This is a genomic window from Pantoea sp. SYBGC1, assembly GCF_057197005.1.
Genome location: NZ_JBXUNM010000015.1, coordinates 1 through 40,881 on the forward strand (window position 1 = coordinate 1; position 40,881 = coordinate 40,881).

The 40,881-nt window shown below is 56.5% G+C and carries 35 protein-coding genes, 2 tRNA genes and 1 rRNA gene; 18 read left to right on the top strand and 20 right to left on the bottom strand.

The features are described from left to right. The first annotated feature begins 1 nt into the window (after position 1). Positions 2-77 (top strand) — tRNA-Thr (locus AC2CF9_RS17365). Positions 78-114: 37 nt separating this feature from the next. Beyond that, positions 115-230, top strand: a 5S ribosomal RNA gene (rrf, locus tag AC2CF9_RS17370). Positions 231-352: 122 nt separating this feature from the next. Here the strand turns inward: rrf and AC2CF9_RS17375 are convergent. The 14 genes from AC2CF9_RS17375 to msrP form a co-directional block, all read right to left on the bottom strand. Further along, complete coding sequence (locus AC2CF9_RS17375; protein ID WP_484557555.1) at positions 353-1,114, bottom strand: amino acid ABC transporter ATP-binding protein; 762 nt, start codon at positions 1,112-1,114, stop codon at positions 353-355. Positions 1,115-1,122: 8 nt separating this feature from the next. Further along, positions 1,123-2,223, bottom strand: coding sequence for an amino acid ABC transporter permease (locus tag AC2CF9_RS17380; RefSeq protein WP_150018719.1), 1,101 nt, complete (start codon positions 2,221-2,223; stop codon positions 1,123-1,125). Between the two features lie 14 nt (positions 2,224-2,237). Beyond that, positions 2,238-3,416, bottom strand: coding sequence for an amino acid ABC transporter permease (locus AC2CF9_RS17385; protein ID WP_484557556.1), 1,179 nt, complete (start codon positions 3,414-3,416; stop codon positions 2,238-2,240). Between the two features lie 68 nt (positions 3,417-3,484). After that, complete coding sequence (locus AC2CF9_RS17390; RefSeq protein WP_039380737.1) at positions 3,485-4,510, bottom strand: amino acid ABC transporter substrate-binding protein; 1,026 nt, start codon at positions 4,508-4,510, stop codon at positions 3,485-3,487. 505 nt (positions 4,511-5,015) lie between these two features. Then, positions 5,016-5,312, bottom strand: a complete 297-nt coding sequence (gene fis, locus AC2CF9_RS17395; protein ID WP_003855228.1) for a DNA-binding transcriptional regulator Fis — start codon at positions 5,310-5,312, stop codon at positions 5,016-5,018. A gap of 24 nt (positions 5,313-5,336) precedes the next feature. Next, complete coding sequence (gene dusB / locus AC2CF9_RS17400; protein ID WP_484557557.1) at positions 5,337-6,302, bottom strand: tRNA dihydrouridine synthase DusB; 966 nt, start codon at positions 6,300-6,302, stop codon at positions 5,337-5,339. 370 nt (positions 6,303-6,672) lie between these two features. Then, positions 6,673-7,554, bottom strand: coding sequence for a 50S ribosomal protein L11 methyltransferase (gene prmA, locus AC2CF9_RS17405; RefSeq protein ID WP_484557558.1), 882 nt, complete (start codon positions 7,552-7,554; stop codon positions 6,673-6,675). A gap of 11 nt (positions 7,555-7,565) precedes the next feature. Continuing rightward, a complete protein-coding gene (panF, locus tag AC2CF9_RS17410; RefSeq protein WP_484557559.1) occupies positions 7,566-9,011 on the bottom strand; it encodes a sodium/pantothenate symporter in 1,446 nt (481 codons plus the stop codon). Beyond that, a complete protein-coding gene (locus AC2CF9_RS17415; RefSeq protein ID WP_484557560.1) occupies positions 9,001-9,243 on the bottom strand; it encodes a YhdT family protein in 243 nt (80 codons plus the stop codon). The genes panF and AC2CF9_RS17415 overlap by 11 nt, the downstream gene beginning before the upstream one ends. Before the next feature lie 71 nt (positions 9,244-9,314). Next, complete coding sequence (gene accC / locus AC2CF9_RS17420; RefSeq protein WP_150018715.1) at positions 9,315-10,664, bottom strand: acetyl-CoA carboxylase biotin carboxylase subunit; 1,350 nt, start codon at positions 10,662-10,664, stop codon at positions 9,315-9,317. An 11-nt stretch (positions 10,665-10,675) separates the two neighbouring features. Continuing rightward, positions 10,676-11,140 (bottom strand): acetyl-CoA carboxylase biotin carboxyl carrier protein, encoded by a 465-nt coding sequence (gene accB / locus AC2CF9_RS17425; RefSeq protein ID WP_039380716.1) that lies wholly within the window; start codon positions 11,138-11,140, stop codon positions 10,676-10,678. 21 nt (positions 11,141-11,161) lie between these two features. Next, positions 11,162-11,614 carry a type II 3-dehydroquinate dehydratase gene (gene aroQ / locus AC2CF9_RS17430; protein WP_071669162.1) on the bottom strand — a complete coding sequence of 151 codons (453 nt, stop codon included), beginning with the start codon at positions 11,612-11,614 and terminating at the stop codon, positions 11,162-11,164. 232 nt (positions 11,615-11,846) lie between these two features. Further along, positions 11,847-12,449 (bottom strand): protein-methionine-sulfoxide reductase heme-binding subunit MsrQ, encoded by a 603-nt coding sequence (gene msrQ, locus AC2CF9_RS17435; RefSeq protein WP_150018714.1) that lies wholly within the window; start codon positions 12,447-12,449, stop codon positions 11,847-11,849. Next, positions 12,450-13,454, bottom strand: coding sequence for a protein-methionine-sulfoxide reductase catalytic subunit MsrP (msrP, locus tag AC2CF9_RS17440; protein WP_484557561.1), 1,005 nt, complete (start codon positions 13,452-13,454; stop codon positions 12,450-12,452). It lies immediately after the preceding gene. A gap of 297 nt (positions 13,455-13,751) precedes the next feature. Here msrP and csrD point away from each other — a divergent pair, with 297 nt between their 5' ends. The 13 genes from csrD (at position 13,752) to AC2CF9_RS17505 (ending at position 31,524) form a co-directional block, all read left to right on the top strand. Further along, a complete protein-coding gene (gene csrD, locus AC2CF9_RS17445; RefSeq protein WP_484557562.1) occupies positions 13,752-15,698 on the top strand; it encodes an RNase E specificity factor CsrD in 1,947 nt (648 codons plus the stop codon). Between the two features lie 309 nt (positions 15,699-16,007). Beyond that, entirely contained in the window at positions 16,008-17,051 is a 1,044-nt protein-coding gene (mreB, locus tag AC2CF9_RS17450; RefSeq protein WP_003855260.1) for a rod shape-determining protein MreB, read from the top strand. Positions 17,052-17,263: 212 nt separating this feature from the next. Further along, the gene (mreC, locus tag AC2CF9_RS17455) at positions 17,264-18,298 is read left to right on the top strand and encodes a rod shape-determining protein MreC (protein ID WP_145340016.1); all 1,035 of its coding nucleotides are present in this window, start codon (positions 17,264-17,266) and stop codon (positions 18,296-18,298) included. Further along, on the top strand, positions 18,295-18,783 hold the full coding sequence (gene mreD, locus AC2CF9_RS17460) for a rod shape-determining protein MreD (protein ID WP_039380697.1): 489 nt from the start codon (positions 18,295-18,297) through the stop codon (positions 18,781-18,783). Before mreC ends, mreD begins: the two co-directional genes overlap by 4 nt. Before the next feature lie 8 nt (positions 18,784-18,791). After that, entirely contained in the window at positions 18,792-19,385 is a 594-nt protein-coding gene (locus AC2CF9_RS17465; protein ID WP_150018710.1) for a Maf family protein, read from the top strand. Further along, positions 19,375-20,844 carry a ribonuclease G gene (gene rng, locus AC2CF9_RS17470; protein ID WP_039380693.1) on the top strand — a complete coding sequence of 490 codons (1,470 nt, stop codon included), beginning with the start codon at positions 19,375-19,377 and terminating at the stop codon, positions 20,842-20,844. Before AC2CF9_RS17465 ends, rng begins: the two co-directional genes overlap by 11 nt. Positions 20,845-20,891: 47 nt before the next feature. Further along, positions 20,892-24,686 (top strand): AsmA2 domain-containing protein YhdP, encoded by a 3,795-nt coding sequence (gene yhdP, locus AC2CF9_RS17475; RefSeq protein ID WP_484557563.1) that lies wholly within the window; start codon positions 20,892-20,894, stop codon positions 24,684-24,686. Between the two features lie 64 nt (positions 24,687-24,750). After that, positions 24,751-26,196 carry a metalloprotease TldD gene (tldD, locus tag AC2CF9_RS17480; protein WP_039380688.1) on the top strand — a complete coding sequence of 482 codons (1,446 nt, stop codon included), beginning with the start codon at positions 24,751-24,753 and terminating at the stop codon, positions 26,194-26,196. 378 nt (positions 26,197-26,574) lie between these two features. Beyond that, the gene (aaeX, locus tag AC2CF9_RS17485) at positions 26,575-26,778 is read left to right on the top strand and encodes a p-hydroxybenzoic acid efflux pump operon protein AaeX (RefSeq protein ID WP_065648072.1); all 204 of its coding nucleotides are present in this window, start codon (positions 26,575-26,577) and stop codon (positions 26,776-26,778) included. 8 nt (positions 26,779-26,786) lie between these two features. After that, complete coding sequence (gene aaeA / locus AC2CF9_RS17490; protein ID WP_094111846.1) at positions 26,787-27,716, top strand: p-hydroxybenzoic acid efflux pump subunit AaeA; 930 nt, start codon at positions 26,787-26,789, stop codon at positions 27,714-27,716. Between the two features lie 11 nt (positions 27,717-27,727). Beyond that, positions 27,728-29,680 (top strand): p-hydroxybenzoic acid efflux pump subunit AaeB, encoded by a 1,953-nt coding sequence (gene aaeB, locus AC2CF9_RS17495; RefSeq protein WP_484557564.1) that lies wholly within the window; start codon positions 27,728-27,730, stop codon positions 29,678-29,680. A gap of 105 nt (positions 29,681-29,785) precedes the next feature. Continuing rightward, complete coding sequence (locus AC2CF9_RS17500) at positions 29,786-31,240, top strand: NAD-dependent succinate-semialdehyde dehydrogenase (protein WP_484557565.1); 1,455 nt, start codon at positions 29,786-29,788, stop codon at positions 31,238-31,240. A 14-nt stretch (positions 31,241-31,254) separates the two neighbouring features. After that, positions 31,255-31,524, top strand: a complete 270-nt coding sequence (locus AC2CF9_RS17505) for a barstar family protein (protein ID WP_150018706.1) — start codon at positions 31,255-31,257, stop codon at positions 31,522-31,524. A 60-nt stretch (positions 31,525-31,584) separates the two neighbouring features. Here AC2CF9_RS17505 and yhcN (AC2CF9_RS17510) read toward each other — a convergent pair whose 3' ends face one another. The 3 genes from yhcN (AC2CF9_RS17510) to argR all read right to left on the bottom strand — a co-directional run bounded on the left by yhcN (AC2CF9_RS17510) (position 31,585) and on the right by argR (position 33,144). Continuing rightward, the gene (gene yhcN, locus AC2CF9_RS17510) at positions 31,585-31,851 is read right to left on the bottom strand and encodes a peroxide/acid stress response protein YhcN (RefSeq protein WP_039380672.1); all 267 of its coding nucleotides are present in this window, start codon (positions 31,849-31,851) and stop codon (positions 31,585-31,587) included. Positions 31,852-31,944: 93 nt separating this feature from the next. Continuing rightward, a complete protein-coding gene (gene yhcN / locus AC2CF9_RS17515) occupies positions 31,945-32,208 on the bottom strand; it encodes a peroxide/acid stress response protein YhcN (protein WP_039380669.1) in 264 nt (87 codons plus the stop codon). A 465-nt stretch (positions 32,209-32,673) separates the two neighbouring features. After that, complete coding sequence (argR, locus tag AC2CF9_RS17520) at positions 32,674-33,144, bottom strand: transcriptional regulator ArgR (RefSeq protein WP_039380667.1); 471 nt, start codon at positions 33,142-33,144, stop codon at positions 32,674-32,676. 419 nt (positions 33,145-33,563) lie between these two features. Between argR and mdh the strand changes: the two genes are divergently transcribed. Then, a complete protein-coding gene (gene mdh / locus AC2CF9_RS17525) occupies positions 33,564-34,502 on the top strand; it encodes a malate dehydrogenase (protein ID WP_094111851.1) in 939 nt (312 codons plus the stop codon). Positions 34,503-34,549: 47 nt separating this feature from the next. Here the strand turns inward: mdh and mscM are convergent, their stop codons facing one another. The 3 genes from mscM to rsgA all read right to left on the bottom strand — a co-directional run bounded on the left by mscM (position 34,550) and on the right by rsgA (position 39,942). Continuing rightward, a complete protein-coding gene (gene mscM / locus AC2CF9_RS17530; protein WP_484557566.1) occupies positions 34,550-37,885 on the bottom strand; it encodes a miniconductance mechanosensitive channel MscM in 3,336 nt (1,111 codons plus the stop codon). A gap of 16 nt (positions 37,886-37,901) precedes the next feature. Then, positions 37,902-38,798: an archaetidylserine decarboxylase gene (asd, locus tag AC2CF9_RS17535; protein ID WP_065648082.1), complete on the bottom strand. Its 897-nt coding sequence runs from the start codon at positions 38,796-38,798 to the stop codon at positions 37,902-37,904. Between the two features lie 94 nt (positions 38,799-38,892). Beyond that, a complete protein-coding gene (rsgA, locus tag AC2CF9_RS17540; RefSeq protein ID WP_150018703.1) occupies positions 38,893-39,942 on the bottom strand; it encodes a small ribosomal subunit biogenesis GTPase RsgA in 1,050 nt (349 codons plus the stop codon). 102 nt (positions 39,943-40,044) lie between these two features. Here rsgA and orn point away from each other — a divergent pair, with 102 nt between their 5' ends. Then, entirely contained in the window at positions 40,045-40,593 is a 549-nt protein-coding gene (gene orn / locus AC2CF9_RS17545) for an oligoribonuclease (RefSeq protein ID WP_484557567.1), read from the top strand. A 213-nt stretch (positions 40,594-40,806) separates the two neighbouring features. Next, positions 40,807-40,879, top strand: a tRNA-Gly gene (locus tag AC2CF9_RS17550). Positions 40,880-40,881 lie beyond the last annotated feature (2 nt).

Here is a 40,881-nt window from a genome sequence, read left to right on the forward strand (position 1 = left end):
TGCTGATATGGCTCAGTTGGTAGAGCGCACCCTTGGTAAGGGTGAGGTCCCCAGTTCGACTCTGGGTATCAGCACCAGTTTTAAAAAAAGCATGAGTTCGGGTAAAAGAATTTGCCTGGCGGCACTAGCGCGGTGGTCCCACCTGACCCCATGCCGAACTCAGAAGTGAAACACCGTAGCGCCGATGGTAGTGTGGGGCCTCCCCATGCGAGAGTAGGGAACTGCCAGGCACCAAACACAGAAGCCCTGAACGAAAGTTCAGGGCTTTTTTGTTTTTGCCTGACAGGATAAAAACGCGCAGCCATAAAAAAGCCCCTGCTGGATGGCAGGGGCAGAGCTAAGGGCGCTGAGGTCAGTGAATAACCTGCGACAGAAACGTGCGGGTACGCTCTGAGCGTGGGTTAGCGAAGAACTCCTCTGGCGGCGCCATCTCTACGATCTCTCCCCGATCCATAAAGATCACCCGGTCAGCCACCGTACGTGCAAATCCCATTTCATGCGTCACACACAGCATGGTCATGCCATCTTCTGCCAGGCCAATCATGGTATCCAGCACCTCTTTTACCATCTCAGGATCAAGGGCCGAAGTTGGCTCGTCAAACAGCATAATTTTGGGTTTCATACAGAGCGAACGGGCTATCGCCACACGTTGCTGCTGACCACCAGAGAGCTGTCCCGGAAACTTATGGGCATGTTCAGCGATGCGCACCCGCTCAAGGTAGTGCATCGCCAGCGCTTCCGCCTCCTTCTTCGGCATCTTTCTCACCCAGATGGGGGCCAGCGTGCAGTTCTGCAGCACGGTAAGATGCGGGAACAGATTAAAGTGCTGAAACACCATGCCGACTTCGGTGCGTACCCGTTCGATGTTACGCACGTCATCGTTAAGATGAATGCCGTCCACGACGATACGTCCCTGCTGATGCTCTTCCAGATGATTGATACAGCGAATAGTGGTCGATTTTCCTGAGCCTGACGGGCCGCAGAGTACAATGCGCTCACGCGGTTTAACCTGCAGATTAATATCCTTAAGCACGTGAAACTGTCCATACCATTTGTTCACGTTTTCGAGCGTAATCATCATAGCGTTAGCCGCCGTCGTTATTGTGGATGTCATAGTAAACCTCAGTGCGCTTTACGCCCGGTGTGAAAACGCTTCTCCAGATACTGGCTATAGCGCGACATGCTAAAACAGAAAATCCAGTAAACCAGTGCAGCGAAGACATAGCCTTCTGTGGACATGCCCAGCCATGCAGGATCGACCGTGGCCTGCTGCACGCTGCTGAACAGATCAAACAGGCCGATAATGATCACCAGACTGGTATCTTTGAAGAGTGCGATAATGGTATTCACCAGCCCGGGGATCGTGAGCTTAAGCGCCTGCGGCAGGATCACCAGCGCCTGCGTCCGCCAGTATCCCAGCGCCAGCGACTCAGCCGCTTCATACTGGCCTTTTGGCAGCGCCTGCAGACCGCCGCGCACCACTTCCGCCACATAGGCGGACTGAAACAGAATCACGCCAACCAGCGCCCGAACCAGTTTATCGATAGTCGTGCCTTCCGCCATAAACAGCGGCAGCATGACAGAGGACATAAACAGCACGGTGATCAGCGGTACGCCCCGCCAGAACTCAATAAAAATAACGGATAGCGTACGCACTACCGGCAGGTTTGAGCGCCGGCCCAGTGCCAGCAGAATACCCAGCGGTAATGCGCCGGCGATACCGACGGAAGCGATAATCAGCGTCAGCGTCAGGCCGCCCCATTGACGGGTTTCCACCCGCTCCAGACCAAAATAGCCACCATAAAGCAGCAGCCACACCGTAACCGGATAGAGCACCGCCCAGCAGGCCAGATAGCGACCACGGCGCGGCATGGCGCGGATAAAGAGCGGAATGAGCGACAGTAAACCGATAACCAGAGCCAGGTTGATTCGCCAGCGCAGTTCGTGCGGATAGAGTCCATACATAAACTGACCAAAGCGTGCATGGATAAACACCCAGCAGGCCCCCGCTTTAGTGCAGTCGGCACGGGTTTCGCCCAGCCAGTTTGCCTGAAATATCAGCCAGTTCAGCGCCGGTGGGATGACACTCCAGATGAGCCACAGACTGACCAGGGTCAGCAGGGTATTCAGCCAGCCGGAGAAGAGATTTTTGCGCGCCCAGCTCCAGCTCTTCTGCAGCAGATTACTGCTTACCGGCGGCGTTTCATGTGTTGTCACAGACATAGTGTTTCGTTCTCTTAACGCTCAACCAGCGCAATTTTGCGGTTATAGAGGTTCATCAGCAGGGAAATGGTCAGGCTGATGATGAGATAAACCGCCATGGTAATCGCAATGGTTTCTATTGCCTGACCGGTCTGATTAAGCACCGTACCGGCAAACAGCGACACCATATCGGGGTAGCCGATAGCAGCGGCCAGCGACGAGTTTTTGACGACGTTTAAATACTGACTGGTCAGCGGAGGAATAATGACGCGCATCGCCTGGGGAATAATGACCTGGCGTAGCGTCACGGGATTCGGCAGTCCCAGCGAGCGCGCCGCTTCACTCTGGCCATGTGGTACTGACTGAATACCGGCGCGGATCACCTCAGCAATAAATGAAGAGGTATAAATGGAGAGCGCCACCGTCAGCGCCGCCAGCTCCGGGATCATCACAAAGCCACCGCGGAAATTAAATCCGCGTAGCTCAGGCACATCCCAGTGCACGCCTGCGCCGAACAGGGTATGGGCCATCAGCGGCAGCAGCACAATGAGCCCGGCTGCAGCGGGCCAGGTACGACGCAGCTGACCGGTTTTCAGCTGATGTTTGCGATTAAAGCGAAACAGCGCCAGGCTGGCGATAATGCTTAACGCCAGCGCAACCAGAAACGGCAGCGTACCAGGTGCATACTGGGGCCATGGAATATACAAGCCACGGTTACTGACAAAGGCGAGGTCAAAGGCGTTCAGCGCCTGCCGCGGGCCCGGCAGATTACGCAGTACGGCAAAGTACCAGAAGAAAATCTGCAGCAGCGGCGGAATATTACGGAACGTCTCAATATAGATGGCAGAGAGCTTACGCAGCAGCCAGTTATCGGACAGGCGCGCCAGGCCTACCGCAAAGCCAAGCAGGGATGCAAAGACGATGCAAAGTGCGGAGACCAGCAGGGTATTGGTCAGCCCGACCATAAAGACCCGGGCGTAGGTATCTCCCTCGGTGTAGTCAATCAGATGCTGAACAATACCAAAACCGGCACTGCGCTCCAGAAAGCCAAAACCTGACGTAATGCCGCGGTTAGCCAGATTGATAATGGTGTTGTGGATCAAATATCCCACCACGGCCACTACCGCAATAATCGCGGCAAACTGGTAAAGCCAGGCGCGAACCGCAGGGTTACCGAATGAAAAATCCCTTTTCACGGTTGGGCGTTGCGACATGTTGAAACCTCAATGATAGATACGCGTGGGCGCCACAGGACGCGGCGCCCGACTGGCACAGCAGTGAATCAGCGCACCGGCGGTGCGTACTGAATACCGCCCTGATTCCAGAGCGCATTCTGTCCGCGTGCGATTTTCAGCGCGCTATCTTTACCGACGTTGCGGTCAAAAATTTCCTGGTAGTTGCCCACCTGCTTGATGATGTTATAGGCCCACTTATTATCCAGTTTCAGGTCTTTACCAAAGTCGCCTTCTGCACCCAGCAGATGCGCCATATCAGGCGTGGTCGGTTTTGCTGCCATCTGATCGACGTTCTTTGAGCTGATACCCATCTCTTCGGCATTCAGCATGGCAAACAGCGACCACTTAACAATCGTAAACCAGTCGTCGTCACCGCGACGTACCAGCGGCCCGAGCGGCTCTTTAGAGATCACTTCCGGCAGTACGATAAATTCGTCAGGCTTGCCCAGCTTGATACGCAGCGCATAGAGTTGAGATTGATCGGAGGAGAGCGTATCGCAGCGGCCGCTATCAAGCGCTTTGGCTGATTCATCAGAGCGGTCAAAGGTGACCGGGGTATACTGCATTTTATTCGCTTTGAAATAGTCGGCGACATTCAGTTCGGTATCGGTACCCGCCTGAATACAGACCGTTGCGCCATCCAGCTCTTTGGCACTTTTCAGCCCCGCTTTCTTATGCGTCAGAAAGCCGATGCCGTCATAGTAGTTTACGCCGGCAAACAGAAAGCCCATGCCGCCATCGCGCGAAGAGGTCCAGGTAGTATTACGCGACAGGATATCCACTTCGCCCGACTGCAGCGCAGTGAAGCGCTCTTTAGCCGTCAGCGGGGTATATTTAACTTTGCCGGCATCGCCAAACACGGCGGCAGCGGCGGCACGGCAGACATCCACATCAATACCCGTGAATTTGCCGCTGGCATCTGCGTACGAGAAACCAGGCAGTCCATCACTGATCCCACACTGTACAAAGCCTTTCTTTTTAATTGCGTCCAGAGTGGCGCCTGCATGCGCCTGCTGAGTCACGCTCAGCAGCGTGGCAGCGGCAATCAGGGTGGAGAGCATCATCTTTTTCATAAAGCATCCTGTGTGGCGGTTCGTCTGTTGTTATTGTGGTGCGCACTTTGTAGTGCACTGCTGTCTGTCTGTGGCAATTAGCCATCCAGCCTGTTGCAAAGCTGATGCCAGGTTTGCAGCAGGCTGAATTCTTCAGAAAAGAGCGTCAGAAAAGGGCAGGAAGTAACGTGCGGTTACTATCGCGCACCAAAAGGCAGCATGACGAGTCGCCGCGATCACAAATAGTGCAAATAGTTTCACTATTGGCGCGCAGTGTGAGCTATCGCTCATTAGCCGGAGCAGTTAATGCCGCTATGGATAAACGCAGCAGCGACCGGGGCTAGTGCCAGGCTCATGTGAACAGCCCGCAGATTTACGCAGAAGAGGGAACAGAAAAAATGACGCAGGAGATTGCAACGATAGTTACCATTCAGGCGGTAACTGTTTCATGCAGGGTGACAGAAGAAAGCGGCGACAGAAACAAAAACGCCAGCCCGGAGGCTGGCGTTTTCGCAGCAACGAACAATTAGTTCATGCCGTATTTTTTCAGCTTCTTACGCAGAGTACCACGGTTGATACCCATCATCAGGGCTGCACGGGTCTGGTTGCCACGGGTATACTGCATTACCATGTCCAACAGAGGCTGCTCAACTTCAGCCAGTACCAGCTCATACAGATCACTAACATCCTGACCATTCAGTTGAGCAAAATAGTTCTTCAGTGCCTGTTTAACCGAATCACGCAGTGGCTTTTGGGTCACCTGATCCTGTGAGTTAACGGTAGAAACGGTCAGTACGTCAGAATTTACGCGTTGTTCGAACATAGTTCTTTCAGCTCTTTATTTCGTTTACGCAAGATTTTCGAAGTATGCCTCCAACGCCTCCAGCTGTTCGCTGGCATCCTCAATGGCGTTGAATGTGCGCCGAAACTGGTCGTCAGGGGCACTTTCCTGCAAATACCAGGAAACGTGTTTTCGGGCAATACGGTATCCCTTGCGCTGACCGTAAAAGTCGTGCAGCTCCCGTATATGTCCAATCAGCATTTGCTTCACCTCTGCCAGCGGCTTTGGTGCAAGCAGCTCCCCTGTGTCCAGATAATGCTGGATTTCCCGGAAGATCCACGGTCTTCCCTGAGCAGCACGTCCTACCATCAGAGCATCTGCCCCGGTGTAGTCGAGCACTGCCCTGGCTTTATGCGGGTCAGTTATGTCCCCATTCGCGATAATCGGAATGGAAACGCTCTGCTTAACTGTCCGAATGCTGTCGTATTCAGCCTGCCCCTCAAACAAACAGGCGCGGGTGCGTCCATGAATGGTGAGAGCCTGAATGCCACAACGTTCAGCCAATTGGGCAATCTCTGTACAATTACGATTTTCTTTGTCCCAGCCGGTGCGAATCTTCAGCGTAACCGGTACGTCTACTGCGTTTACGACCGCACGGAGAATCGATTCTACCAGTTGCGGATGCTGCAGCAGCGCGGAGCCTGCCATCTTACGATTCACTTTTTTAGCCGGACAGCCCATATTGATATCGATAACCTGCGCGCCAGACGCAACGTTAATTCGCGCGGCGGCAGCCATCTCATCGGGATCGCTGCCAGCAATCTGCACGGCACGAATGCCGGGCTCGTCACTATGCACCATACGCAGCCGGGATTTGTCACTGGCCCAGACTTCCGGGTTAGATGACAGCATCTCGGAGACAGTCATACCGGCGCCGTTCTCGTAACAGAGTGTGCGAAATGGCTTATCGGTTACTCCGGCCATAGGCGCAGCAATGAGGCGATTACGTAGCTGGTGGTGTCCAATGCGCATGAAAAAAGAAGTGACCCTAACTGTTCGCAAGGCGGCGTATATTACGCATTTTTTCCGGAAGATGAAAGGCCAAACTTTGAACAACAGCCTCTTAACATTAAAGCCTATCCGCTGCGATCAACGCGCCTCTCATAATAAACCTTTTAAATCATAACTTTAAATATTTAAGGCGAAATTGTGAACAAACATTTTTCTGAATTCAGACCGCAAAACGCGATATAAAAGCCACGATTTTGATGAATTAACCATAGAATTAACGGCTATTTGCGCAAATTTAATACAAAATTATTCTGACCGCGGACAGGGCAGGTGGCGCACGCCCTCTGTTCCGAAAAACCCCAAGCTTGCGCTTGCACGCCTGGGGTCAAAATCAGCGCAGACGCCCGGTAATACGGCACCACTCCTCTTTCTCCGCGACCGGATCAAGCGCGAAGCGCTTAGCGTAAGCTTCGCAGACGCTTTCTGCCTGACTGGCCAGTACGCCAGAGAGGCCGAGGTAGCCGCCTGCTTTTGGCAGAACGCCGATCAGCGGTGCCAGTTCGCGCAGCGGGCCCGCCAGGATATTGGCGACCACCACGTCAGCCTGCAGGTTTTCAGGCTGCTGATGTGGCAAGTAGAGCGACAGGCGATCTGCCACGCCGTTGCGTTCAGCGTTATCACGGCTCGCCTGAATGGCCTGCGGATCGATATCGATCCCGATCGCCTGTGCGGCACCCAGCTTGAGCGCGGCGATCGCCAGAATGCCGGAGCCGCAGCCAAAGTCGATCACCGTTTTGCCCTGCAGATCGAGACCATCCAGCCAGCTCAGGCAGAGTGACGTGGTAGGGTGAGTTCCGGTGCCGAAGGCCAGGCCAGGATCGAGCATGACGTTGACCGCGTCAGGATCGGGAACATCGCGCCAGCTTGGACAGATCCACAGGCGCTCACCAAAGCGCATCGGATGGAAGTTGTCCATCCACTCGCGCTCCCAGTCTTTATCTTCGATCTGCTCGATCTTGTAGTGAAAGGTCGATCCCGGCACCGGCTGCAGACGCAGTGCGGCGACCACCTCATCCATATCGCTTTCGGCGTCAAACAGGCCGATGACATCAGTATCGCCCCACAACCGGGTTTCACCCGGAAGGGGTTCATACACCGGATTATCGTGCGTATCCTGAAACGTCACCGAGACGGCACCCACTTCCATCAGCGCGTCGCTCAGCGGCTCAGCCTGTTCTCCGGTGCTGTTAATCTTGATTTGAATCCATGGCATAGCGTTTCTCTTTATTTCAGTGCAGCGTCGTGCGTCGCAGACGCGCTGCCAAACAGGTTACCTGCCAGAAAAGCGAGCAGGCTCAGGGTTAGCGAAGGAACAATAGGGTGGAGTCCCCACCATTCAATATTCAGGCTGGCGAGCAGCGTATAGCTTACGGCACCGGCGAGCATACCGCTGATGGCCCCGGCAGCGTTGGCGCGCTCCCAGTAGAGACCCAGCACCAGCGGCCACAGAAAGACCGCTTCCAGTCCGCCAAACGCCAGCAGATTAAGCCAGATAATCATATCCGGCGGATTCCAGGCGGCCAGCAGCAGCAGGATGCCCAGCACAAAAGTAATCGTGCCGGAGAGCATGCGCAGCCGCGCTTCATTTTCACTCTGCCGGGGCGCCACACGCAGATAGAGATCTTTGATCAGCGTAGCGGATGCCTGCAGGAGCTGCGCGTTAATGGTCGACATAATAGCCGCCATCGGTGCGGCAAGAAAAATGCCGGCTGCCACTGGAGGCAGTACGGTAATCATCAGCGTCGGGATTACCCGATCAGGTATGGTTAAATCGGGCAGCACCGCACGTCCCAGCGCGCCAGCCAGATGCATCCCCAGCATCAGGAGCACCACCACGATGGTGCCGAGAATAATCCCGCGGTGCATCGCCTTGCTGTCTTTGTAAGAGATGCAGCGTACGGCGGTATGCGGCAAACCGATGACGCCAAAGCAGACCAGCACGGCGAATGAGCTGAGGAAGGCAGGTGTAATCACATTGCCTGCCCCTTCCGGCGACACCAGCTGCGGATCGATAGCGCGCAGCGTGCTGACCGCGTGACTCAGCCCGCCGGCATGATGAATAACGGCAAACAGCAGCAGAAACGTGCCGGCCAGCATCACCAGACCCTGCATTGCATCGTTCAGCACGCTGGCGCGAAAGCCCCCGAAAGCCGTATAAAGGGCGATAGTTCCGCCAAAAATCAGCAGGCCCGTATCGTAAGGAATGCCCGCCGCTGTTTCCAGCAGACGAGCGCCGCCGATAAACTGCACGGTCATGGCACCGATAAATGCCACCAGCAGGCTGATACTGGCCAGCCAGATCAGCAGCGGGCTGCGATAGCGACCATAAAGCATATCGTTGAGCGTTACTGCGTTATAACGCCGGGCCAGAATGGCAAATTTCTTGCCGAGCACGCCCAGTGATAGCCAGACGGCAGGTACCTGAATCATCGCCAGCAGTACCCAGCCCAGACCATATTTATAGGCGGCACCGGGACCCCCTATAAATGAGCTGGCGCTGATATAGGTTGTGGTCAGCGTCATGGCCAGCACAAACCCGCCCATGGAGCGGCTGCCAAGAAAATATTCGGTCAGAAAATTGCCCTGGCGCTGCTTGCGCATGGCGATCACCGACAGCACGGCGATCAGAACCAGATAAGCCAGCAGCGGCAGAAGGATCTCACTCTCCATCACGGTCCTCCAGTGACATATCACGGAAAATGATGCGGACCATCAGCGCACAGAGTCCGGTAAACAGTAGCGGTGCAAATATGCAGGAGAGTTCGAACCAGCGCGGCAGGCCAGATATTCCGCTTTGCGTCCCGCCGAGCCAGGCAGACAGGGCCCACACCAGCAGATACGCGAGAGAGAGGCCCAGCGACCAGCGTGCCTCTTTGTTCGCTTGTAAAAAACGCCCATCCATCAGGTCACCTCACAGGCGATAACAATAAAAAAGGCCGGATTAACCGGCCTCTGTCGTGCTCTGCGCTGCGATTACTTTTCGTGCAGGCCGAGTTTTTTCTCCAGATAGTGGATGTTGGTGCCACCCTGCTGGAAGTTTTCGTCGGACATGATTTTCATCTGCAGCTCGACATTGGTTTTGATGCCGTCGATGATCAGCTCAGCCAGCGCATTTTTCATGCGGGCGATCGCCACTTCACGGGTTTCGCCGTAAGTGATGAGTTTGCCAATCATGGAATCGTAGTACGGCGGCACGCTGTAACCAGCGTAGATGTGTGATTCCCAGCGTACACCAAAGCCACCCGGCGCGTGGAAACGCGTAATTTTACCCGGGCTTGGCAGGAAGGTATTGGGATCTTCGGCGTTGATACGGCATTCCACCGCATGACCGCGCACGACCACATCTTCCTGTTTGATCGACAGCGGCTGACCGGCAGCAATACGCAGCTGCTCTTTGATAAGGTCAACGCCGGTGATCATCTCGGTAACCGGATGTTCAACCTGAATACGGGTGTTCATCTCAATGAAGTAGAACTCACCGTTTTCATACAGGAACTCAAAAGTACCGGCTCCGCGATAGCCAATTTCCACGCAGGCGTTAGAGCAGCGCTCGCCGATGAAGCGACGCAGTTCCGGCGTGATGCCTGGCGCAGGTGCTTCTTCCACCACTTTCTGGTGACGACGCTGCATGGAGCAGTCGCGCTCCGCCAGATAGATGGCGTTACCCTGACCGTCGGCCAGCACCTGAATTTCGATATGGCGCGGGTTCTCGAGGAATTTCTCCATGTAGACCATGTCGTTATTGAAAGCCGCTTTGGCTTCCGCTTTCGTCATGCCGATGGATTGCTCAAGATCTTTTTCATGGCGTACAACGCGCATACCGCGTCCGCCGCCGCCGCCAGAGGCTTTGATGATAACCGGATAGCCGATACGCTTCGCGATAGCGCGGTTCTTATCCATATCATCAGTCAGTGAGCCATCTGAACCCGGAACGGTCGGTACGCCCGCTTTTTTCATCGCGGTAATAGCAGAAACTTTGTCGCCCATCAGACGGATTGTATCCGCTTTCGGACCTACAAAGATAAAGCCTGAACGCTCAACCTGCTCAGCAAAATCAGCGTTCTCAGACAGAAAGCCGTATCCCGGATGGATAGCAACTGCGCCGGTAATTTCAGCGGCAGAGATCAGGGCCGGAATATTCAGGTAACTTTTGACCGACTGCGCCGGGCCGATGCAGACAGTTTCATCTGCCAGCAGCACGTGCTTGAGGTCGCGATCTGCCGTGGAGTGGACCGCTACGGTTTTGATGCCCAGCTCTTTGCAGGCACGCAGAATGCGCAGCGCGATTTCACCACGGTTAGCAATGACAATTTTATCCAGCATGCTTCGCCTCGTTATTCGATGACGACCAGCGGCTCGTCAAATTCAACCGGCTGGCCGCTTTCTACCAGGATCGCCTTCACAACGCCGGATTTATCGGCTTCGATCTGGTTCATCATTTTCATCGCTTCAACGATGCACAGGGTATCGCCAGCGTTCACTTTCTGACCCACTTCCACAAACGCTTTTGCGTCCGGGCTTGGGGTGCGGTAGAAGGTGCCGACCATCGGTGAACGGACAATGTGACCGCTGACTTCAGGCTTAGCTGCTTCAACCGGAGCGGCAGCAACCGGCGCAACGGCAGCGGCCAGTGCAGGCTGCGGAGCCGGTGCAGCATAAGCCTGCTGCATCATAGGATAACCGACATTGGCAGGTGAACGGCTGATGCGAACTGACTCTTCGCCTTCAGAGATTTCCAGCTCAGCGATGCCGGACTCTTCAACCAGTTCGATCAGTTTCTTAATTTTACGAATATCCATGAGTGTGGTTCCGTACTCTGTTTAATTGGAATGTGACAGGCGTTTTATCGCCGTTTGTAAAGCCCACGCGTACCCATCCGCGCCAAGTCCACAAATGACGCCGGCAGATACATCGGAAAGATAGGAGTGGTGCCGGAACGGCTCGCGTGCATGCACGTTGGAGAGATGCACCTCGATAAAAGGTATGCTTACCGCCAGCAAAGCATCACGCAGCGCAACGCTGGTGTGCGTGAACGCAGCCGGATTGATGATGATGTAATCCACATCACTGCGTGCGGCGTGAATACGATCGATCAGCTGATATTCTGCGTTCGATTGCAAATGACTCAATTTCACATGGTGCTGGTCAGCCTGCTGCGCCAGATCGCTGACGATATCAGCCAGCGTGGCGTGACCATACTTGTCAGGCTCGCGCGTTCCCAGCAAATTCAGGTTGGGACCGTTCAACAACAGTATGTGAAATTTATGCGCCATCTTGCGGCTATCTCCTGCAATCATTAGGGCATCGCGTAAAATACCGCGACATCCTTCATTTGTCACCCTTGAGAGTGAAAAAGAAGGGTTTGCTTGCAATAAAGCCGGGCATTATATCCGTTTCGGGACAATTCGCAGCAAAATACTGGTCTTATCTGCGAAGTTGATCCGGTGCGGCCCGAAGGCCACACGTTTTAACAGAAAGCGGGGGGAGAAAACAACCTCAGGAAAATCAGCGGCTGAAGCTTTTGCGTAACTTTTTGTAGCGCCACGCCAGCAGCAGCGCGGCTGCCAGCGCATAGAGCCACGGCTGCGGCGACAGGACTTTGACTGACCAGAGATAGTGAATGGGAACGAGGATCGCTACCAGATAAATAGCGTTATGCAGCGTTTGCCAGCGTCTGCCGAGCTTGCGCTGCGCGCGCTGAAACGAGGTTATCGCCAGCGCAAATAGCACCACCCAGCTGATCATACCCAGCAGCAGATAAGGGCGGGCGAAAATTTCACTGCCGAGCAGGCGCAGATGCGTAAAGCCCAGCTCCAGCAGCCAGTAGCTAATCAGATGTAGCGTGGCCCAGGCAAAGCACCAGAGTCCCAGCATCCGGCGGGTGCGGATCAGCAGTGGCTGTTTCAGATAGCGCGTCAGCGGACTGACCAGCAGCGTTGCCAGTAACAGCTTCAGCGCCATTCTGCCGGTAAAGTGCTGAATATCTTTGGCCGGATCGGCGCTCAGCCAGCCCTGAGCAGCCGAAAGCACCAGATAGAGCAGCGGCAGCAGGGCGGCCAGGTGCAGCACTACTTTAAGCCAGGTAACCTGTCGCAGGGTCAGGCGCATTTAAAAATTCTCCCGCAGATCGAGCCCGCGATAGAGTGACGCAACCTCGCGTGCATAACCGTTAAACAGCAGCGTAGGCTGCCGCTCTACGTTGAGCAGGCCGCCCGCGCCGATAAAACGCTCTGTCGCCTGTGACCAGCGCGGGTGGTCAACGTGCGGATTCACATTGGCGTAAAACCCATATTCGCTGGCGGCAATCTGGCTCCAGGTCGTCGGCGGCTGGTCAGCGGTCAGCGTGATTTTCACAATCGATTTAATGCCTTTGAAACCATATTTCCACGGCACCGTCAGGCGTATCGGGGCACCATTCTGCGGCGGCAGCGCTTTACCATAGACACCGGTGCTGAGCAGCGTCAGCGGATGCATCGCTTCATCCAGCCGCAATCCTTCAACATAGGGATAGTCGAGCCCGCCGCCAATAAAGCGATCTTTCTGGCCCGGCATCTGCTCAGGGTCGTAGAGCGTCTGAAACGCCACGTAGCGTGCGTTGCTGGTGGGTTCAGCCAGCTTCAGCAGCTTACTGAGTTCAAAGCCCACCCAGGGCACGACCATTGACCAGGCTTCGACGCAGCGCATCCGGTAGATACGCTGCTCCATGGCAAAGCGTTTAAAAATGTCATCCATATCCAGCGTTATGGGCTTAGCCACTTCACCTTCAATACGCAGCTGCCAGGGTTCAGTCTTCAGTGAGCCAGCGTTGGCTGCGGGATCGGCCTTATCCAGGCCAAACTCATAAAAGTTGTTGTAGCCCGCGACTTTATCGTAAGGCGTCAGAGGTAAATCCGCCTGCCACTGTGCGGGTTTGGTGAAGGTCAAATCGCGTCCTGCCGGTGCCGGCGGACGATCGTTTCCTTTAAACCAGCTCAGAATGTCCGCCCGCGCGCTACCCGGCAGCGTTGCGGCGGCAGCACCAATGCCCAGCGCCTTCAGCACCTGACGCCGGCGCAGCGCAAAGATGTTTTCCGGGGTAACATCAGCTTCAGTGAGAGTGTGCTTGAATTTCATGGTGTTCTCCGGCAGATAAGCAGTGATCATTAAGATGCGTAAACCCCATCGGCGATGCCACTTTGCCGGGGAAAATATGAAATTTCCTGGCAGACAGCCTCTGTTGAGAATAGGACGAAAAAGCCCGCCCGGCAGTCAGGCGCCGTGACTTTACCGTTATACTCGCGCGACAGCGTGCTTGCCGAAGCATTGGCGCTGATTCAGACAGCTATTTATGGTACTTTGCTCAGGATTGCGTCAGCTGAATGACGCACAGGCTGGCTGCCCGTTTATAACCGCAGTGGTACAGGCACAGGGATGCGATTAACAACGAAGTTTTCTGCGTTTATTACATTATTAAGCTTACTGGCAATGTTACTGATGCTGGTAGGCTGCGCTTTTAGTTTTATCTGGCTGTCGCAGGAGCGCGTTGAGAACCGTATCGATACGCTGGCGACCGAAGTCGACAAAGCGCTGATGACTCAGTCGCCGCAGGAGGTTGAACAGTGGCTGACGCGGCTGATGCCGGTGATCAACGCTGAGCAGGTCACGCTGCGTAATGATGAAGGCGAACTATTCCGCCTCACCCGCCATGAGAATCCGATGCTGGAAGATGAGCCTAACCGGTTTATTCAGCTTGAGCTGCCCCTGGTGCATGCGCCCGAGATGCAGCTGCGCGTCGTGGTACTCGATCCGGCGAAAACCTGGTTCCGCTCCTTTACCGGTGCCTATACGCTGGTGGTGCTGCTGAGCGTGGTTGCCATTATGGCGGCGCTGCTGGCGATGACGCACCACTGGCTTAATCGCCGCTGGCGCAATATGGATCGGCTGGAGGCGCGCGCGGAACGCATTATTGCCGGCGAGCGAATCGCCCGCGTCCCGGGCACCACTGAATGGCCGGCCAAAGCCAGCCGCGCGCTGGATACGCTGCTCAGCGATCTGCAGGAGGCGGGAGAACAGCGTCTGCGAATCGATACGCTGATCCGCACGTTTGCGGCTCAGGATGCGCGCACGGGCCTCAATAATCGCCTCTTTTTTGATAACCAGCTGGCGACGCTGCTGGAAGATCAGGAGGATGTTGGCACGCATGGCGTGGTAATGATGATCCGTCTGCCTGACTTCGACAACCTGCATGAAATAATTGGTCCGACGCTGGCCGAAGAGTACCTGTTTGATATCATCAATATGTTTTCAACGTTTGTGCTGCGCTACCCGGGGGCGCTGCTGGCACGCTATTTTCGCAGTGATTTTGCCGTACTGCTGCCGCACCGGACGCTGAAAGAGGCGAATAGTATTGCTGAGCAGCTCATCAATGCGGTGGACTCTCTGCCGCCGATGCGCAGGGTGGATCGTGATGATTTAATCCATATCGGCATCAACGCCTGGTGCAGCGGACAGAGCGTACTGCAGGTGATGGAGAACGTCGAACTGGCCACACGGCGCGCCGTACTGCAGGGAGGCAACACCTGGTCGGTGGGCGAGGGTAATCCGCTGGATATGGGCCGCGGCAGCGTGCGCTGGCGTACGCTGCTGGAAAATACGCTCAATCGCGGTGGTCCCCGTCTTTATCAAAAGCCTGCGGTACTGCTGGATGGTAAAGTTCATCATCGTGAGATGCTGGCGCGCATATTTGATGGCGATAAAGAAGTGGTTGCCGCCGAGTTTATGCCGCTGGTCATGCAGCTGGGGCTGACTGACAGCTGGGATCGTCAGCTGGTGACGCGCATCGCCGCGCTGACAGAAGTGTGGCCGGATGAGACGCTGGCGCTGCCGGTAAGCATCAATTCACTACTGCAGCGCCCGTTCCAGCGCTGGCTGCAAAAACTGCTGCTGCAGTGCAATAAATCCCAGCGCCGGCGATTTTTATTTGAACTTGCCGAGGCGGATGTGTGTCAACACATCAATCGCCTGCTGCCGGTCTTTCACATGCTCACCACGTTTGGCTGCCGTATCGCGGTCGATCAGGCGGGAATGACGGTGGTCAGCAGCGCCTATATCCGCCAGCTTCCTGTTGATGTGATTAAGCTGGATCCGGGACTGGTAAGAAATATCGATCGCCGCACAGAGAATCAGCTTTTTGTGCAAAGCCTGCTGGAGGTATGTAAATCCACCTCCAGCTATGTTTTTGCTGCTGGCGTGCGTACCCGGGCTGAATGGCAAACCCTGACTGCGCTCGGGGTATCGGGCGGACAGGGGGATTTGTTTGCGCCATCCTTACCGGTTAACAGTAACGTTAAAAAACACTCGCAACGTTACCGCATTTGATGCGCTGGCAGGGATTGTTCCGGCAATCAGTGTTTTTCTGGCATTAACCAGCGGGAGCGGGCAGAGCCAGAGGCATGAAATGTTAAATTTTATGTCGATAACCCTGCCGCCGGCCCGGGCAATTTGCGTTAAAGAGGGCCGTTTAGCGCTATCTGGCGCTGCCAGTAGCGAACAGTACCGGCCGGAAAAATTATACGGTCTATTTTTTCACCGTAGCCGAACGTTTTTGCGCCTTGTAGCGGCTTCGTGTGGTTGGTAAAGTAAGCGGATTTTATTTTCCGCCCCCAGCTTGCAGGATTATCCCTTAGTATGTTTAAAAAATTTCGCGGCATGTTTTCCAATGACTTGTCCATTGACCTGGGTACTGCGAATACCCTGATTTATGTAAAAGGACAGGGCATCGTGCTGAACGAGCCTTCAGTGGTTGCTATCCGTCAGGATCGCGCCGGCTCCCCAAAGAGCGTAGCGGCTGTTGGTCATGACGCAAAGCAGATGCTTGGCCGTACGCCGGGCAACATTGCCGCTATTCGTCCGATGAAAGATGGCGTGATTGCCGACTTCTTCGTGACTGAAAAAATGCTCCAGCACTTTATTAAGCAGGTACACAGTAACAGCTTTATGCGCCCGAGCCCGCGCGTACTGGTGTGTGTACCGGTCGGCGCGACCCAGGTTGAGCGTCGCGCTATCCGTGAATCTGCGCAGGGCGCAGGAGCACGCGAAGTATTTCTGATTGAAGAGCCGATGGCTGCGGCTATCGGTGCTGGCCTCCCGGTCTCTGAAGCAACCGGTTCAATGGTCGTGGATATCGGTGGCGGTACGACTGAAGTCGCCGTGATCTCCCTGAACGGCGTGGTCTACTCCTCTTCTGTACGCATCGGTGGCGATCGCTTTGATGAAGCTATCATTAACTACGTGCGCCGCAATTACGGTTCACTGATTGGTGAAGCCACCGCAGAACGTATCAAACACGAAATCGGCTCAGCCTATCCGGGTGACGAAGTGCGCGAAATCGAAGTGCGTGGCCGTAACCTTGCAGAAGGCGTGCCGCGTGGCTTTACGCTGAACTCAAATGAAATTCTTGAAGCACTGCAGGAGCCGCTGACCGGCATCGTCAGCGCGGTTATGGTTGCGCTGGAGCAGTGTCCGCCAGAGCTCGCTTCTGATATTTCAGAGCGCGGCATGGTGCTGACCGGCGGTGGTGCACTACTGCGTAATCTGGATCGCCTGCTGATGGAAGAGACAGGTATTCCGGTCGTGGTAGCGGAAGATCCGCTGACCTGCGTAGCGCGTGGCGGCGGTAAAGCGCTGGAGATGATCGACATGCATGGTGGCGATCTGTTCAGCGAGGAGTAATTCCTCACTGGCTGCGACCATGATCATATTGCGCAGGGAATCGCGACAATACTCATCATAAACTGAACCGCACGCAGCGATGCATCATGCAGCGGCGGTTCAGGCATGGGTAAATGGCGCGGCTGCGTATGACGGCATAATGCGTCCAGCCCTGGAGGCGCGGGTCTGCGGACTGGTGCTTCTTCCCTGATGTCGAGGAATTCGCAGAATTTATGAAGCCGATTTTTAGCAGGGGGCCTTCCCTGCAGTTGCGTCTCTTTCTGGCCGTTATCGTGGCAATTGCGATTATCATCGCCGACAGCCGCGTAAGTACTTTCTCCCGGATCCGCAACTATCTGGACACGTCAGTCAGCCCATTTTATTTTCTGGCCAACGGCCCGCGACAGCTGCTTGACGGCGTGTCGGATACGCTGGCATCCCGTCAGCAGCTGGAGCTGGAAAACAAAGCGCTGCGCCGCGAGCTTTTCCTGAAAAACAGCGATCTGCTGATGCTGGGGCAATATAAGCAGGAAAACGCCCGCCTGCGCGAGCTGCTTGGATCGCCGCTGCGTCAGGATGAGCACAAGATGGTGACGCAGGTGATCTCAACCGGTACCGATCCCTATACCGATCAGGTAGTGATCGACAAGGGCAGCGTAAACGGCGTTTACGAAGGTCAGCCGGTGATCAGCGATAAAGGCGTCGTCGGGCAGGTGGTGGCCGTTGGTCAGCTGACCAGTCGCGTGCTGCTGATTTGCGACGCCTCTCACGCGCTGCCAATTCAGGTGCTGCGTAACGATATTCGCGTTATTGCTGCCGGTAACGGCTGCAGCGAAGATCTGCAGCTGGAGCATCTGCCAGGCAATACAGATATTCGCGTCGGCGACGTGCTGGTGACATCCGGCCTCGGCGGCCGGTTCCCGGAAGGTTATCCGGTCGGCGTCGTGTCGTCAGTCAAGGTGGATACCCAGCGCGCCTATACGGTCATTCAGGCGCGTCCGACTGCCGGGCTGCAGCGTCTGCGCTATCTGCTGCTGCTGTGGGGAGCAGATAAAAATGGCGATATGCCGATGGCACCGGATGAGGTACATCGCGTAGCGAACGAGCGTCTGATGCAGATGATGCCTCAGGTGCTGCCACCGGCGGGCGAAATGGGGCCGCCGGCGCCCGCGGGGATGCAGCAGAGTCAGCAGATAGGACCGCCATCCTCTGCGGCCAGCGGAAGTTCACAGAGCACGCCGGCGAACACGCGTGGGGGCCAGCCTTGAGCCGATATCGCAGTCAGGGACGGTGGGTAATCTGGCTCTCTTTTCTGCTGGCATTAATTCTGCAAATCATGCCGTGGCCGGAGCAGTTCTATATGTTCCGACCGTCGTGGCTGCTGCTTATTCTGATCTACTGGGTGCTGGCGCTGCCGCATCGGGTCAACGTCGGCACCGGGTTTTTTCTCGGTGCCGTTATGGATCTGATTGCCGGCTCCACGCTGGGCGTACGCGCGCTGGCTTTCAGTATCATCGCCTACCTGGTCGCCTTTAAATTCCAGCTGTTCCGCAACCTTGCATTGTGGCAGCAGGCGTTAATGGTTATGGTTCTTTCACTGGCAGTAGATGTCATTGTTTTCTGGGCTGAATTCCTGGTCATAGATGTCTCATTCCGGCCGGAAATTTTCTGGAGTAGCGTGGTCGACGGCATTCTCTGGCCCTGGCTATTCTTATTGATGAGAAAGATCCGCCGGCAGTTTGCCGTTCAGTAAGGAACACAATGATTACCCTGTATCTGGCTTCCGGCTCGCCCCGTCGGCGCGAGCTGCTTACGCAGCTTGGGCTGCAGTTTGAGCGTCTGTTAACCCATACCGAAGAGCAGCGTCAGCCTGACGAAGCGGCTGAACATTACGTTCGCCGTCTGGCGGCGGATAAAGCCCGCGCCGGTGTCGCTATGGCGCCCCGGGATCTGCCGGTGCTGGGCGCGGACACGATTGTGGTGCTGAATGGTGACGTACTGGAAAAACCGCGTGATGCGGAACACGCCGCAGAGATGCTGGCAAGGCTCTCCGGACAGACGCATCAGGTGATGACCGCGATAGCGCTGGCTGACAGCGAGACGCTGCTGGATTGCCTGGTGCTTACCGATGTGACCTTCCGCAACGTGACCGCTGATGAAATCGCGCACTATATAGCCAGCGGCGAACCGATGGATAAGGCGGGCGCCTATGGCATTCAGGGCCTGGGCGGCAATTTCGTGCGCACGATTAATGGCAGCTACTACGCCGTAGTGGGACTACCGCTGGTGGAAACCACAGAGCTGCTGAGCCATTTTCAGTCGCTGCGTGCATTAAGGGGAGAGAATGACGGCTGAACTGCTGGTAAATGTGACACCTTCGGAAACGCGCGTTGCCTATATTGATGGCGGCATTTTGCAGGAAATTCATATCGAACGCGAAGCGCGGCGCGGCATTGTTGGCAACATCTACAAAGGCCGGGTCAGCCGCGTGCTGCCGGGTATGCAGGCCGCCTTTGTCGATATTGGCATGGATAAAGCCGCCTTTCTGCACGCTTCCGACATCATGCCGCACACCGAGTGTGTTGCCGGCGATGAAAAGAAAAATTTTGTTGTGCGCGACATCGCCGAGCTGGTACGCCAGGGGCAGGACCTGATGGTGCAGGTAGTGAAAGATCCGCTCGGCACCAAGGGCGCACGCCTGACCACCGATATCACGCTGCCATCCCGCTATCTGGTCTTTATGCCCGGCGCATCACACGTGGGGGTTTCACAGCGTATTGAAAGTGAGGCGGAGCGCGAGCGGCTGAAAGCGGTCGTAGCTGCCTACTGTGACGATCTGGGCGGTTTTATTATTCGTACCGCTGCGGAAGGCATCGGCGCAGAAGAGCTGGCGCAGGATGCGGCGTTTCTCAAACGCCTGTGGACCAAAGTCAGCGAGCGCAAAAAGCGTAACCAGACGCGCTGCCTGCTCTATGGCGAACTGGCGCTGGCACAGCGCGTGCTGCGCGATTTTGCCGGTGCCGCGCTGGATCGCATTCGCGTCGATTCGCGTCTGACCTGCGATCTGCTGGTGGAGTTTACCAGCGAATATATTCCCGAAATGGCGGGCAAGCTGGAGCATTACAGCGGCAAGCAGCCTATTTTCGATCTCTATGATGTAGAAAATGAAATTCAGCGGTCGCTGGAGCGCAAGGTCGAGCTTAAATCAGGTGGCTACCTGATTATCGATCAGACGGAGGCGATGACCACGGTAGATATCAACACCGGGGCGTTTGTTGGCCACCGTAACCTTGATGAAACTATATTTAATACGAATATCGAAGCGACGCAGGCCATTGCCCGTCAGCTGCGGTTACGTAACCTCGGCGGCATTATCATTATCGATTTTATCGACATGAGTAATGACGACCACCGCCGTCGCGTGCTGCATTCGCTGGAGAGTGCGCTGAGTAAAGATCGGGTTAAAACCGGGATCCATGGCTTTTCAGCGCTGGGCCTGGTGGAGATGACCCGTAAAAGAACGCGTGAAAGCATTGAGCATGTGCTCTGTGCCGACTGCCCGGTATGTAAAGGACGCGGCTCGCTGAAAACCGTAGAGACCGTCTGCTATGAAATCATGCGTGAGATCGTACGCGTGCATCACGCCTATGACTCCGACCGCTTTCTGGTTTACGTCTCGCCGGCGGTAGGCGAAGCGCTGAAAACGGATGAGTCGCATGCGCTGGCCGAAGTCGAAATCTTTGTCGGCAAACAGGTCAAAGTTCAGGTTGAACCGCTCTATACTCAGGAGCAGTTTGACGTCGTCATGATGTAAGGCCTGCGGCCAGACGTTATTATCCAGTGACCAGCAAGGAGAGATGTGTGAGGCGGTTGCCAGGGATTTTGTTACTGCTGATCGCCACAGTGATTGTCATTGTGGCGCTGCTGGTGAGCGGGCTGCGTCTGGTGATGCCGCATCTCAACAGCTATCGCAGCGACATTCTGCAGACGGTTTCACGCATCAGCGGCGTCACCGCAGACGCCAGTGAACTGCAGGGAACGTGGCAGAATTTTGGCCCGACGCTGCAGGTACGCGATCTGCGTATTGATATGAAACAGGATGGCGAACTGCACATTGGCCGCGTCACTCTTGCGCTGGATGTCTGGCAGTCGCTGCTGCACTGGCGCTGGCAGTTCCGCGATCTCACCTTCTGGCAGCTGCGTCTGGCGACGGAGCGGCCGCTGTTTACCCGCGACAGCGATACCACCAGCATCAAGCCTGCTCAGATCAACGACCTCTTCCTGCGCCAGTTTGATCACTTCGATTTGCGCGACAGCACTATCCGCTTTCTGACGCCTTCAGGCCAGCATGCCGAGCTGGCGATACCGCGCCTCACCTGGCTGAATGAAGCCAGCCGGCATCGCGCGGAAGGCGAGGTCAGTCTCAGCAGCTTTACCGGCCAGCATGGCGTTGTGCAGGTCAGGCTGGATTTAAAGGATACCCGTGGCCTGCTGAACGACGGTCGCATCTGGATGCAGGCAGACGATGTGGATGTGCGTCCCTGGATTGGCCGCTGGCTGCGTGATAACACCAGTCTGGAGAGCGCGCGTATCAGCCTGGCGGCGTGGGCCAGCCTGCGCGATGGCGAACTCTATGCGGGCGATGTGCTGATTAAACAGGGTGGGGCGCGCTGGCGCGGCGAGCAGCACGACCATCAGCTGCAGATTGACGGACTGACCGCACACCTGGCGCGCTTCCGCGACGGCTGGAGCCTGAACATACCGCAGACCCGGCTCAGCACCGATGGCGTGGCCTGGGCACCCGGCCGGATTGCGCTGCTGTGGCAACCTCAGGATAAAGCGGCAGCGGAGATCCGCGTGCGTGCTACCCGGCTGGACCTGCAGCGGTTTGCGCCGCTGGTGCCGCTGATTGGCCCGCTCTCGCCGACGCTGCTGGATACCTGGCGTGCACTGCAGCCGCGCGGTTATATCGATACGCTGGCACTGGATATTCCTCTGGCACAGCCGGAGCAGACGCGACTGCAGGCGACGTGGCGCGATCTGGCGTGGCATAACTGGAAGCTGCTGCCAGGCATCAGCAATCTCAGCGGGCGCGCCAGCGGCAGCGTCAGCAATGGTCAGGTTGATCTCCGCATGGGACAGGCTGAAGTGCCTTATGGTGATATGTTCCAGGCGCCGCTGGATATTCATCAGCTGAGTGGCCAGCTGAGCTGGCTGCGTGACCGTCATGGCCTGACGCTGGCCGGACACCAGCTGGATGTGCAGGCGCGGTCGCTGTGGGCGCGCGGTGATTTCCGCTATCAGCAAAACAGTGACACTGCACCACGGCTCGATATTCTGGCCGGCATTCGCGTAACCGATGCGGGCGATGCGTGGCGCTATCTGCCGGAACCGCTGATGGGGCATAACCTGACGCGCTACCTGAGCGAAGCGATAAAAGGCGGGGAGACGGATAACGCCACGCTGCTGTTCGCCGGCGATCCGCGCCTGTTCCCGTTTAAGCATAACGACGGCATGTTTGAAGTTCAGGTGCCGCTGCGTAATGCCGCGTTTCGCTTTCAGCCGGGCTGGCCAGCTCTGCAGGATCTGGATATCGATCTCGATTTTGTGAATGACGGCCTGTGGATGCGCGCTGATCACGCGCGCCTGGGCAAAGTCGGGGCGCGTAACGTCACGGCTGTTATTCCGGATTATCTTAAAGAAAAACTGCTGATCGCCGGCGAACTGAGCGGGCAGGGAGAGGATATCGGCGCCTACTTTAATGAGACGCCGCTGAAATCGTCGCTCGGCGCTGCGCTGCAGCAGCTGCAGGTTGGGGGCAACGTAAAAAGTACGCTCAACCTGGAGATCCCGCTGGATGGCGAACAGGTACACGCCAGCGGCAACGTGGTGATGAATAACAACACGCTGCATATTAAACCGCTGAAGAGCACGCTGACGCAGCTGACAGGGCGTTTCCGCTATAACAACGGCAACCTTGAAAGCGAAGAGATGCAGGCGAACTGGTTTGGTCAGCCGCTGGGCGTGACCTTCAGCACGCAGGAGAATCCGCAGGATTTTGGCGTTAACGTCCACCTGCTGGGCGACTGGCAGCCGGCGCGTCTTAGCGTGATGCCAGCGGCGGTAGCGCGTCAGCTCGGCGGGTCACTCGCCTGGCAGGGCGATGTGGATATCAGGCTGCCGCATAGCGGAGGCGCGACCTACAGCGTCGATCTCAGGGGCGATGGCAAAGCAGTAAGCAGTCACTTACCTGCGCCGCTGACAAAGCCTGCCGGTGAGGCGCTGCCGGTGACGGTTAAGGCTAAGGGCGATCTGAACGGCTTTATGCTCAGCGGCAGCGTGGGCGAGATGCACCGCTTTAACAGCCGCTGGCTGCTGGAGCCGCAGCTGCGCGTCGAACGCGGCATCTGGCAGAACCAGACCACGGCAACGCCTGCGCTCCCGGCGCAGCGCGGTATGGTATTAAACCTGCCGCCGCTGGATGGGGAAGCCTGGCTCAGTGTACTGGCCGGAGCGGGCGGCAGCGGAGAGGGCGCCACGCAGGTGGGCGGAGTCGGCTTACCGGGCGATGTCACGCTGCATACGCCAGCCCTGACGCTGGGCGGGCAGCAGTGGCACGATCTCAGCGCCACTCTGCTGCAGGGCTCGGGCGGTGATGCGCAGCTGAAGCTGGAGAGTCGTGAAGCGCGCGGCACGCTGACGACAGCGCAGCGTGCACCATGGCGCATTAATCTGAACTACCTTTATTACAACCCGCAATGGAAAGAGACCGGCAGCAGGCAGGCGTCATCACCGTTCAGCGGCGACAGCGGAATCGATTTCAGTCAGTGGCCTGCACTGCAGCTTAACTGCGATGAGTGCTGGCTGCGCGGACAGAAGTTCGGACGGATGGCTGCGACGCTGACGCCGCGCGGAGAGACGTTAGCACTCACTAACGGAATTGTGGACAGCGGCAGCGCCCGGCTCAGCATCAATGGCGAATGGGTTAATTCACCGGGCAATCCGCGCACCTCGCTGAAGGGACGCCTCAGCGGCAGCAACATCAACGACGCCACCAACTGGTTCGGTATGAACACGCCGCTGCGCGATGCGCCGTTTAACGTGGATTACGACCTGCACTGGCGCGCTGCGCCCTGGCAGCCTGCTGAGGCGACGCTGAGCGGCACGCTGAAAACGCACTTTGGCAAAGGAGAGATCGCCGATGTCAACACCGGACGGGCAGGACAGCTACTGCGCCTGGTAAGTTTTGATGCGCTGCTGCGCAAGCTGCGTCTGGATTTCAGCGACACTTTCAGCGATGGCTTCTATTTTGATTCAATCAACGGCACTGCCTGGATCGAAAACGGCGTCATGCGCACCGATAACCTGCTGGTAGATGGGCTGGAGGCGGATATTGCGATGCAGGGCCGGATCGATCTGGTACAGCGAAAGATTGATATGGAAGCGGTCGTGGCGCCGGAGATCTCCGCGTCGGTCGGTGTGGCAACGGCGCTTGCAATCAATCCGGTGGTTGGCGCCGCCGTTTTTGCCGCCAGCAAGGTACTGGGACCGCTCTGGAACAAGATTTCCCTGCTGCGCTACCACATCAGCGGCCCGCTGGATAAACCGGAAATCAGTGAAGTGCTGCGCAAAGCGCGCGACGCCGGCAGCAAGTGAATTTGACGCCGTCGGGGAATTGCCGCAGGCTATGACTATCTGAGCACATAATGAGTGAGAAACGATGACTCTGAATCTGGTAAGTGAGCAGTTACTAGCTGCGAACAGCATTAATCAGCAGGACCTCCATTCCCTGTTAGGGCAGCTTTCAGAACGTCGTCTGGATTATGCCGATCTCTATTTTCAGTCCAGCTTCCATGAGTCCTGGGTGCTGGAAGATAAAATTATTAAAGATGGCTCCTACCATATCGATCAGGGCGTTGGCGTACGTGCCGTAAGCGGTGAAAAAACCGGCTTCGCTTATGCAGACCAGATCACCCTGAACGCGCTGCGGCAGTCTTCAGAAGCCGCGCGCAGTATTGTACGCGAGCAGGGCAATGGCACCGCACATACGCTGCAGGCAGTGATGCAACGTTCGCTCTATGCGCCGGTTAACCCGCTCGACAGCCTGACGCGTGAAGATAAAATCGCCCTGCTGCATCGCGTGGACCGCGTAGCGCGCGCGGCCGACCCGCGCGTACAGGAGGTTAATGCCAGCCTGAGCGGCGTTTATGAGCAGGTGCTGGTTGCGGCAACGGATGGGACGCTGGCGGCGGATATTCGTCCGCTGGTGCGTCTGTCAATCAGCGTGCAGGTGGAAGATCAGGGCAAGCGCGAGCGCGGCTCAAGCGGCGGCGGCGCGCGTACCGGCTATGAGTTTTTCCTCGCTGATGAGAGTGGTGACGTCCGGGCTGACGCCTGGGCGCGTGAAGCGGTGCGTATGGCGCTGGTTAACCTCTCTGCAGTTGCAGCGCCTGCTGGCGCACTGCCGGTCGTGCTGGGTGCCGGCTGGCCGGGTGTGCTGCTGCACGAAGCGGTAGGACATGGCCTTGAGGGTGACTTCAACCGTCGTGAAACGTCGGTATTCAGCGGTAAGATGGGTCAGCTGGTTGCTTCGGAACTCTGCACCGTGGTGGATGATGGCACGCTGGAGGGGCTGCGCGGCTCGCTGGCGGTGGATGATGAGGGCGTTCCGGGTCAGTACAATATGCTGATCGAAAATGGCGTGCTGAAAGGCTATATCCAGGACAAGCTGAATGCGCGCCTGATGGGTGTGCCGCCAACCGGTAATGGCCGGCGCGAATCATATGCGCATCTGCCGATGCCGCGCATGACCAACACCTACATGCTGGCGGGCAAGTCCACGCCGCAGGAGATCATCGAAAGCGTGGAATATGGCCTCTATGCGCCTAACTTCGGCGGTGGCCAGGTCGATATCACCTCGGGCAAATTTGTCTTCTCTACCTCAGAGGCGTATCTGATTGAGAAGGGTAAAGTTACCCGGCCGGTCAAAGGCGCTACGCTGATTGGCTCCGGCATTGAGGCGATGCAGCAAATCTCAATGGTCGGTAACGATCTGGCGCTGGATAAAGGCGTCGGCGTATGCGGTAAAGAGGGGCAGAGCGTCCCGGTTGGCGTAGGTCAGCCGACGCTGAAGCTGGACAAAATCACCGTAGGCGGCACCGCCTGAGGTGCTGAACCTCTGTCACTATAAAGGCTGCCTGCGGGCAGCCTTTTTTGTGGCTGCGTCAGCTATAAATGCCCTCCGGTTCAGCCACTTTGGCAAAAACAGATATCGCGCTAAGTCGTGCGATTATTTATTCAGATTAAAAAGTGATTTATGTCACGATTTGTAGAAAACATATAGTCAGGCACGTTATTATACGCGCGCTGGGTTTATGCACTGCATCCCGTTACGGACCAGACAGGCTGATGATACGCTATGATTAGCGCAGGGCGGCCTGAAGGTTACTGCCATTTTTCTGCTGCCTGCTTAACCATTTCCGGTGCGGCACAGCGTGGGGGCAAAAGCGGTGCGATCCCGGCAAGGTCGAACTAAGGAACCGAAATGAGTGTGCTTCCGGTATTTGTCGTATTCGGGCTATCTTTCCCGCCCATCTTCATTGAACTACTGGTTTCGCTGGCGCTGTTCTGGCTGGTGAAACGTGTGCTGACGCCAAGCGGGATCTACGATCTGGTCTGGCATCCGGCCCTGTTTAACACGGCCCTGTATTGCTGTGTGTTTTATCTTGTATCCCGTCTATTCATCTGAGGTTTTAAGTGAAAGCGCTCATAAGAAAAATCGCGCGTTACGCGATTACGCTCCTGCTGGTTATCATCGCCGTCGTGATTGTCTTCCGCGCCTGGGTGTTCTACACCGAATCCCCGTGGACACGCGATGCTAAATTCTCTGCGGATGTGGTGGCTATCGCACCTGATGTCACCGGTCTCATCACCGACGTGCCGGTGCATGACAACCAGCTGGTGAAAAAGGGCGATACGCTGTTTATCGTCGACCGGCCGCGCTATCAGAAAGCGCTGGCGCAGGCGCAGGCAGACGTGGACTACTATCAGGCGCTGGTGAGTGAAAAACGCCGCGAGGCGGGACGGCGTAATCAGCTCGGGACCAGCGCGATGTCGCGTGAGGCGATTGAACAGGCCAACAGCGATCTGCAGACCAGTGAACATCAGCTGGCGAAATCGATCGCTACCCGCGATCTGGCGGTTATCGATCTCGACCGTACCACGATCAAAGCCCCTTCTGATGGCTGGGTGACCAACCTCAATGTCTATGAGGGTGAATTCATTACGCGCGGCTCCGTAGCGGTCGCGCTGGTACAGCAGCACTCTTTCTACGTGCTGGCTTATATGGAAGAGACCAAACTCAGCGGCGTGCGTCCGGGCTTTCGCGCTGAAGTCACGCCGCTGGGCAGCAATACCGTGTTACGCGGCACGGTGGATAGCGTGGCTGCCGGGGTGACCAACAGCAGCAGCAGCATTGATAATAAAGGTATGGCAACGGTGGACTCTAATCTGGAGTGGGTGCGCCTGGCGCAGCGCGTGCCGGTGCGTATCCGACTGGATGCCCAGCCTGGCAACCGCTTCCCGGCAGGCACAACCGCGACCGTAGTGATCACCGGTGAGCAGGATCGGCAGACCAACGTCTCGCCGCTGGCGCAATTCTTCAATCGCCTGCGTGAGTTTGGTTAAGCGGGGGCGTAATGATTGAGTTTTTGCGTTTCCCGATCAAGCTGACGTTTGCGCTGGTGGCCGCGCTGATGATTGGCTTTCACTTTCATCTGGAAACGCCGCGCTGGGCGGTGATGACGGCCGGTATTGTCGCTGGCGGTACCGCCTTTGCGGCTGGCGGCGATCCCTACTCCGGCGCGCTGCGCTATCGCGGCGTATTGCGCATTATCGGCACCTTTATCGGCTGTATCGCCGCGCTGACTATCATGATCACCACCGTGCGTGCGCCGGTCGTGATGCTGCTGCTGTGCTGCATGTGGGCCGGTTTCTGCGTCTGGCTCTCTTCGCTGATCAAAGTTGAAAACTCCTATGCGCTTGGGCTGGCAGGTTACACGGCGCTGATTATCGTCGTCACCGCTGACGCAACCGGCGGGCTGACGCTGGCTCCCCAGTTTGCCGTTGAACGCTGCAGCGAAATTGTGATCGGGATCCTCTGTGCGATTCTGGCAGATATGCTGTTTTCACCGCGCTCCATTAAAAAAGTCATAGATGCTGAAGTGGATGCGCTGCTGGTGGCGCACTACAAACTGCTGCAGCTCTGCGTTGCGCATGAAGATAAAGATGAGGTGGACAAAGCCTGGAGCGCGCTGGTGCGCCGCACCACCGCCCTGAACGGCATGCGCAGCCAGCTAATGATGGAGTCATCTCGCTGGCAGAACAGCAGTCGCCGGCTAAAGATGCTTAATACGCTGTCGCTGACGTTGATTACGCAGGCCGCTGAAACGTTCCTTATCCAGAACTCCCGGCCCGACTATATTCCGCCGCAGTTCCGGCTGCTGCTGGAGAAAGAGGCAAACAGCGCCGGTGAGGTACATAAGCGCATGAAAGTGCTGCGGCGCGTTATCAGCGACAGCAGCAAAACGGTTCCGGTCACGCTGGCGAGCTGGACCGGAGCAGCGACTGAATATCTGCTGCTGATCAAAGGGATTAAATGCAACAGCCGTATCAGCGCCCTTGAAGAGAACATCCTGCAGCGGGAGATTATCGTTCAGGCCCGCTCGGCTGAAACTCACCATGCGATGATCAACGGTATTCGCACCTTTGTCGCCACCGCGCTGGGGGCCCTGTTCTGGCTCTATACCGGCTGGACCTCCGGCAGCGGCTGCATGGTTATGCTGGGGGTGATCACCGCACTGGCGATGCGCATGCCCAATCCGCTGATGATGGCCAAAGATTTCTTTTACGGTATGGCGGTCGCCGTGCCGCTTGGATTGTTCTACTTCACCTGGGTTCTGCCTGCCACGCAGCAGAGTGCGCTGCTGCTCTGCATCGCCATCGGCCTGCTCGGCTTTGTCGGCGGTATCTTTGTGCAGCGGCGGCAGATTGGCACGCTGGGCGCGCTGATTGGCACAATCAATGTGCTGGTACTGGATAACCCGATGAAGTTTGAATTTAACGTGTTTCTGGATAATGCGCTGGGGCAGTGGATCGGCAGCTTTGTCGCCATGATGGTGATTTTGCTGATTCGCGATAAATCCAAAGCGCGTACCGGCCGCAAACTGCTGAATCGCCTGGTGTATGCTGCTGTTGCAGCGCTGACGACCAATCAGGCCCGGCGCCGGGAAAATCATCTGCCGGCGCTTTATCAGCAACTTTTTCTGCTGCTCAACCTGTTTCCGGGCGATATCGACAAATACCGTATAGCCCTGACGCTGATCATTGGTCATCAGCGGCTGCGTAATGCAGAAGTGCCGGTCAATGCGGAGCTCTCCGCTTATCACCGGCAGCTGCGGCACACCGCGGACCGGGTTATCTCAGCCAGCAGCGATGATAAGCGACGCGACGCGTTCAAAATGCTGTTGCAGGAGCTGGCTGGCTATCAGGAGAAGCTGGCGCATTATAGTGCCCCTGCCAGCGTCACGGAGCCGGTCGCCCGCCTGACGCAGATGCTGGACAAATATCAGAACACCCTTATCCAGATTTAAGCCTGCCGCCGTGCGCGGCGGCGGGTTTATGCCACGCTGACACCAATCGGCTGCGCGTTGCCATCTATACTTTCCTGACGGATGCATACTGACAGGAGAATACTGATGTCCGCTTCTTTGCAGCAACATGAACTCTTCAAAACCGGCTTCTTCGCTGCGGGTCAATGGCATGCGGCCTCCGCGACGTTTGACGTAACCAATCCGGCAACCGGCGAGGTCATTGCCCGCGTTGCCAAAGCGGGTAAAGCGGAAACCGAACAGGCGATCGCTGCCGCGCAGCGCGCTTTTCCCGGCTGGCGGGATAAAACGGCCAAAGAGCGATCCGGGATCCTGATGCGCTGGTATCAGCTGATCGTGGAGAACAAACGCTGGCTTGCAGAGCTGATGACCGCCGAGCAGGGTAAGCCGGTCAAAGAGGCGGAAGGCGAAGTAGAGTATGCCGCGAGCTTTATTCAGTGGTTTGCAGAAGAGGCAAAGCGCGCCAACGGCGAGATTATTCCGCCCGCTAAACCCGGCTCGCGTATTCTGGCCACGCGTGAACCGGTTGGCGTGGTCGCGGCGATCACCCCCTGGAATTTCCCGATGGCGATGCTGACCCGTAAGCTTGGGCCGGCGCTGGCCGCAGGCTGCACCGGAATTATCAAACCGGCAAATAATACACCGCTCAGCGCATTTGCCCTGATAGCCCTGGCGCAGCAGGCTGGCGTGCCGGACGGCGTCCTCAATGCCGTTGCGGGCGATACCCAGGCGATCAGCGACGCTATTATGGCCTCACGCGCGGTGCGCAAAATCTCGTTTACCGGTTCCACTGCCGTGGGTAAAACGCTGATGCGCAATGCGGCTGAGACGATGAAAAAGGTCTCCATGGAACTGGGCGGCAACGCGCCATATATCGTCTTTGAAGATGCGGATATCGACGCGGCGGTACAGGGTGCGATTGCCAATAAATTCCGCAACGCTGGTCAGGTCTGCGTGAGCGTGAATCGTTTTTATATCCATGAGCAGATTTACGATCGCTTTGTTACGCAGCTGGCAGAAGCGGTGAAGCAGCTCAAAGTCGGTAACGGTATGGACGAAGGCGCGATCGTCGGGCCGCTGATCGCTGCCTCCGCGCTGGAAAAAGTTGAAGAGCATGTGCAGGATGCGGTGCGTAAAGGTGGCCGAATCGTCACCGGTGGCGAACGGCATGCGCTGGGAGGCAATTTCTGGCAGCCCACGGTCATTGCCGAAGCGCAGGAGAGCATGATGCTGGCGCAGGAGGAGACATTTGGTCCGGTTGCGGCCTGCTTCCGCTTCAGCAGCGAAGAGGAGGTAATCGAGCGGGCGAATGATACCGAATTTGGTCTGGCTGCCTACTTCTATACGCAGAATCTGCAGCGGGTGTTCCGCGTCGCTGCCGCGCTGGAAGCGGGGATGATCGGTATCAATGAGTGCGCGGTCTCTACTGAGGTGGCGCCGTTTGGCGGGATCAAAGAATCAGGTCTGGGACGTGAAGGCTCAGTGCTGGGTATTGAAGAGTACCTGGAAGTCAAAGCGCTGCATCTGGGCGGTCTCTCTTAGCAGGAGGATACAGCATGCGAACCGAGCGTTTCGATTTTGATGAAATTGTCGATCAGGCCCACTTCTATAGTCAGTTTGGCGAGCGTTTTATGCTGAACGAGGCCGCTATTCGCGATCCGGACGATCTCTGGCGGGTGATGAGCGGTAAACAGCTTCCGCTGCCGCTGGAAATTGTCTTCGTTAATCTGGGGAGAGGGCAGAAACGCCGGTATAGCGCACTGATCCTGCTATTTGAAAAGGCAGAAGAGGAGCTGGAGGGCCAGCTCCGCTTTACCGCTCAGTAATACAACCCAAAAAGGGCCCCGCAAAGCGGGGCCAAAGGGTTCGTCAGGGGTGACGAGGAATTACTTATAGAGTTCGGCGGTCACGTGATAGCTGTCGCCGGTACGTGCTTCGATAACGCGGTAAGCGCTGGCACCCTGCGCATCAGCCTTCTGAGAAAGCTGTTCGCGATAATCCATTGGTGAACCGCCGGTACCGCTGATTGAGATGGTGCTGCCAGCAGGCTGCAGATTTTGTGCTGATTCACTGGTAACCAGTTGAGCCGCAGAAGCGCCAAAGGCAAACAGAGAGAGCAGGCCAGCCGTTGCAAGAGTTGTTTTGATTTTCATGATGTATCTCCTCGTTAGCATCAACAACCTGCAGCTACACCAGAGTAAGCGGGTCGTCGATTAGCATCGGCGTTATATCACGCCGGTTGACAGTTATTTATAGAGTTCAGCTGTAGCGTGGTACGTGTTGTCGTTATAAGCCTCGATAACACGATACGCTTTTGCGCCCTGCGCATCGGCTTTCGCATTCAGCTGCTGGTGGATATCCATTGGCGAGCCGCCTACGCCGCTGACGCTGATGGTGCCGGCCGACTGCAGGTTCGCTGCCTGATCGGCAGAAATAGAATCTGCTGCAGAAGCGCCAAATGAGAGTGCAGAGAGAATGCTCAGGGTGGCGATAGCCGCTTTAACGTTCATGGTATTTTCCTCGTCTGTGATTTTTATCTTTTTAGTTAGTGTGATTTGCGTCACGAAAAGAAGTATAGATCTAATCACGCAGGAAATTAATACTTCGCTAATAATGTTTCGTTGTTATCCTTTATCCTTATGCCACCTTTTTATAACGTTAAGTTATTAAAATCGGCTATTTTTCATCCGCCATGCTCTTTTTTTTCGCAAAAACAGTGATCTGCGTCAAATTAACTTTTCGTGCCAAAGTTTATGGTCAATGCCGCTGCATGCTGGCGAGAAAATCAGTTAAAACGGGTGAAAGAGTGGTTGCAGGCAGGAGAATATATGGCTGAGTGTGACAAGAGCTTAAAGGTCCGACCTATATCAGCAGGCCTGATAACCTTTAGCGATAAAGGCGGGATGGAGTAACAGAAGATATCAGGTATCTGAACGCCAGAAGGTGCCGGCAGACTGGCCGCCGGCAGAGAAGTGCTACAGCTCCTGCTCAAACAGCACCAGTACCGCGTCATAGAGCTGCTTGACGGTAAAAGCGCGCGCCGGGGTGATGAAAATGGTGTCATCGCCGGCGATAGTACCCAGAATTCCTTCCGCTTTGCCGAGGGAATCGAGCAGGCGGGCAATTAGTTGCGCGGCGCCCGGACTGGTATGAATCACAACCAGCGCTTCATTGTAATCGATATCCAGCACCAGGTTTTTCAGCGGGCTGGTAGCGGTAGGGACACCCAGTTCAGCGGGCAGGCAGTAGACCATCTCCATTTTTGCGTTGCGCGTGCGCACGGCGCCAAACTTTGTCAGCATGCGGGAGACTTTTGACTGATTGATATTTTCAAAGCCATCTTCCTGCAGCGCCTGCACGATTTCGCCCTGAGAGCTGAATTTTTCTTCTTTAAGCAAGGCTTTGAATGCCTTGATAAGGTCGTCTTGTTTTGAAGGATTACGCATAAGCTACCAATGAATGAGAGGCGCAGCAGGCAACAAGCCTGCAGCTGATAAATTATTATGCATTTAGATGAATTTTTATGCAATGCGTCAGCAGAGACTTTCGCCATACGTCCGCGCGGGACGGGCATTCTAGCAGAAACTGGCTACGCACCAAAATCGCGCGCTGACGCGCAAAGCAGAGGTTGCAAAGTTGTTATACTATTGACGTGGTAACAACCAGATCGACGATCAAAGCCGTATATCTCTGCTGGCTGCGATAAGATCATTCAGGCGCTTCTGAAACAGAGCGGTATCGGAAGCGGATAGCAGCAGGCTGCCTGTGCGCAACGGCTATGTCGCTATCGCCTGAGATGTTGACTAAACTCGTAAGCTGATGGATTTCTGGCATATCTTTGCCCCATCTTAATAAGGAGTTCAGGATGAAAGTTGCCGTTCTCGGAGCCGCTGGCGGTATTGGCCAGGCGCTGGCTCTGCTGCTCAAAACGCAGTTACCCGCGGGTTCCGCCCTCTCTCTCTATGATATTGCACCGGTCACGCCTGGCGTGGCGGTCGATCTCAGCCATATCCCTACCGCTGTGACGGTTGAAGGTTTCAGCGGTGAAGATGCCACCCCGGCGTTAAAAGGAGCCGACGTGGTTCTGATTTCTGCCGGGGTAGCGCGTAAGCCCGGCATGGATCGCGCGGATTTGTTTAACGTTAACGCGGGCATTGTCCGCAACCTGATCGCGCAGGTAGCCAGCACGGCACCCAAAGCGCTGATTGGCGTCATTACCAATCCGGTTAATACCACCGTGGCGATCGCCGCAGAGGTGCTGAAAAAAGCTGGCGTTTACGATAAAAACCGGCTGTTTGGCGTCTCCACGCTGGATGTCATTCGTGCCAATACCTTTGTCGCCGCGCTCAAGGGTAAACAGCCAGGAGAAGTAGAGGTGCCGGTAGTGGGCGGCCACTCTGGCGTGACCATTCTGCCGCTGCTGTCGCAGGTGCCGGGCGTCAGCTTCAGCGAGCAGGAGATCGCCGATCTTACAAAGCGTATTCAGAACGCCGGCACCGAAGTGGTGGAAGCCAAAGCGGGTGGCGGATCGGCGACTCTCTCAATGGGGCAGGCCGCCGCACGCTTTGGCCTGTCGCTGATCCGTGCGCTGCAGGGTGAGGCCAACGTAGTTGAATGCGCCTATGTTGAAGGCGACGGTGAGTATGCGCGCTTTTTCTCTCAGCCGCTGCTGCTGGGGAAAAACGGGATTGCCGAACGTCGCCCGCTCGGCACGCTGAGCGAATTTGAACAGCAGGCGCTGCACGGTATGCTGGAGACGCTGAAAAAAGATATTGCGCAGGGTGAAGAGTTTGTGAAGCAGTAAATCCTGTTACGCAGTGTGAAACGCCCGGCTTCAGCCGGGCGTTTTTATTACAGTCCGCCAGATTTGAAGGTCTGCGTCGCCGCCGTGCCATTGCCGGCAAGCGTTTTGCGTCCCAGCGTTTCCATACGTACCTGGAAGGGCGGGAAAGGCATCTCAATATTGTGCTCCGCAAAGCCCCGCAGGATGAGCTGATGCAGCTCATGCCGTAGCGGCATGCGATGGCCCATCTCTGCCGCATGCACGCGCAGCTCAAAGAGCTGAATACCCTGCTGCAGGTCCACCAGGTAAACTTCCGGCGGCGGCATATCCAGCACGTAGGTGCAGCGCTCGGCCGCCTGTTTCAGTATGGTGGTAGCTTCTTCACTGTTTACGCGCGCCGGCGCCGGAATCGTCAGCACCACACGCGTAACGGAATCTGACAAAGACCAGTTCACGAACTGCTCGGTAATAAACGCTTTATTGGGCACGATAATCTCTTTGCGGTCCCAGTCGGTAATAGTAGTCGCGCGGGTGTTAATACGCGTGATACTGCCGGTTAGATCGCGAATGGTGACGGTATCGCCGATGCGGATCGGTTTTTCAAACAGGATAATCAGGCCGGAGATAAAGTTGGCAAAAATTTCCTGCAGGCCAAATCCGAGCCCAAGACCCAGCGCAGCGACCAGCCACTGCAGCTTTGACCACTCCACGCCAATCATAGAGAAGCCAATCAGGCCGCCCATCAGCATCAGCGCATATTTGGTCAGCGTCGTAATGGCGTAGCCGGTACCCGGCGCGAGGCTGAGATGCTGCAGCAGCGCCAGCTCCAGCAGCGCCGGCATATTGCGAACCAGCTGCGTGGTGATGATCAGCACCAGAATGGCGATGAGCACCGCACCCAGCGTGATAGGCTGCACGCTCTCAACGCCCTGAACCGTGGTACTGGCATCCCAGAGCGGAATGTTATCGAGGAAGCTAAACGCGGAGTGGATTTCCGACCAGAGCAGGATCACCGATACCAGCGCAATCAGCGTCAGGATTGAACGCACCAGCCGCAGCGACTGCGCACTGATGGCATCGAGGTCAATCACCGGCTCATCAATTTCAATGGTGTCAGTATTGGTGGCGCTCTGCTGCTCTTTTTCTTCTTCACTGCGCGCGCGGTTGGCCAGCATATCGGCACGACGCTGGCGGGCGCGATCGAACGCAATGCGTCGGCGCTGAATCAGCATCCAGCGGCGAATAATGTGATAAATCACCAGCAGGAAGAACCAGATACAGACTGAGGTTTCCAGGCGAGCCAGCAGCGCCTGGGCGGTTGCCAGATAGCCAATGCAGGATGCAAAAGCAGCTACCAGCGGAATGGCGATCATCAGGTTCCACAGGATGCGATTGACAAAATTATCTCCGCTGCCCTCTTTATCAAGATAAAGCGGAATACCGGCGCGCTTCAGGCTGACCGTGACAATGCTCAGTGCGCCGCAGATCAGCACAAAACAGAGTCGGCCCAGCGTCGCGGAAAACTGCGGATCTTCCAGGTTGCCAAAGGCGATCAGCAGCATGATCAGCGGTACAATCAGCCCCACGGTCAGCGAATAGTAGCGCATGGCGCGCGCTACCCGCGTCTGCGGCCAGCGAAAATGCACGACAAACAGGCCGTCGTGACGGGCAAAGGCGGCGCTGATCATAAACGCCCACAGCAGCGGCAGCGTGGCGGTAATGCCATCCCCTATCGCCACGGCAAACGGATAGGGCCACGCATGCTGCAGGCCATAACCCAGCGCCGCCCAGAGCACCGGCAGCGGCAGCGCCACCAGAATGGACCAGAACACCGTACGCAGCGTCAGGCTGAAGCGATCCTGTGTCACTTTGCCCACGCGGCTGGCGGCGCGCGCCATAAACGCGTTGTAGTGGCGGCGTGAGCTGATGCTGAAACCCACCAGCAGCACGGCACCCATAATCGGCAGCACCGTTTCGCGACTGGTAAACATCATGGCCAGCGCTTTGCCCATCTGGCCCAGCGTATCCAGCGACAGCAGGCGGGTGAGGGCGCTTGCTACCTCAAGGGGGTACTTCAGGCCCACCGGACTGACATCCGCCGTCCAGAAGAGGTAACGGTGCGTCGCCTCTTTAACTTCGCTGAGCGCATCCTGCAGCTGCGTGTTTGACACCCGGAGCTTGGTGATCTCCAGAATCAGCGTATCGCAGCCGGAGATCAGCGAATTAAGCAGTTCACGCTGGGTGCGCAGCTGCGCGTCCAGGATCCGGCTCTGCTCGCTGGTATAAGGCGTGCCATCTTCCTGCTTCTCTTTACGCAATGTCTGCTGACGTTCGAGCAGTGACTCATAGTGCAGCCGCTGCACCCGCAGCTCACCCATTTCGCTATCGATCTGCTGTGCTTTTGGCATATCGGGCAGACGGGCTACCTGCGCGCGCAGCGCTTCACCCAGCAAATTAGAGGCGCCCAGCCACTGCGACTGCTCGCGCAGCGTGCTCAGCGCCTGGCGTACCTGCAGCGTCTGATTCGTTGCCAGACGCTGCTGGGAGGCGACCAGATCCATACGCTGCGCCTGCTGATTCAGATCGGCAGAGAGCTGACGATTAATACGCAGCTGCTCGCTAATCGTGGGCGGCAGATCGCCACTGTTTTCCGCCAGCTGCTCCGTACGCTCCAGCGCCAGCTCCGCCTCGCGCTGACGCTGATTGTTCAGCTGGCTGCGCAGCGCCTGCAGATAGTTATCCAGCTGCGTGGCTTTCCGCTGATGCACTTCTGCCCGCATGCGGGCCAGTTCCTGACGGTTATTAGCTGAGAGTTGCGCCAGCTCCAGCTCATCTACGCGGGCTTTGCTCGCTGCGCTTTCTGCCTGACGGGCATACATCTGCGCCTGGGCAAGGGGCGACGCGCTGTTTGAAACGCCCTGCGCGCGACGCTCATTCTCCGTCATAGCACGGCGCGCATCGGTCTGCTGCTGCGGCAGCTGCGCCAGCGAATCGCTGATTTCACGTGCGCGGTCCTGCTCTTGCTGCGCCTGCCGTCCCTCTTCCAGCAGCTGGCTGCTGACCTGGAGTATTTCCTGATCCAGTTCCGCATTGCTCATGTTGCTGCGTACGGGTTTGCTGGTCTCGTTCAGCGTGGCGATCTGCTGGCGCAGTTCGCGTGCCAGCCGGGGAAAATCGTCGATCACCTGCTGATACTGCTTCGCCCGCTCCAGCGAGTCGCTGCGTTCAGAGAGAAAATTGATGGCCGCTTCCAGCGCCTGCACCTGTTCGGTTTGTGCAGGGCTGTTTTTAGCGGATTTCGCCTCATCCAGCTCCTGCTGCAGCTGCGTGGTGGAGGGGAGAGAGGCGGCACAGAGAGGGCTGCTGAGCACAAGGCTCAGCAGTAGAACAAGGAAAGCGCGCACGGGAGCAGGTCTCTGATTAGTGAGTCAGCGGGGCGCTGTCGCCAGACTGCGGCAGTGCAATAGCCAGCGGCTGGCCGAGACGCGTTTTACTTTCCGCCTCCAGGCTTTCCGCCAGTTTTACCCGGTCAGGAGCAAACAGGTTGATCACGGTTGAACCCAGCTTGAAACGGCCCATTTCCTGACCTTTCAGCAGTACGACCGCACCATCATGTTCGGCAGAAGGGTAGCGCCAGCGTTTGATCACACCTTCACGCGGTGGCGTCACGGTTCCTGCCCAGACAGTTTCAATACTGCCGACAATAGTGGCACCCACCAGAATCTGCACCATCGGGCCGTGATCGGTATCAAAGACGCAGATAACGCGCTCATTACGCGCGAACAGATTAGGAATATTGCGCGCCGTGAGCGGGTTAACGGAGTAGAGGTCGCCCGGCACGTAGATCATTTCACGCAGAATGCCGTTGCAGGGCATATGCACCCGGTGGTAATCGCGCGGGGCAAGATAAGTGGTAACGAACTCCCCATCAATAAACTTCTCTGCCAGCTCGTCGTTGCCTGCCAGCAGCGCCTGCAGCGTATAGTAGTGTCCTTTCGCCTGAAAAATCTGATCGCCAGTGATGCGGCCCAGCTGGCTGATTGCGCCGTCACACGGCAGCGCCAGCAGCGAGGCGTCAGGATCGACAGGGCGGGCACCCTCTTTCAGCGGGCGGACAAAGAAATCGTTGAACGTGCGATAGCTGCCGGTATGCGGCTTACTGGCTTCCGCCATATCAACTTTATAGAACCAGACGAAAGCATCAATGACCGCTTTGGTCAGCCAGCCACCGCGGCGACTGGCGCCCCAGCCGGCGAGTTCGGTCAGCGCCTTCTTAGGCAGAATATGATTCAGGCCGAGTTTAAAACGATCAAACACCGTTGCCTCCTGGCTTAATACCTGTGGTTTACGTAAAAAAGGGGGCGGATTGTAGCAGCGCCCCGGTGAGTTAGCGACTATGTCGTTTTACCGATCAATCTTCATCGGCAGAAAAGTTTTTACGCGTTTTTACCTGCGCCATACTCTCCAGAATACGGTGGTAATTATCAAAGCGCGACGCGTTAATCAGGCCATTCTCTACCGCTTCGCGGATTGCGCAGCCGGGATCGGTATCGTGCTTGCAGTCGCGAAACTTACAGCTGCCGAGAAATTCGCGGAATTCGATAAACCCGCGGGTAACCTGTTCCGGCTCAAGGTGCCACAGGCCAAATTCACGTACACCGGGCGAGTCGATCACATCGCCGCCGTGCGGGCAGTGGTAAAGACGTGAGGCGGTCGTGGTGTGCTGGCCCAGTCCGGACACATCCGACACATCATTAGTCAGGATCTCACTGCCGGCAACATCGAGTCCCAGCAGCCGGTTAAGCAGGCTCGATTTACCCACGCCTGACTGGCCGGCAAAAATGCTGACGCGCCCGGTCAGTGCCGCTTCCAGATCTTTCAGGCCATCCTGTGCGTAGCTGGAGACCATCAGCACGCGATAACCGATATGGCGATAGATATCCATCTGCTCATCAACAAACGCGCGTGCGTCGCTATCCAGCAGATCGATCTTATTGAGTACCAGTAACGGCTCGATACCCAGCGTTTCGCTGGCGACCAGATAGCGGTCGATAATATTGAGCGAAAGCTCCGGCAGAATAGCTGATACGATCATGATCTGATCGATATTGGCCGCGATAGGCTTTACGCCGTCATAAAAATCGGGGCGGGTCAGCACGCTTTTACGCTCGTGTACCGCTTCAACGATACCTTTACCGCCATTTTCATTCGCTGCACGCCATACAACGCGATCGCCGGTAACCAGCGAGCGGATAGTGCGACGGATATTACAGCGATGCACTTCACCCGCCTGGTCTTCGACATCTGCGTGCATGCCAAAGCGGCTGATCACCACGCCCTCAGACGCATCGCCAAACAGGCTATCATCAGGCTCCGGTTTTTCACTCCGTTGCTGCAGACGACGCTGATGGTTTGCGCTTACGCGACGTTGTTGACCCTTCGACAGTTTATTTTTGCTCACGCATCCTCTCACGCTTTCGCCAGGCTTCGCCCCGCTGGGCAAAACGTCTATGATACACCTTAACGCGGTCGAATGACGACACTGGCAACGGATGGAAAATAGATGACAGCTGGAAACGAAAATAACCTGATCTGGATCGACCTTGAAATGACCGGACTCGATCCGGTACGCGATCGCATTATCGAGATCGCGACGATCGTTACAGACGCAAACTTAAATGTGCTCGCAGAGGGGCCGGTACTGGCGGTGCATCAGTCTGATGAGCAGCTGGCTCTGATGGATGAGTGGAACGTGCGCACCCATACCGGCAGTGGCCTGGTGGAGCGGGTCAAAACGAGCCAGTATGACGATCGGGCGGCTGAACAAGCCACGCTGGCGTTTCTGCAGCAGTGGGTGCCCGCTAACACTTCACCGATTTGCGGCAACAGCATCGGTCAGGATCGCCGTTTTCTGTTTAACTATATGCCAGAGCTGGAAGCCTACTTCCATTACCGCTATCTGGATGTCAGCACGCTGAAAGAGCTGGCGCGACGCTGGAAACCGCAGATCCTGCCGGGCTTTAAAAAAGCGGGTACGCACCAGGCGCTGGATGATATTCGCGAGTCGATCGCGGAGCTGGCATACTATCGCGAGCATTTTTTACAGCTTTAACGGTCTGAAATGCACAGTAAAGCATCATTTTGTCGATTAAAGCAGCAAACGCGCTGAAAGCGCAAAATTTTGCGATAAGAGGCTTGCGGCAAAAACGAATTCTCGTATAATGCGCACCCCGTACCGATGAAGAATTTCGTGTGGTGCGCAGCAGTAAAGCATCAGCGTTTATCCCCCGCGTGAAGGTTACGCCGAGGTAATCGCAATGATGATGCGGGAATAGCTCAGTTGGTAGAGCACGACCTTGCCAAGGTCGGGGTCGCGAGTTCGAGTCTCGTTTCCCGCTCC

Coding starts and splice junctions, on each gene's coding strand:
- aaeX (WP_065648072.1), top strand. CDS start 26,575: ATGAGTGTGCTTCCGGTATTTGTCGTATTCGGGCTATCTTTCCCGCCC.
- rng (WP_039380693.1), top strand. CDS start 19,375: ATGACGGCTGAACTGCTGGTAAATGTGACACCTTCGGAAACGCGCGTT.
- orn (WP_484557567.1), top strand. CDS start 40,045: ATGACAGCTGGAAACGAAAATAACCTGATCTGGATCGACCTTGAAATG.
- accB (WP_039380716.1), bottom strand. CDS start 11,140: ATGGATATTCGTAAAATTAAGAAACTGATCGAACTGGTTGAAGAGTCC.
- aaeB (WP_484557564.1), top strand. CDS start 27,728: ATGATTGAGTTTTTGCGTTTCCCGATCAAGCTGACGTTTGCGCTGGTG.
- AC2CF9_RS17465 (WP_150018710.1), top strand. CDS start 18,792: ATGATTACCCTGTATCTGGCTTCCGGCTCGCCCCGTCGGCGCGAGCTG.
- dusB (WP_484557557.1), bottom strand. CDS start 6,302: ATGCGCATTGGACACCACCAGCTACGTAATCGCCTCATTGCTGCGCCT.
- argR (WP_039380667.1), bottom strand. CDS start 33,144: ATGCGTAATCCTTCAAAACAAGACGACCTTATCAAGGCATTCAAAGCC.
- panF (WP_484557559.1), bottom strand. CDS start 9,011: ATGGAGAGTGAGATCCTTCTGCCGCTGCTGGCTTATCTGGTTCTGATC.
- msrQ (WP_150018714.1), bottom strand. CDS start 12,449: ATGCGCCTGACCCTGCGACAGGTTACCTGGCTTAAAGTAGTGCTGCAC.
- csrD (WP_484557562.1), top strand. CDS start 13,752: ATGCGATTAACAACGAAGTTTTCTGCGTTTATTACATTATTAAGCTTA.
- accC (WP_150018715.1), bottom strand. CDS start 10,664: ATGCTGGATAAAATTGTCATTGCTAACCGTGGTGAAATCGCGCTGCGC.
- aroQ (WP_071669162.1), bottom strand. CDS start 11,614: ATGGCGCATAAATTTCACATACTGTTGTTGAACGGTCCCAACCTGAAT.
- AC2CF9_RS17375 (WP_484557555.1), bottom strand. CDS start 1,114: ATGACATCCACAATAACGACGGCGGCTAACGCTATGATGATTACGCTC.
- AC2CF9_RS17415 (WP_484557560.1), bottom strand. CDS start 9,243: ATGGATGGGCGTTTTTTACAAGCGAACAAAGAGGCACGCTGGTCGCTG.
- AC2CF9_RS17505 (WP_150018706.1), top strand. CDS start 31,255: ATGCGAACCGAGCGTTTCGATTTTGATGAAATTGTCGATCAGGCCCAC.
- fis (WP_003855228.1), bottom strand. CDS start 5,312: ATGTTCGAACAACGCGTAAATTCTGACGTACTGACCGTTTCTACCGTT.
- mreC (WP_145340016.1), top strand. CDS start 17,264: ATGAAGCCGATTTTTAGCAGGGGGCCTTCCCTGCAGTTGCGTCTCTTT.
- AC2CF9_RS17385 (WP_484557556.1), bottom strand. CDS start 3,416: ATGTCGCAACGCCCAACCGTGAAAAGGGATTTTTCATTCGGTAACCCT.
- AC2CF9_RS17390 (WP_039380737.1), bottom strand. CDS start 4,510: ATGAAAAAGATGATGCTCTCCACCCTGATTGCCGCTGCCACGCTGCTG.
- yhcN (WP_039380672.1), bottom strand. CDS start 31,851: ATGAAAATCAAAACAACTCTTGCAACGGCTGGCCTGCTCTCTCTGTTT.
- yhcN (WP_039380669.1), bottom strand. CDS start 32,208: ATGAACGTTAAAGCGGCTATCGCCACCCTGAGCATTCTCTCTGCACTC.
- tldD (WP_039380688.1), top strand. CDS start 24,751: ATGACTCTGAATCTGGTAAGTGAGCAGTTACTAGCTGCGAACAGCATT.
- mdh (WP_094111851.1), top strand. CDS start 33,564: ATGAAAGTTGCCGTTCTCGGAGCCGCTGGCGGTATTGGCCAGGCGCTG.
- mreB (WP_003855260.1), top strand. CDS start 16,008: ATGTTTAAAAAATTTCGCGGCATGTTTTCCAATGACTTGTCCATTGAC.
- AC2CF9_RS17500 (WP_484557565.1), top strand. CDS start 29,786: ATGTCCGCTTCTTTGCAGCAACATGAACTCTTCAAAACCGGCTTCTTC.
- msrP (WP_484557561.1), bottom strand. CDS start 13,454: ATGAAATTCAAGCACACTCTCACTGAAGCTGATGTTACCCCGGAAAAC.
- prmA (WP_484557558.1), bottom strand. CDS start 7,554: ATGCCATGGATTCAAATCAAGATTAACAGCACCGGAGAACAGGCTGAG.
- AC2CF9_RS17380 (WP_150018719.1), bottom strand. CDS start 2,223: ATGTCTGTGACAACACATGAAACGCCGCCGGTAAGCAGTAATCTGCTG.